The following is a 57,671-nucleotide window of genomic DNA, read 5'->3' on the forward strand; positions in this document are numbered from 1 at the left end:
TGAGTATGTTCGTTAATCATAATGTGCCCTCAAACAAGATTTGAAGATCTGATCATGACATTGAGATTTAGTTCAAAAAAATCCCCGCTAATTTCTTAGCAGGGATTTGTGTATAAGAGACAGCTTAAAAAGTGGCTTTGTGTTTAAAGAGCTTAATAACCTGAGTTCAGGTTGAGTAATAAATTACTCTGCGTCAGCTTCTTTATATTTAGCAGCAGTTTCTGTAATTAACGGCTGTAATTCACCGCGTTGAAACATTTCGATAATAATGTCACAACCACCAACTAATTCGCCATCTACCCAAAGTTGTGGGAATGTTGGCCAATTTGCGTATGCTGGAAGCTCAGCACGAATGTCTGGATTAAGTAAAATATCAACGTATGCAAATGGTTCACCACATGACATTAACGCTTGCGATGCTTGTGAAGAAAAACCACAATTTGGTAATTTTGGTGACCCTTTCATGAAAAGGATTATTGGATTTTCTGAAATTTGCTGTTTAATTTTATCAATGGTTTCCATCTACAACCTCAAAGTAACGATAGCTAAATATATTTAGGTCTTGAAAATAACTCATCGTGACCACAAATATATAACTTAAAATGGGCAAATAAAGCCGCAATTGAAATAGTCTTTCGCAATAGCATTGCTGTTTGCTTAAACTTGAGTAAAATACTCAACAATTATAGTAACACTATATTACCGCTTGGTATAGGTAACTGCTCTGTTTCAACAGGCATTACGTATTACCAAATGGACTATCAACCAAAGAAGATGGAGATAAAAAAATGGCATTTGAACTACCGTCACTACCATATGCAATCGACGCACTTGAGCCACATATTTCAAAAGAAACGCTAGAGTTTCACCATGGCAAACACCACAACACATACGTGGTTAAGCTTAATGGTTTAATCCCTGGTACTGAGTTTGAAAACAAATCTCTAGAAGAGATCGTATGTTCATCAGAAGGCGGCGTATTTAACAACGCAGCACAAATCTGGAACCATACTTTTTACTGGAACAGCTTATCTCCAAACGGCGGAGGCGAGCCTACTGGCGCAGTTGCTGATGCAATCAACGCTAAATGGGGTTCTTTTGATGCGTTTAAAGATGCATTAAATGACAAAGCAGTAAATAACTTTGGTTCAAGCTGGACGTGGTTAGTTAAGCTTGCTGATGGTTCACTAGACATCGTTAATACATCTAACGCTGCTACACCATTAACTGATGATGGCGTTACTCCAATCCTTACAGTGGATTTATGGGAACACGCTTACTACATCGATTACCGTAACGTTCGTCCAGATTACCTTAAAGGTTTTTGGTCGCTTGTTAACTGGGAATTCGCGAACGCTAACTTCGCTTAATTAACCTTTAAACGCTAATGTAAAAAAGACGCTTAGGCGTCTTTTTTTGTTTGTTGTTTATCACACCTAAGCGCCTCATCATCTAATAAAACACTTTTAGTAACATGATCTTTTTTCACTTAAATTTTTAATTTTATTGCACAAAAATACACATTCGTGACTAGACTTTAAAAGGTAAGCACCTTTTTACAGCGGGTTTCGGAGGTTATTATGACGATTTTTGAGCATTACCAAGCACGATACGAAGCGGCACAGGAAGAAGAATACAGTATCGCTGAATTTCTTGAGATTTGTAAAACCGATAAGTCTGCCTACGCCAGCGCACCAGAACGCCTACTCATGGCAATTGGCGAACCACACATGGTAGATACCGCAACGGATGCACGACTAAGTCGATTATTTTCAAATAGAGTAGTTGCGCGCTACCCTGCCTTTGCTGATTTTTATGGTATGGAAGACGCCATTGAGCAAATAGTCTCTTATTTAAAACATGCGGCTCAGGGGCTAGAAGAATGCAAACAAGTGCTTTATTTACTTGGACCTGTTGGTGGGGGTAAATCATCCATTGCTGAAAAACTAAAGTATTTAATGCAACAAGTGCCTATTTATTCAATTAAAGGGTCTCCTGTAAACGACCACCCCCTCTCCTTGTTTGATCCTATCGAAGATGCAGACGTACTCAGCAAAGAATACGGTATTAAACCGCGCTACTTAAAAACCATTATGTCGCCTTGGGCTGGCAAACGCTTAAAAGAGTTCAATGGTGATATTAGCCAGTTTAGAGTGGTTAAACGCTACCCTTCTATTTTAAACCAAATAGGCATTGCCAAAACCGAACCAGGAGATGAAAACAACCAAGATATTTCAGCACTGGTTGGTAAGGTCGATATTCGCCAGCTTGAGCACTTTGCCCAAAACGATCCTGATGCATACGCCTACTCTGGCTCTTTATGTTTAGCTAACCAAGGGCTGATGGAATTTGTAGAAATGTTTAAAGCGCCTATTAAAGTGCTGCATCCTTTACTTACCGCCACCCAAGAAGGTAACTATAACGGCACAGAAGGTATTAGCGCCCTGCCCTTTAATGGCATGATCCTCGCTCACTCTAATGAGTCTGAGTGGCAAACCTTTAAAAACAATAAAAACAACGAAGCATTTTTAGACCGTGTTTATATTGTAAAAGTCCCTTATTGCTTACGTGTGACTGAAGAAATTAAAATTTACGACAAATTACTTGAGCACAGCGAGCTATACAACGCGCCATGTGCACCGGGTACACTCAAAACATTGGCGCAATTTACGACGCTATCACGTTTAAAAGAGCCAGAAAATTCAAGTATCTATTCTAAAATGCGGGTATACGATGGCGAGACCCTAAAAGACACCGACCCTAAAGCAAAATCGTATCAAGAGTATCGTGATTACGCAGGGGTTGATGAAGGTATGACGGGGCTCTCTACCCGCTTTGCGTTTAAAATTTTGTCCCGTGTGTTTAACTTTGATACCACTGAGGTTGCTGCAAATCCGGTGCATTTGTTCTATGTGCTTGAGCAACAGATAGAGCGCGAGCAATTTTCAAGTGAAATAGAAGAGCGTTATTTAAGCTTTTTAAAAGGCTATTTAATTCCACAATATGTCGAGTTTATAGGTAAAGAACTGCAAACCGCTTATCTAGAATCGTACTCAGAATACGGACAAAATATTTTTGACCGTTATGTTATTTATGCAGATTTTTGGATACAAGACCAAGAATATCGCGACCCCGATACAGGGCAACTATTTGACCGCGCATCGCTAAATGCTGAACTTGAAAAAATAGAAAAGCCAGCGGGTATTTCTAATCCTAAAGATTTTCGTAATGAAATAGTGAACTTTGTACTGCGTGCCCGTGCACACAACAACGGTAAAAACCCACTATGGACAAGCTACGAAAAACTACGCACGGTGATTGAGAAAAAAATGTTCTCTAATACCGAAGATTTACTCCCTGTTATTTCGTTTAATACTAAAACGTCTGCAGAGGATCAGCAAAAGCACGAAGACTTTGTGAACCGTATGGTCGAAAAAGGCTATACACAAAAACAAGTTCGCTTGCTTTCTGAGTGGTATTTACGGGTTAGAAAATCGCAATAACCTTCATAGTCGTAGTATATAGGAGGTCAATATGGCGCATTTTATAGATAGGCGTTTAAACGGAAAAAATAAAAGTACGCTTAATCGCCAGCGCTTTATTAGGCGCTATAAAAAACAAATTAAAGAAGCGGTTTCAGATGCGATTAACAAACGCAGCGTTACCGATTCAAGCTCTGGTGAGAGTATTTCTATTCCACAACGCGATATCAGCGAACCTACATTTCATCAAGGGCAAGGCGGGAATAGAGAACAAATTCACCCTGGTAACGATCAGTTTTCTACAGGTGATAAAATTGAGCGCCCTAAAGGCGGACAAGGCGGTGGTGCCGGTGAAGGTGACGCCAGCGATTCGGGCGAGGGACAAGATGATTTTGTATTTTCAATATCAAAAGATGAATACCTTGATTTACTATTTGAAGATCTAGAACTTCCTAACTTACAAGAGAACCAGCTTGATAAGTTAGTGCAAATGAAAACCCATCGCGCAGGATTTTGTAGCGACGGCATGCCAAGTAATATTGACATTGTACGCTCTCTTCAAGGCTCGCTTGCACGGCGTGTTGCCATGAGTGCAGGTAAAAAACGCCGTTTAAAAGAGCTCGAAGAACAACTTGCTCTGCTGCTTGCTGGTCCACATAACGATAAAGCGGCAATTGCTTTATTACAAAAAGAAATTGCAGCATTAAAAGTGCAAATTAAGTCGGTTCCGTTTATTGATAACTACGATTTACGTTTTCGTAATTACGAAAAGCGTCCTCACCCCACCAGCAAAGCCGTGATGTTTTGTATTATGGATGTGTCAGGCTCAATGGATCAGCCAACAAAAGACATAGCAAAGCGTTTTTATATTTTGCTCTATCAATTTTTAACGCGCAGTTATAAAGACATAGAAGTTGTTTATATTCGCCACCACACACAAGCTAAAGAAGTAGACGAACAAGAGTTTTTTTACTCTCAAGAAACTGGTGGCACTATTGTTTCGAGCGCACTTAAATTAATGAACGAAATAATAAAAGAGCGTTATCACGCAAACGAGTGGAATGTATACGCCGCACAAGCCTCTGATGGCGATAACTGGGCGGACGACACCCCGCAGTGTGGTGAAATATTACGTAATAAGCTCTTAAGCGCAGTACGCTATTTTGCTTATATTGAAATAACCACTCGTGCTCATCAAAGCCTATGGCGCGAATATGAATCAATAACACACAGCCATAATAATTTCGCTATACAGCATATCCAAAGCGTTGAAGATATTTACCCAATTTTTAGGGAGCTATTTAAAAAAGGTCGTCAACAGCAAAACTCTGCATAGCCTAAAGCGAGGTAACATTATGAATGATAAACGATTGAGTGATGGCCCAGATTGGACCTTTGATTTATTAGATGAGTACCAAGGTGAAATTGCCCGTGTTGCAGCTCACTACAGGTTAGACACCTACCCTAATCAAATTGAAGTGATAACCGCAGAGCAAATGATGGATGCTTATTCAAGCGTTGGTATGCCTATTGGCTACAGTCATTGGTCGTACGGTAAAAAGTTCATTCAAACAGAGCAAAATTATAAGCGCGGACAAATGGGTCTCGCTTACGAAATAGTGATAAATTCAGACCCTTGTATTGCGTACTTAATGGAAGAAAACACCCTACCTATGCAAGCGCTTGTAATGGCACATGCGTGTTACGGACATAACTCATTTTTTAAAGGTAATTACTTATTTAAAACCTGGACCGATGCAGGTTCAATTATTGATTACTTGGTATTTGCTAAAAACTACATAAGCCGCTGTGAAGAAAAGCATGGTATTACACAAGTAGAAGCCCTACTCGACTCATGTCATGCATTAATGAATTACGGGGTCGATCGCTACAAACGTCCACAACAAATATCGCTATTTGAAGAGCAAAAACGCCAACAAGAGCGCGAAGACTACCTTCAATCGCAAGTAAATGAATTATGGCGAACTATTCCTGAGCAACAGCAAGAAACCAAAAAGAAAGTTCGCCATTTCCCTTCTGAACCTCAAGAAAATATTTTGTATTTTATTGAAAAAAATGCCCCATTACTCGATTCTTGGCAACGTGAAGTGATACGTATTGTTCGTAAAATTTCGCAATACTTTTACCCACAAAAGCAAACTCAAGTAATGAACGAAGGCTGGGCAACTTTTTGGCATTACACCATCCTTAATCACTTATATGATGAGGGAAAGCTCACCGACTCTTTCATGTTAGAGTTTTTACAAAGCCACACCAACGTAGTTTATCAGCCACCTTATAACAGTAAGTATTATTCAGGCATTAACCCATATGCTTTAGGCTTTAATATGATGGTTGATATTCGCAGAATATGTGAGCACCCAACTGAAGAAGATAAACGCTGGTTTCCTGAATATGCAGGTAGTAACTGGCTAGATACACTGTATTTTGCAATGGAAAACTTTAAAGATGAAAGTTTTATTAGCCAGTTTTTATCGCCTAAGTTAATTCGTGATTTTAAATTATTTACTATTATTGACCATACTAATAATCCCCATCTAGAAATTGGCGCAATACATAACGACAACGGCTATAAGGCAGTGAGAGAAGCACTCTCAGCGCAGTACAATTTAAGTAATCATGAGCCTAACATTCAAGTGTATGATGTTGATATTAGAGGTGACCGTTCATTAACCCTACGCTATGTACCTCATAACAATATTCCTTTAGCAAACTCGCACGAGGAAGTGCTTAAGCATCTTTACAGATTATGGGGCTTTAAAGTAAAACTAGAGCAAGAGTCAAATTCTGGTGAGGTTTCAATGATTGGTCAATGCCCAATAGATGACTCTCGACACACAACACAATAATGAAGGGCAATACAATTTCCATACTGATTGGATTTGCTCAGCAGATTGTAAAAAAACACGGTATTATTTAACCCTAAATTCTGGATATAAAAAATGACGCTTAAGCGTCATTTTTTATATCTTCGTAGGCTATTACTTTATTTCGCCCTGTATTTTTAGACTGGTACAGTGCTTTATCTGCAGCCTCTATCCAGCGCTCATGATTTTTAAAATCATTACTGCTACCAGCCAGCCCTATACTTACCGTCATTGTTATTTCAAAGTGTTTATACTTAACAGGGTTACTTTCAATCAATACCCTTAAACGCTCAGCAAATACAAAAGCGCCTTCTTTATCTGTATCAAGCAATGTCACTGCAAACTCTTCACCGCCATAGCGCCCTGCAACATCAGTCTCGCGCAGCGTCGTACGTAGTAAGTTAGATAAGTGACGAAGCGATTCATCACCACAGCTATGACCATATTCATCATTTATTTTTTTAAAGTGATCAATATCAAACATTAATAATGTACTACAGCCACCACTTCGCTTAACTCTTAAAAACTCTTGGCGTAGCGTACCTTCCCAGTGTCCACGGTTTGCAAGCTGCGTTAAGCTATCTGTTTGACTTACTTGTTCTAATTTTTTATTTAACTCTTCAAGCTCTTTTTTATTTACCGCGACATCTGTTACATCATACAAAATAATACAAATGTGGCTAACTTCGCCCATCGTATTGGTAAGAGGGATGAATGTCGCATTTTGATACATGTAATCAGCTTTACCAGTAATAGGTCGATAATTTTTAAACCTAAAAATGTATGGCTGCTGCTCCCAAATCGTAAAAGAGCGGTTTTTTAAAACAAAAACCGACTCAGATTTACTTCTAAACCATTTTTCGTCTATTGCAGGAAATAAATCAAATAGATCTTTATCTTTTACTACGCTTGGTAGAAGCCCTGAATGGTTTTCCATAAAACCATTCCATACACACACCTTATAATCCCTATCGAGTACCACAAGGCCTACATCAACGGTATTAAACATATCCATTAACCAATGGATCTCATTCATTTCTAAATCAGCGGCCATAACTTAATCTTCTAATAGGTAAGCAACTTTGTATTTCAAAGTTTTAAGTGAATCTTCAGTAAATAACAGCATGAGGTCGCAATTTATATCATGGTTTTCAATACCGTAACTAATCTCTATTGCAAGGGTGCGTTGCCAACGTGACTTGTTTGATTTAACCAACTCAGATACATCTCTGTGTTGGCCAAGTACAATCGGGTGCCCTTGGCTAAATGACATATCGAGCTGTTTTGAAAGACCCGTTAAAATAGCGCCTATCAAAATATTACTAATATCCATAAGCAGCTCAAGTTCAACTTTATCGTTTAACTCGCCGTCATAGTTCATCAAAGAAGCTATTTCTTTAAAGCTTGAATCATTTAAAAGTAATAGCGCCTCGCCCGAAATACCACCGCCGATAAAGCCCTGGCACACACCCGATGTAGCTGCGTTATTATCTATAGACTGCAGCGCCATATCGAGTTCATTAACTTCCAAAATATTCACATTAGGAATTGGTAACTCTACAAATACGTTAAGAAGACGTGCAAGTAAATCCCCAGCCTGCCCCATAGCAACGTTAGTTAGCTCTTGGTATATATCCCGAACATCAGGGTCGACTTGCTCTCCTAGCGAATGAGAGAGACGCTCACGCATGGCTTTATCTTTAATCCCATGGTGTTCAATTATGCTGGCTAGTTTTTCGGGAGAACATGGTTTTTGAATAAAATCGATAGCACCAAGCTCAAGCACTCTTTGGTGTGCACTTGGTTGTATATCACCAGAGACAACAACAGTGAGAATATTAAGCCCCTGTTCTTTCATAGCGATTAAAACTTCATAACCGTCCATTTCTGGCATGTTTAAATCGAGAAAAAGTATCTCTGGTTCAATTAACTTTATTTGCTTTATACAATCAACGCCGTCAAGTGCAAATTCAACTTTAATGTCCCAATCTTCAGGTAATGAGCGAGCTAGCTGACGCCTAGCTAATTTCGAGTCATCACATATTAATACCGATGTTGACATATTATCTCTCTGTTTCTAAACCAGTAATGATCATTAAAATCATTTTATGATGGTTTTTATTTTTATTATTGAAGATATCTTTTGTAACTTCATGTTAATCAAAGTTTAGCATAGTTACAATTTTTATATTTCAGAGCTAATACCCACTCTATTAAGCAGGTTTAATCACTTGGTAACTAAAGCCCAGTATAATACACTGACGCCCATTGCGTTAATTTAAAAGGAAATACCTTATGTTACGTTCACTTGCCTTTGCTTTGAGTGCATTTTGTTCTGTGGCTATTGCAGCCGACTATCCAGAAAACACACTTGATGCAGGAAAAGTATCCGCACAAGGCAAACCAGTCACTTTATTAGGTCAAGGTATCTCAATTGGAGATAGTGCGCCAAACTTTAAAGTTGTTGATGACAACTTTATTCCAGTGACACTTGAGGATTATAAAGGCCAAGCTGTATTAATAAGTGTAGTACCCAGCCTAGATACCGGCATTTGTAGCCTGCAAACTAAGCACTTTAATGAAAAAGTAGCCTCACAATTCCCAAGTGTAGTTATGCTAACAATTAGTGCTGATTTACCATTTGCTCAAAAGCGTTTTTGCAAAGCTGAAAATATCGATAAAATCACTACGTTATCAGATTCTGTTTGGCGTGATTTTGGTCAGAAATACGGATTGATTATTAAAGATATGGGCTTACTAACGCGTACAGTCTTTATTTTAGATGAAAGCCATAACGTCATTTATAAACAGTTAGTTAGTAGCCTTTCAACTGAACCAGAATACAACAGCGTAATTGAAAAACTTAAAACATTGTAAAGTCCATTAAGTAGCACTAATTAAGCAATGCTAAATCCCTTAAAACAAAAAACCGCCAATTGGCGGTTTTTTAATGTGCTTTTATAATTAACCTAAAAATTCACCAAGTTGTTGGCTAACAGTTTCAACAGCTTGTGTACCATCTAGTTTATGGTATTGAGTATTACCAGCAGCCGCTTCTGCTTGATAGTAATCAACCAATGGCATAGTTTGCTCGTGGTAAATACCTAAACGTTTACGTACTGTTTCTTCAGTATCATCAGCGCGAACAATTAAGTCTTCGCCAGTTTCGTTGTCTTTACCTTCCACTTTTGGTGGATTATAAACAACGTGGTAAACACGACCAGAACCAGGATGAACGCGACGTCCGCCCATACGCTCAACAATGACTTCATCAGCCACGTCAAATTCAATAACGTGATCAACCACTACGCCATTTTCTTTCATTGCATCCGCTTGCGGGATTGTACGCGGGAAGCCATCAAGTAAAAAACCTTTCTCACAATCCGCTTTAGTAATACGCTCTTTAACTAAACCAATAATAATATCGTCAGAAATTAGTTGACCAGCATCCATTACTTTTTTTGCTTCTAGACCCAGTGGCGTGCCTTCTTTAATTGCCGCACGTAACATATCGCCAGTAGAAATTTGTGGAATACCGTATTTGTCCATTAAAAACTGAGCTTGAGTACCTTTACCTGCACCCGGCGCGCCCAAAAGAATAATGCGCATATTATTGTCCCCTAGTATGGATATTTATTTTAAAGCCTGAATTCTTCCACAAGCGCCGCCGATACTCAAGCAACTTATACTAATTGATGAGCCGTTGGGGTGTTTACAGGGCATTAAAAAAGGGAACACACGTTCCCTTTTATTTAAAGTACATAATTTATACTTTATTAACTGAGTAAATAGCTATTTGCTTATTTACTTAGTTCAAGCATCAATTTATTTAAGCGAGTAACAAATCCTGTTGGATCTTTAAGTGTACCGCGTTCTGCAAGTAGCGCTTGATCTAGTAAAACGTGTGACCACTGCGCAAACTTATCTTCATCTTGTTCGTCATTTAAGTGCTTAACAAGTTGATGCTCTGGGTTTAGCTCAAACACAGGTTTTGCTTCAGGGGCTGCTTGACCAACAGACTCCATTAGCTTTTGCATTTGTGAGCTCATGTCGTTGTCGTCGCTTACAACACATGCTGGAGAATCTGTTAAGCGGTGCGTAAAGCGCACTTCTTTAACGTCATCACCTAGTGCTGTTTTAATACGTTCAACAAGCCCAGCCATTTCTTTTTCAGACTCTTCTTGCGCTTTTTTAGTTTCTTCGTCGTCAAGCTTACCTAAATCTAAGTCACCACGTGTGATCGACTGTAGTTGCTTATCAGCAAATTCAGTTAGGTGACTCATCATCCACTCGTCAACACGGTCACTTAGTAGTAATACTTCAATGCCTTTTTTGCGGAAAATCTCTAAATGCGGTGAGTTTTTCGCAGCGGTGAATGTATCAGCTACTACGTAGTAAATTTTGTCTTGGCCTTCGTTCATGCGTTCAACATATTGCTCAAGCGACACATCTTGTGTTTGTGAATCAGTGTGTGTCGAAGAAAAACGAAGTAGCTTACAAATAGCTTCTTTATTGGCAGCATCTTCAGCTGGGCCTTCTTTCATTACTTGACCAAACTCATTCCAAAATACTTGGTAATCGTCAGCTTTGTTTTTAGCCATACGCTCAAGCATTTTAATAATACGCGATGTACACCCTTTACGAATAGCTTGCGTTACTTTGTTGTCTTGTAGAATTTCACGAGATACGTTCAGTGGTAAATCGTTTGAATCTAGTAAGCCTTTTACAAAGCGAAGGTAGCTTGGCATGAATTGCTCAGCATCATCCATTACAAACACACGTTGTACGTAAAGTTTTAAACCACTTTGACGTTCACGGTTCCATAAGTCGAAAGGTGCTTTTTTAGGAATATATAAAAGGCTAGTGTATTCAGTTTTACCTTCAACCTTATTATGTGCCCAGCTAAGTGGCTCTTCCCAATCATGGCTAACATGCTTGTAAAACTCTTTGTATTCATCATCAGAAAGCTCTGATTTATCGCGTGTCCACAATGCAGTCGCGCGGTTAATGCTTTCCCACTCACCTGGTACTGCTGGAATTTTTTCGCCGTCTTCGCCTTCAGATTCAGGCACTTCTGCTTTAAACATTTGTACTGGCGTTGAGATGTGATCAGAGTATTTAGTAACGATACTACGTAGGCGCCAGTCATCAGCAAATTCTTTTTCTTCATCGCGAAGATGTAAAATAATGTCGGTACCACGGCCTTCTTTTTCAATTTCTTGAAGTGTGTATTCGCCTTCACCTTGAGATTCCCACTCATAAGCGGTTGTTTCACCGGCTTTGCGTGTACGAACAGTGACTAAATCAGCAACAATAAATGCTGAGTAAAAACCAACACCGAATTGACCAATTAACTGTGAATCTTTACTTTGATCACCCGTTAAGTTTTTGAAAAACTCAGCAGTACCCGACTTTGCAATAGTACCTAATGAGCTAATGATTTCATCGCGCGTCATACCAATACCATTATCTGAAATGGTAATTGTATTTGCTTCTTTATCTGCACTAATACGAACACGTAAATCGGCATCACCTTGATAAAGGTCACCTTGAGATAATGCTAAAAAGCGTAACTTGTCTGCTGCGTCTGATGCATTTGACACAAGCTCACGTAAAAATATTTCTTTATTAGAATAAAGAGAATGAATCATTAAGTTTAATAATTGTTTTACTTCTGTTTGAAAGCCTAATGTTTCTTTTTGTGCTGCAGTCATTTATATATCTCCAATTTGCAAAGTGTCTGCGTTATGCACTTAATATGGGGTGAGGTGTTAGAACTTCAAGGGAAAAATTTAAAAAAGGTGAAACGAAAACAAAGAACCATTAATTTGTTTAAAACGAATGCGGACAATTAATATGAATCTTTTCACCAGTTGTTGGATGTTCAAAATATAAATCGCTGGCATGTAATTGTAACCGCCGTGCCATATGTTCACTTTGCGCACTTTTATATAAATCACAGCCTAAAATTGGGTGCCCTATAAACTGGCTGTGTATTCGTAATTGATGGGTACGCCCAGTAATAGGTGTAAATTGCACTAAGGTTCTGCACGGCTGCCTGAGCCGCTCAAGTACTTTATATTCACTCAGCGCTGTTTTACCTGTCGATTGGCAAATTTTAACACGCGGAAAAAGCAGTTTATCTTTTGCAATTGGCGCAGTAATTTGCCCTTCATCAACAGCCAAGCATCCCTCTAACATGGCTACATAACGCTTTTGAATAGTACGCGCTTGAAATTGCTTATTAAGGTGCTTTGACGCAATCGCGTTTAACCCAACAATCATAATGCCCGATGTGCCCAAATCTAGCCGATGCGGTAACTTAGCCTCTGCAAATGCAGCTGTTAAGCCCTTTTGACCATTTACTAAGCGGTAATGCACTGAGTCCCAATTAAGCGGATTTTTACCCGACAAACTTAATAACCCACTGGGTTTATTGATCAGTAAAATATCGTCATCTTGATATAATATTTCAATAAACCCGTCGCACTTAGGGGCTACAAAATCATCAACTATAATGGGTTGTTCTGAAGGTGTTTGCGATGTTGAGTTAGCCATTAAGTTAATCATTAAACTAGTCACTATCTTTTGAATGAAGCGCTTTTAAAGCCAATACTTTTTCACGTAAATCATCTGCTACTACTTTATCAGCAGCAATCGGGGCACCGACTGCAACCGACACCAAAGACCATTTAAATCGAGGCAATTGCCATTTAGCTTTACGACTAAACATGCTGCCCCATAACCCCCCTAAGTGCACAGGAATAACGGGCACAGGTGAGCGCTCAATAATGCGCTCGATTCCACGGCGAAAAATATCCACTGAGCCGTCACTGGTTAGTTTTCCTTCAGGGAAAATACCAACAAGTTCGCCTTTATTAAGCGTAGCAGCTACTTCGTCAAAGGCTTTTTTAAACGCTTCTGGATTGGTTTTTTCACTGTTAATGGGAATAGCCTTAGCCATTTTAAATAACCAATGTAGGGCCGGCGAATAATAAATAGGGGCAAATACCATAAACCGGATAGGCCTTGGTGATGCGGCTAAAATAAACATCCAATCAACAAAGCTGACATGATTACACACGACAACCGCAGCGCCTGCATCAGGTATATTACTTTCACCTTTTGTACGCACTCTGTACATACAAATAGCTAAAATATATATAATAAATCGTAAAAAGAACTCTGGTACTTTGGTATAAATATAAACAGAGATAAGCAAGTTTAGCCCAGCAAGTAACAGTAGCAACTCTGAAATACTCCACTGAAAAACAGACAGCGTTACAATACTTAAAACAGCACTGCCCACCATAAACAGTGCATTTAATACATTGTTAGCCGCTATAACTCGTGAGCGACTCGACTCTTCAGTACGCTGTTGAATAAGCGCATACAGCGGTACAGTGTAAAAACCAGAGCCAATACCAATGCCTGCCATCCATACAAAGTGCCACACCATATCGCCTGTTTTTAATAGCTCCTGAAGCGTCATTAACTCAGGGTGTTGAGGTAAATAAGAGCTAATGGCTGGCTCTTGGCTCAGTAAGTATAAAAACAAGGTAATTAAGATAGCGCCAAAAGGCACAATTCCTAATTCTATTCGAGAGCGAGAAAGCTTTTCACACAGTAACGAACCAATAGCAATACTTAGTGAAAACACAACAAGTGCGCTAGTTACAACCAGTTCATCGCCGCCCATTGTGTGTTTTACATAATTTGGTAGGGACGTTAAAACGATGGCGCCAATTAACCAAAACCAACTGATCCCAAGGACTGATTTACCAACCGATTCTGTTTGCGAATTAAGTGCTGAAAATACGTTTTTTGTCGATGAAAATATATTATAGGTAAATTTTAAGTTAGGCTCGTTTGCTTCACTAGTGGGTATAAAGCGACTGCTCACATAACCCATCACGGCCAAGACTAATACGGCAATACTTATAAGCGTAGGCCCTACTGATTGAGTAATATAATAAGTGCCAAAAATTGTACCCATTAGTATCGCCACAAACGTGCCTGATTCAACCAAGCCATTTGCTTTTGTTAATTCATTAGGTGCTACGTGCTGCGGTAAAATAGAATATTTTAATGGACCAAAAAACGTACTTTGCACGCCCATTAAAAATACGGTGGCTAACATTAGCCACACATACTGCGTTAAAATAGAAACTGCCCCTACAACCATAATAGGGATTTCACATAGTTTTACGATTCTAATCAATTTTGATTTTTCTGTTTTTTCTGCAAGCTGCCCTGCCATCCCTGAAAATAAAAAGAACGGAAGAATAAATAACCCAGCAGCAATATTTGAATAAAGTGCGCCATCTGCAAGCGTTGCAGCCTGAAATATCAATAGAATAAGCACTGATTGCTTATACACGTTATCGTTTATCGCTGAGAAAAACTGCGTAATAAAAAGCGGTAAAAAACGCTTACTACCGAGTAATGCACCTTGATAGGGTTGGTTATCTTTCATTGTATTCCTTACTAATTAGAGACATAGCCCAAAAATAAATTAGATTGTTTTTAAGCTTACCTTAAAAACGAAAAAGCCTACATGATTTAATCATGTAGGCTTTGGTAATTTGTTTTCAAATAGTGACTTAGAGCTAGTCTTGAGTAACTAGGCGCCTGCCGCTAAAGGCATGCATAAGTGTTCTACCATCTACTAAATCAAGCTCACCTCCCACAGGAATACCATGGGCAATACGTGAAGCGCCTACTTTGTATTTATGACAAAGCTGAGCAATATAATGTGCGGTAGTATCGCCTTCAACCGTAGGGTTAGTCGCTAAAATAACCTCATTAATATCGCCTTGAGCAAGCTTTTGCTCTAAAACATCTAAGCCAATCTCTTTAGGACCAATACCGTCTATTGGCGATAAGTGACCCATTAATACAAAGTATAGACCTAAATACTGACCTGTTTGCTCGATGGCAAGTACGTCAGTAGGCGATTCAACAACACATAATATACCGCTGTCTTGGCGTTTTGTACTTAAACAAATATCGCACTGAGCTTGTTCGCAAAAAGTACGACAAGACTGACAATGCCCTATGGCTGTCATTGCTTTAGTCAATGCATTGCCCAGCTGAGTGCCTCCCTTTCGGTCGCGCTCAAGCAAGTGAAAAGCAATACGTTGCGCTGACTTTGGACCAATGCCCGGTTGACAGCGCAGTGCTTCTATAAGCTGATTTAAACTATCTGAAAGTTGCATTATTTACTTAAAACGGCATTTTCATACCTGGTGGTAATTGCATACCGCCAGTTACTTTACCCATGCGCTCTTGTGTTTCTTCAGCAACACGGCGTACAGCATCGTTACATGCTGCTGCAAGTAAGTCTTCAATCATGTCTTTGTCGTCTTCCATAAGGCTTTCATCAAGCTGAACACGACGTACATTGTGGTTACCAAGCATGGTTACTTTAACTAAACCGGCACCGGCTTCGCCAACAACTTCTAATGTTGCGATTTCGTCTTGGGCTTTTTGCATGCGATCTTGCATTTGCTGCGCTTGCTTCATCATGTTGCCCATTCCACCTTTAAACATAACTTTCTCTCTTTCTTTTAATACATTAATTAACATGAACATAAGGGCGATTGTAAGTAATTACAATGCCTGAATACTGTTTTCGTCAATTTCGGCGCTAAATACTTGCTGAAATTGTACTATGTTTTCATCAGATGTGATCACATCGATTGCTTGTTGATGACGACCTGCATCAATTTTTTGCTGAATAAGATAAGGAGAGTCAATAACTCCCTTAGCAAAATTAATACTTAACGACACGTTATGCTCATAAATACTCGACAATGCGGCATCTAATCTTTGGCGAAGCATCGGTGTATCTAAATGCTTTTGTGATTCATCAACGTCTATATGTAAACTGTTGCCTTGCTTGGTAAATATTGAATGCAATGCAAATTGGCGCATACGACCCCCCAGTCCCATACGTTTAATTAAATAAGCCCATTCATCTTGTTGATGTGCAAATCTAATTTCACTAATTGGACTTTGAAAATCATCAGGCACGGGAATGCTAATTTCCTCGGGCGCTGCTTCAGGTACTTTTTGAGGATTTATTTGCTCAAGTAGCTCTGGCGCTAGATTTTCGGTAATTGTTTGATGCTTTTCTTTAAAATCAACTTTTCGTGCTGGTTTTGTATTAGCGTGACCATGTGCCTGGCTTTCGCTCCCTGTTAGTGGGAGCTCATGCTTTTTTTCACTTGCACCTGCACTATCATTTACCCAAGGTGGGGGATCGCTAGGTGCTACGCTTGTAACGCTGTTGAGCTCGTTTATATTTTCAGCGGTACTATCTTGGTGAACACTTTGAGCTTTAGGCATTCTTTGCTGGTGTTCAGGCTTTTTAGCGGGTGCTTGGTTTGGCTGCGCTGCTACATTATTTGCAGAGGTGCTTGTACTCTTGCTTGATAACCTACCCGCACCGGATATGTTTCTATCACGTAAAATACGAGCAATGGCAGATTGCGCCTGCGCTTCTTGTTCAGCTATTGGCGTACTTGCATTGTGATTTGTTAAGGGCTCTGAATGAGGTTCTGAGTTTGCAGTAGGTGCAGGGTTAAAACCCTGATCTACAGCGCTACTCATTATATCGTCAAATTGCGAGGCCAGCGTTTGTTCAGCATCACTATGGAGCATATAAGCTTCATCTTCACTTTGTCGCTGGGCTTGAGCATCTGAAACAACATTGGTTTGTGGTTGCTCTTTAGCTAAAGCCTGTTGCTTTGAAGCGTTTTCACTTTGTTGAACCGGTTGCTCTACTGCAACTTGGGCAGGCTCATTATTACTTTGCACGACTTCATTATTTGATGACTGAGCGGCTGCGTTAGCTGAAGGCTCTATCTCAACGGCTTTAGGCTGCTCTGGATTGCTAACTGGCTTAATATTATTTACTGGAGCACTGCTTTGGCCAGCTACGGTGTTTTGCGATGTTTTATTTTTATTTAATATATCTCGCAGTGCATTTGCACGGCCTTGTTTATTTGGGGCCGGCTCTTCGTTTGCTGTGTGTACAGTTTGTTGTGCGTCTGTAGGCTTAAATGCTAATAATCTTAGCATAATCATTTCAAAACCTAAGCGAGGCTCTGGTGCCCATTGTAAATCTTTTTTACCATTTAACAGTAACTGATAATAAATTTGAATTTGTTGTGGGCTCGTATGTTGTGCAACATGAGCAATATAATCTACATTTTTTTCATCTAGCCCTGCCGCTTCTGGCACTAACTGGGTTAGTTGGGTCAAATGCGTAAGTGCAATTAAATCATCAAGCAATGCCACATAATTAGGATTACGACTTGCCACCTGCGCAATCTCATCCATTAGCGCAGCGCCATCTTGTGCAAGTAATGCTGCAAGCAAGCTTTGGCTATAATGAGTATCCATTAAACCAAGCATTGTTTGTACTGCTTGATTATTAATATCACCATTTGTTTGCGCAATAGCTTGGTCGGTTAAGCTAAGCGCATCACGCATACTGCCATCAGCGGCTTTTGAAATAATGCTAAGTGCATCGGTATCAAAGCTAAGCTGTTCTTGAGTAAGTACGTGTTCAAGCTGTGTTTTAATCTCACTTTGCGACAAGGCATTTAGATTGAATTGTAAACAGCGAGATAAAATAGTAACTGGTAGTTTTTGAGGATCCGTCGTCGCCAATAAAAATTTCACATGCTCTGGTGGCTCTTCAAGCGTTTTTAAAAGCGCATTAAAGCTGTGCTTAGAAAGCATGTGAACTTCATCGATTAGGTATACTTTATAACGTCCACGCGTTGGTGCATATTGAACATTATCAAGTATTTCGCGAGTGTCTTCTACTTTTGTACGAGAAGCCGCATCTATTTCGAGTAGGTCAATGTAGCGCCCTGCTTCTATATCCAAACAGCTGCTACATTGTCCACACGGATTTGCAGATATACCTTCATCGCAATTTAAGCTTTTAGCAAAAATACGTGCAATGGTGGTTTTACCTACACCGCGGGTTCCAGTGAATAAATAAGCGTGATGCAGTCTATTTTGCGTAAGCGCATTTACAAGCGCTTGCTTAACATGAGACTGCCCAACCAATTCATGAAAGGTTTGAGGACGCCATTTTCTCGCTAGAACCTGATAACTCATCGATTACTCGCCTTCGAATTCAACCAATTTTAGGATTTTAATACCCATTTTTTTGATGCGCTGCTCGCCACCAAGTTCTGGTAGTGATACAACAAATGCTGCATCTGTGGCTTCGCCACCTAGTTTATTAACTAGCTTAGCAGTGGCTTCAATGGTGCCACCAGTTGCTAATAGGTCATCAACTAGTAATACTTTGTCGCCAGGTACAATTGCATCTACATGCAGTTCTAGCGTGTCTTCACCGTACTCAAGTAAGTAATCTTGGCGAATAACTTCGCGTGGTAACTTACCTGGTTTACGTACTGGAATAAACGGAATGCCTAACGCATAAGACAATGGCGCACCAAAAATAAAACCACGTGATTCTGTGCCTATGATTTTAGTAAAGCCCTGATCTTTATATTCTGCGATAAACGCGTCAATAGTTGCTTTAAAGGCTTCTGGATTTGCCATTAAAGTGGTTACATCGCGAAACATAATGCCCGCTTTTGGATAATCAGCAATTGTAGTTATGCTGTTTTTGATAATTGCTGGTGTTACTTGAGTCATAATTTTAACTGCTCAATTGTTTATATTACAAAGCAGGTGATTATAACCTTAACTAACCTTTAATTGCGAGTTTGGCGTTATTATAAAAGAAGTATTAAATATGGACGGGGTAATTAAAATAAAGTGGTTCAAGGCTGAAGTTAGCAACAGCCTTAATAAACGCTATACATTTTACGTTAAGCTAGTGATCCAGCCTAATATTGCATTTAAACAACCAATCCCTGCAAATACAGCTAAAAAAGCAAGAAAGTAAGTAACGTTGAACGGATCTTTAAAGTCTTTATCATCTGACATTGGTACAACCTTTTATTAAGCACGGCAAATAAGGCTGCCATAATAGACGATGTAAAATCATCAATAAAGACCTTAGTCTTGATTTTTTGTCACAATTACCCCTCGTTCAACCATAGCATTAAGAGTAACCAGTGCACCTTGAGTAATTTGCTCTGCATTAAATTGTGGTGCATGAGCTAATACCTGTTGGCAGACGTTGTCAAATGTCGCGCCTTCGCTTGCCTCTATGATTGACAATAGCAAAGCTGTCATCGCATTCGTAGCCAGAAATTGAACGTCGTCATTTTCGTCTCTATATACAACAAAATAATTAGGCTGAGGTGATGGCTCTTTTGGTTTAAAGCGATTGCTAATATTTTGAACCGGAAATTGATAACTTAAATTTCTTGCCGTTTTCGATAAATATAAAGCTGAACTAGTGAGCGCTGTTGTTTGTAATTTTTTCTCTTGCTCATCTTCGTGTGCAATGGATACATCTAGCTCTACCCATTCATAATGGGCAAGCTCAAGCATAAACACGGGATCGTATTTTTTCATTTTATAATCACTTGATAAGTAATTAATAAACTCCCCTGCTATGTCTAAAAAGTACGGCGAATGACAATCATATTCGCTAAAAAACTGGCGTACGAGGGCTTGCCATTGCTTCTGGGTATATAACGTTTTTAATACCGGAAAACCTGATGATATAAAACCTTCAATGTTATTAAAAAATAGGTCGCGATAAATAGCCATACGCCTGTCTTCGATACCGCTGGGCTTTTTATTTTTTTGAGGCTCGCGAATATGCGCCATAAATTCGTTTTGTATTTCAATAAAGCTCATAACTAGGCACTCTTTTAATGTTGATAAAGGCTTATATTAAGCTCGTTGTTTTGAAACAGTTGAATCAAAGTGTTTAGCCTGTAGATCATGAATTATATCTAACTCTTTGGTTAAAACATTCATGGTAGGAATATTAAAATCGCGCTCAAGCAAGGTTGGAAATACGCCATGCACTTCGTATGCTTTATCGAGTAGCTCCCAAACAGGATCAATCACATCAGCGCCATGTGTATCAACAATTAAGTCATCAGCCTCATTATAATGGCCAGCAACATGCCCATAGGCTATACGATTAGAGGGTAACCCAGTTAAAAATGCTTGCGCGTTGTAGCCATGATTTATCGAATTAACATAAATGTTATTCACATCAAGTAAAAGCTTGCAGTCAGCTTGCTCTAAAATAATATTCGTAAATTCAAGCTCTGATAATTGCTGTCCAGGAGCACCATAATAGGAAACATTTTCTATCGCAATTTGCTGCTCTAGTATGTCTTGAACTTGTTTAATGCGAGGTACAACATGTGCTATGGCATCTTGTGTAAATGGAATGGGCATTAAGTCATACATATGCCCTGTACCGGAGCAGTAACTTAAGTGCTCACTAAAAATTTTTATATTGTGCTCTTCAAAAAACACTTTTAAAGACTTAACAAATTCAACATCAAGAGGTTCGGGAGAACCGATAGACAGTGATAATCCATGACACACAAAATTATTAGCATCGGTTAATGTTTTAAATTGCTTTTTAAAGCGTCCACCCAGTTTTAACCAGTTCTCTGGCGCAACTTCTAAAAAGTCTACTTGATTAGGCACATGCTCAAGCAGCTCATCAAGCATCTCTCGTCGTAGGCCAAGGCCCACCATCCCAAAATCTTTACTTTGAGTTTGTATCATAACTACCTCTAACTTAACAAAAAAGGGCCTTAGGGCCCTTTTAGCATAACTTATTTAGAATAAGATATTAACGGCCACCACATTTACCTTCGCCGCACTTACCTTCTTTTTTAGTTTTTTTAGCGTCGCCGCCACATTTACCTTCACCACATTTGCCTTCTGTTTTAGCTTTTGCGTCTTTTGCATCGCCGCCACATTTGCCTTCGCCGCATTTGCCTTCTTTTTTATCTTTTGCGTCGCCACCACATTTGCCTTCGCCGCATTTACCTTCTTTTTTATCTTTTGCGTCACCGCCACATTTGCCTTCACCGCACTTACCTTCTGCAGCATCTAATTGGTAACCTGTTACTAGTTGTTGAAACTCAAATGGGTTAGCTTGTACATCTGCAGATACAAAACTTGCAGAGCCAACTACTACTGCACCTAAAGTTAACGCGATTGTATTTTTTTTAACTGTATTCATTTTATGACTCTCTTTAATCAAGGATTGTAAATCTCAGCAATAAAAATGTATTTTTAAATTGCTTGTATGCTTAAGTAGACCCGTACAAAAATAAAAACTTTCATTTATTTTCATAATATTTACTTTTGCAATTTATACATCAAATATGGGCGGTAATTACAGATTTATCAATGTGTGATTTACAGGTAAACTATGCCTCCAGTTTTTTATCAAAATTAATCTCTTTATGAAACTTGTTTTAGCACCTATGGAAGGTGTCGTTGATTTTAAAATGCGCCAATTACTCACAGACATTGGTGGGTTCGATTTGTGCGTTACAGAGTTTGTAAGAGTGGTTGAAACATGCTTACCTGACAAAGTTTTTCATCGATTTTGCCCTGAACTACATAATAATGGATTTACACGAGCAGGTACTCCTGTGCGTGTTCAATTACTCGGTCAAGAAGCAAATCCGTTAGCCGAAAATGCAATAAGAGCAATCGCATTAGGGTCCCATGGGGTCGACCTAAATTTTGGTTGCCCAGCAAAAACAGTTAATCGTAGCCGAGGGGGGGCTGTACTGCTTAAAGACCCTGACCATATGTATACGATTATTAAAGCAGTCCGAGATGCTGTAGATGATGAACATGAAGTAAGTGCAAAAATTCGCTTAGGCTTTGATGATGACAGTAACAGCCAAGAAATTGTTGATGCTGTGGTAAGTGCAGGTGCAAATAGTGTAGCTATTCACGCCAGAACCAAACGAGATGGTTATAACCCGCCAGCTTATTGGGAAAAAATTCCACCAATAATAAAAGGTAAGAATATTGCCGTTGTTGCCAATGGTGAAATTTGGCAAGTAGAGGACGCAATGCTTTGTCAAAAACGAAGTGGGTGCACTGATTTAATGCTTGGTCGTGGCGCCCTTTCGCACCCTGATTTAGCAAAAAAAATTAAAGCTCATGTAAATAATGAGCAATATGATAGCCTTGAGTGGGAGCATATTATTTATCACTTAATTCACTCAGCTATTCATCAAGACCCCGCGAAGGATGAAAAATACTTTGCTTCACGTACTAAACAATGGCTTGGTTATCTAAAACGCCAGTACCCGCAAGCTATCGATTTGTTTGATGAAATCAGACGTTTAAAAAGTAAAGAAGATGTGGCGAGCGTATTAAATAAATATGCCAAAGCACCTCAACTTGATTCAAATCATAACGACTAACTTAAAGACTCTAGATAATATCAGAATAACGTAAAGCCCATTTAATAAGGTTGTACTGATAATGCATCATCAAAAAAGACTTAACGATGAAATAGCACAAGTTAAATTAAATATATTAACCATGCTTTCTAAATCAGCTTACCCTGCACATCACCATTTAATACAAATTTTAGCTGATACAGCAAATAATGAATGGTTAGACTGCGCCGCAGAGAAGTTAGGCCCTGAGTATGCACTTTTAATCAGTCGCATGACCAAACTAGAAGCCGCACTAAGTCAAATAGAAATTGGCCAGTATGGCTACTGCTGTGATTGTGAAGAAAAAATATCAGCTAAGTCACTTGAACTAGACCCCGCAACTCAACGGTGTACAAAGTGCGCACAATAAGCGCACTTTCAAATCATTATATAATGTGTTGTATAAAGCTAAATGATTGCCCTGGGTAGAGAATTATATCTTCAACCAAGTACTGGGCCTCTTCTGGACTCATTTGTAGGCGCTTTATAAGGTTTACCTTTGCTTGAGGCAAAGTCCACGCATGGTAGTGAATACCTATATCTGATTCCATCATCGCAAGCATCAATGTTTTATCTTTATTAGACATATCCATAGCGCTCGCCATTGCAGGTAAGTCTTGATAGTTAGCCTGCCAATCTAAACCTTCTATTAATTTTTCATCAGATAAATACTGAACTAAAAACGATTTTTGGTGAGAAGTTGGCAGCTTACTGTCGAATGCAACACGATCTAATACTTTTATTTTTTCGTTTAAAAGAGTAACCCATTCTAACGGTGAATGTACTTCGCCACTAAAGTAATTAAGTTTGCTCTGATACCACTGAGTGCCATTTGGCAGACCTCTTAGACCCACACTTCCTCTTGGCTTATAACTAGCTAAATAATCGCTAAAAGCTCTTATATGGCTTTTAAGCGCTGGTTGAACATCGTTACTTGCTATCGCACTTAATACATAGCTTTGTAACAATGTAAGTTCAACCTTGTTCAGCTTTAAATTGCTTTGTTGAGCACTGTCTAGGGTATCTTGGGTTAACTTGAGCCAAGTAATAACATTATCCGGTGTGTTTTTTGAGCCTTCAAAAGCGAGCATGTTTTCTAAAACATTTACTTGGGCCGGCCAATTAAAGTAGCGTTCAGGGAAACGCTCTGCAATTACCAGATAGTTTACTTGCGCAATTTGATTTAGATTAAGCTCCATACCCATTAGGCTCTGATAAATAGTATGGCGTTTTGTTAAGTAAGCATCAGAGAAAACCAATTGATCTTTTTCAATGTTATTGCCTTTAGTAGCACCTGTTTGTACAAGCGCCATGTTTAAAGCTTTTAAAGCGACTTGTGCGTCCTCAAACGACTCATAAGGTTGAGGCTGCTTTGAACATGCAGCTAAAAATAGGCACAGTAGTGATGATAAAAAGAGCTTTTTATACATAGTAGTTCCAATAAAAAAAGCCCCAGAGGGGCTTTTTATAAGTTGCTTAAGCTAATTAAAATTAAATTTTAACACCGTTGCGAGCGGCTTTATCTTTAATATATGTAGACCAACCTTTTGCAAACTTACGTGTGCGAGGGTCATCCATAGCTTTAGTAATTGCAGCATATGCTTGCTTATACTTTCCTTGGTAGTAATACGCTTCAGCTAAATCTGAATAAATTGTGCCTTTTTTGTCAGAGCCAAGCTCTAATGCTTTGTTCAAGCGAACAATAGCAGCACTGAATTTTTCAGATTGTAAAAGTAATGAACCTGCTTTGCGGTAAAGCTCAGCGTCGTCATCAAATTTAGCAGCATCTTCGTAGTACTTAGCAGCTTTTTCTAAATCTTTAGAACGATGGTAATTACTCGCAATCGCGCTAACATTCTGCTTTGTACGTTCTACTTTTTCACTCTTAATGGCCTTTTCTAGCGTTACAGCTGCTTTATAAGGGATCTCATTTAGAGAGTAAAAGTTAGATAAGACTTTATACTCAACTTCATTTTCAAAGTAACCATTCTTGTATGCAACTTCCATAGTTGCTAAACCTTTAGAATAATCTTCAGTTTGTAGGTAATACTTACCTAAGCTAACCCAAGCTTTTTTATCATCAGGCCATACACGAACAATTTCTTCGCCAATTTTAACCATGTTTGCATAATCTTTAAGCTCAAAGTATGCGCCAAGTTTTAATTGGTAAGGGCCTTTGTTAGGCTCTTTTTGAAGTTTTATTGCCTTATCTGCTGGTTCAAAAACATCACGGTATTGCTCTAACTGATAGTTAGCTTGAGCAATACGTGTATAAACCGTAGGGTCCTCTTCACCGGTAAAGTCCATCCAAGCTACATATGCTTTTTTAGCTTCTTGGAACTTTTCTGTACCAGCGTATAAGTCACCTAACAACTTAAGAGTTTGTTCTTGATCAGCAAAGTTTAAAACATCAGGTGCAACGGCTTGCTTAGAGTACTTGATCGCTTCGTCATACTTTTCTTTTTGAGCGTACATGCTACCTAAGTAACGATTTACGGTCGCTTTATCAAAGTCATTCGAAGGCTCGATTTCTCTAAGCAAAACAATTGCTTCATCAACTTTTTCTTCGTTGTACAAATCAAATGCTTTAATTACTTTTTTACCAGTACGCTCGCCCATGATTTTAGTTTTTGCTTTTTTACGCTCTTCAATCTTTGCGTAATCCGGCGCTGCTAAAACAGATGCACTTAAAGTAGCACCCGACACAGACATAAGAATTGCAAGAGCAGTTACTTTAGAAAAATTTCTCATTACTCGCCTCCTTAGTTGCCTTGGTTAAGTTTAAAGTCTAATTGAACTTGTAAACCTGGTTGTTTCTGTGGTTTTCCGTCAATGATCTTAGGACGGTACTTCCACTTACGCAGTGCACGTTTAGCTTCACGGTCAAAGATACGTTTCGGTTCTGCGTCAATTACTTCAACGTCAGTTACTCCACCTAGCTCATCAATTGTGAATGAAAGTTGAACCCAACCTTCTTTACCATCACGTGCTGCTTGCGTTGGATATTTTGGTTCTATACGAACGATAGGTGTCGCATCACCATCTCGTCCAAATGCACCAGGACCACTTAGTCCACCTGCCGAACTACCAACATCAATGCTTCCCATATTAAATGACATAGCACCAGGATTTGGATTATTATTTTCCGGCTGTGGCGGCTGCGGTTTAGGCGGCTGCTTTGGCGGTGGCGGAGGAGGAGGCGGTACACGCTTCCTCTCCTGCACCTTAGATTCAGGCGGATTCGTCATTATTTCGACTATGATCTGCTCTTTTTGTTCCGTATTACGGTCAGCCCCACCAGAGATGAGGAATGCCATGAAGTAGAACAAGCCGAAAGTAACTGCCCCACCTGCAATCAGTGAAAACAGAAAACGAATCATTACTGATCTCCAGCTATTGAAATTCTCAGGTTATCACCCGTCGCTTTAATCTGGTCCATAACTTTAACCACTACGCCGTGTTTTGCTTCTTTATCAGCTTGCAAAATTACAACTTCAGTAGGTTGTTCTGCTAATAAACTTTCGATTTTTGCTGAAATACGTTCAACATCAACCTGCTGTTTATCAATCCAGATCTCGCCGTTACTACGAATAGCAATAAAAATGTTAGCATTTTTTTGCTTAGTAGCTTGAGCCGCTTTAGGTTTATTGACCTCGATACCAGCCTCTTTAACGAACGATGTAGTTACGATAAAGAAAATAAGCATGATAAATACGATGTCAAGCATTGGCGTCATATCAACCGCTGCTTCTTCTTCTTCACGAAAACGTTGTTTACGTGCCATATTTAATTCTCTCTCTAGTGATGAGGCATACTATCAATAAGTTTGGCTTTCACCATTTTAGCTTTTGTCTCAAGACGTGAGCTAAAAAATACTCCAGATAGTGCCGCAACCATTCCAGCCATTGTTGGGATTGTTGCCATTGAAATACCTGATGCCATTAAACGTGCGTTACCCGTACCCTGGTTGGCCATGGTTTCAAAAACCGAGATCATACCAGTAACAGTACCAAGTAAGCCTATTAAAGGACAAACAGCTACTAATGTCTTAATCAACAACATACGCTGATCTAATTTTTCAGACGCTTCAGAAATCCATGCTTCACGGATTCTGTGTGCGTACCAAGACGTAGTGTCTTGGCGGGCATCCCACTTTGCTACAATTTCTTTCGCTGTGCGAGGAAATTCTGCAAGTAGGAACCAATAGCGCTCAATCATTAAAACCCACATAAGAAAGAGTGCTATCGCGACCACGTATAAAACCTGGCCGCCTGTGCCAACAAAATCCCTGATAGATTCCCATATCTCCATCAGGACTAGCATTAGGCTTTCTCCTTCTCCGCGTGAGTAGCAACGATACCCGCGCTTTGCTCATCAAGGATGTGTAATACCGACTTACTACGACCAGCTACAAGAGCATGAAGTAGAATTAGTGGTAATGCAGCAATTAGACCTAGCGCTGTAGTTACAAGTGCTAGAGAGATGTTACCTGCCATGATCTTCGGATCACCCGTACCGAACAATGTGATTGTTTGGAACGTTAAGATCATACCGATTACTGTACCTAGTAGACCTAGTAACGGTGCGATTGCAGCAAGAATCTTAATTATATTGATACCAGCTTCAATGCGTGGCGTTTCACGTAGAATCGCTTCATCAAGTTTAAGCTCAAGGTTTTCAACATCTTGGTTCTTGTTGTCATGGTACACTTTAAGAATACGACCCAGTGGGTTATTTGTATTCGGTGTAGCAACATTTTTAAGCTGGCTCTTAATCTTACTAGTAGTAAGTGTAAGGTCAACAAAGCGGATTAGAGTAATTAGCATACCTAGGCCAAGTAAAGCCGTGATGATATAACCAACTACGCCACCTTGATGGAAGTATTCCATAAGGGTCGCTTTTTGAGTGTTGATACGTAAGATAGCACCACGAGTCGGATCTATGTAAACACCAGCGTAGTTATCTGGTGATGTATTTTCTAGAGCCGTGATACCGTCTAAGATATAACCGTCTGGTTGCTTACCTAGAGGCTGGATAGACTTAGTCTCTGGTGAATAAATTAAGTAACCATCGTCTGTAACTAAGTTAAAGTTACCGATACGTGTTACTTTTTTCATTGACGGGTTACCGTCAAGACCAGCAACTTCAGTTTCAAAAGTTGAAACTTTAGCTGATTCTGTCATTTCAGTTTGAAGTGAAATCCAAAGTTCTTCAAGTTCGCGAACTGTAGGAAGTTCTTTAGCAGCTGCTAACGAACGTAAGATTTCAGCACGACCTGGTTTTTCAGCACTAACTAGTGACGCTTCGATAGAACCGATAGCATCTTGAGCTGCACGACGTACAACACCAAACATCTCACCTAAAGTACCTTGGGCACTTTGAAGAGCTGCTTCTTTTTCAGCTAGCGTATTTTCGTTTTGTGCATATTGCTTAGCTAAGCTTTCACCACGAGACTTCTCAGAAGCAAGTTGGCTTTTAGCTTTGTTAAGTAATGCTTGCTTGTCAGCACGTTCTGATAAGAACTCTTGCTCACGTTGCTTATTGATTTTACCTTCAGAGATACGCTCTTGCTTTACTTGCTCAAGAATTTTATCTAGAGCTCCAGTATTTGCATGTGCATTAAGCGCGGTACCTGCAGAAACAGTTAGTACTGCTGCAACAGCAAAACCTTTAAATAGTTTCTTCATTATTGATTACTCCGCGCCAAAGATAGGTAGTTTAACAAGTTCTAATGTCGCTTGCTTACGCGCCATACGAATAACTTCTTTAACAGGTTTTAGGTATTCTTCGCCTAATTCTTTCCACTGTTTAGTGTTGTTATCCCACACCCAAGCATGTTTCAAGTCAAAAGACTGAGCAACGTAAGTGATACGACCTAACTGACCGATATCAACGTTAATGCTTTTACCATCAACTTCTAGAGTACCTTGTGAAGCAGATACAAGAGAGCTGTATGCTGTTTCAATAGTGTAAGCTTCAAGTACTTGACGGAATTTTTCAGACGTCGTTACAGACGCAGAAACCATGATCTCACGTAGTCTTTCAACACGTCCTAAACGCGTTTCAAGATTAAATGGAACGTCCGCTTTGATGAATTGCTCAAGCGTATCGATCATGCGATACATCAAAGGCACAACGTTTTGTTTAGTGTTATCAATAGTCGCGATTTGACGATCAAACGATTCAATTGAAGCGTTTTGGCTATCAACCAAGCGCGACACGTGATCGTTATACACTTTCATAAGTTCAGTCTCATCAACAACGCTACGGTACTCAGCGATTAGCTCCTGAGTTTGACCATATACATTGTCAATTTTAGTTTGAGACTTAACCGCAGCCTTTTGAATTTGTTGACCTGCTTTTTGCACGTCATTCAAAGGATCTGCAATCACATTGCTGCTTGCAAATGCAAATGCGCCAACCAACGCAGTTGCTACAAGACTCTTTCTGATTTTAACAGACATAGTTCCCAACCAATTAAGTAATGTTACTTTTATAATTTAATTATCCTCCGAGGAGAACAACCCTGATATCTTTTAATAGATATCAACCTTCCAATAATGCTAAATGCAATTAGCGCTGTCAACTTGATGTTTACTAATCTCAGTAAATAAATAGCTAAGTTAATGCTTAAACGAAAGTACCAGCCCACAACAGTTAACATTATTGCAACGAAGCTTTTTCTTAATATTTCTATTAAAGCCTTTTAAGGGGTGTATTTATTCGCATTGCACTGACATAAAACAACATTATTGCAACATTTAGCTAAAGCTGAATTCGCACTGAAAAAAAACTAAAAAAAATATAAATTGATATAACAAAAGTTATTTTTTACACGATTTTATCGTGTTTTATCGCCTCAGTTACACTTCATCTGAAAAAACAAACCATTTGTCGCACAAAAAAACAACACTGGATAATATTTAATATCGGATACTCACGCTTTATATACGTTACTTTTAAAACTATTTTAAAACGTGTTTTTCCATAAATAGTAATAATAAACTCAACAATGCATTTCTTTTAGCAGCATAAAAGCTTTTGATAATTAAACAGGTTGTATTTACCGCTTTAAAGTATTCTTTAATACTATTTTAACGTTAAGGTTAATTCAGTAATTAAGTTAATCATGAAGAGTTACCCTACTTTATTAGTAATACACTATAAATGAAGCTTTACGTTCACATAATAAAGTAATAGAAGCACCTAGAAGCCCTTATCAATGAGTAGCCTTCGTCACACAGAGTAAGCTTGAAACAGAATTTGCATGGATTGATATTGAGCATCGATTTTATTTAAGCTGGTATCAGGCCCATTGAATAAATTCTTATGAATGGTTTTTAAAAGTATTAGAGGATTGTTTTGTCCGTTAGATTATTAGTTGTTTAGCTTTGCAAAGATAGAATGTTTGAGTAGTTTTTTAAGTTTAAAAAAAGGAGAATTTGAGGTATGAAATAAATAGATTTAAGGAAGGGGAATTATGGTGAAACAGAAACCTGCTTCACCAAGATGAACTAGAGTTCACATAATAAATTATGCTGCTTCTACGTTCTCAGCTTCAGGGCCTTTTTGACCTTGTTTGATGCTGAATGTCACTGCTTGACCTTCGCTAAGAGTGCGAAAACCAGAACCAGTGATTGCGCTGAAATGTACAAACACGTCAGGACCATTTTCTTGTTCAATGAAACCAAAGCCTTTAGCTTCGTTGAAAAACTTTACTTTACCAGTAACCGACATACTAAATTTTCCTGTAAGTCAATAATTAAAATTCAGCCATATTATTATGGCAATATCCTCCCTGAGTCAATGCTCAAAAATATGGAGGTACAGTACAGGAACAAGTAATAACCTAACCGGTAACCTTAAACGCAGCACAATATCCGTAAATTCAATACATAAAAACTCAAAGCAAGGTAAGATTAACACATTATATTTTTTTTCGCTCTATTAATTAGGAATTATTTCTTAAAAATATAAATTTGTTTTAAATCGCCTTTAACTGACTAATTTACAAGCAAAAAACTATAAGTATTATTGTAATATTTATTGCTGTAAGCGAGATCAAAAGCCACCTACAACCACCCTGTCGTCGAATTACGCTTCAATAATATCAAAAGCACAAACAAAAAAGCCGCATTAAAAATTAAGCGGCTTTAGATTTAAATATATTATTGGTTATTCGACAGACCAATCCATTGTATTTTCAGCCTTTATAGGCACAACTTCAGAGTCGCCCAATGTATAACTTGCAGGTACTTTCCATGGCTTTCTTTGTAATGTAATTGTATCTGTATTACGCGGCAATTCGTAAAAATCAGGGCCAAAATGGCTTGCAAACCCTTCAAGCATGTCCAAAGCTCCTGCATCCTCAAATGCTTCAGCATATAATTCAATAGCGGCATGAGCAGTGTATGCACCAGCACACCCACAAGCTGCTTCTTTTTTATCTTTACAATGTGGTGCAGAGTCAGTTCCTAAGAAGAATTTTTTATTTCCACTTATTGCTGCAGCCATTAATGCTTGCTGGTGAATGTTACGCTTGAGAATTGGCAAACAGTAATAATGTGGGCGAATTCCACCCGCTAACATATGATTGCGGTTATAAAGCAAGTGATGCGCTGTAATTGTTGCCGCTACATTGCTAGGTGCATTAACTACAAACTCTACTGCATCTTTAGTCGTAATATGCTCGAGTACAATTTTAAGCTCAGGAAAGTCATTTACTACATCTCCTAAAATTGTATCCAGAAATACTTTTTCACGGTCAAAAATATCAATCGACGAATCTGTCACTTCCCCATGCACTAACAGCAACATGCCTACTTCTTGCATTGCCTTTAAAGCTGGATAAATATTTTTTACTGATGTAACACCCGAGTCAGAATTAGTGGTAGCGCCAGCAGGGTAAAGCTTAGCTGCTACTATTTTACCTGTCGCTTTAGCTTTTATTATTTCATCTGGTGTAGTTTTATCCGTGAGATACAAAACCATTAATGGCTCAAAGTTGCCTTGTGGATTTGCAGACATAATGCGTTCTCTGTACGACAATGCCGTATCTGTGCACGTTGCTGGCGGAACAAGGTTTGGCATAACAATAGCGCGGCCCATGTACCTGCTAATATCCCGTACAGTGTCTTTTAACTGGTCACCATCACGTAAATGTACATGCCAGTCATCAGGGCGAGTGATAGTAAGGGTTGTTACAGAGTTTGTATTATTACTTGTCATTACTTTGTTCCACGGCTGAATTTATCCGATCATAGGCATATGATGTTTTCGAGTAAAGATTTTATTAAAAATAAAGTTTTTATATGGATAAAATTACTGAGGTACTATTTAAAAGCACAATGAGCAAATTCAATGCTATTAGCTTATTGTAATGATTTATGATTAATTAAAACTCGCTATATTAAAACTTTACAGAGTATTGAAACCACTCATCGCTTTAATTTGTACAAAAACTCAAGATTAGGTTAACTTAACTGTGAATTTAAAAATAACAAGAATAATATAAATTGCCTATGTCTTATAAAACTGATGCGACTAGAGCGCTTGAGATAAAAACTGATCAACTAAGTATCATTAATCAATTTTCATCTAGTCTATTGCAACTCGATACATTAGAAGAATTGTTTGAGTATGTTACAACACACGTTGTAAATCGCTTAGGGTTTGTTGATTGTGTCATATATCTAGCTGACAATAATGCAAATACATTAAACCAAGTTGCATCAATGGGTATTGCACACGCGCGGGACAAATATCAAGCGGAACGTAAAATAATACGTTTTAGTGAAGGTATAACGGGCGCTGTTGCAACGACCGGAAAAGCGGTAATTATTAACGATGTAACGAAAGACAGCCGTTATATCGCTGATGAACGCCCTGCTCAATCAGAACTATGTGTTCCCCTTATATATAAAGAACAAGTTTTAGGTGTTATTGATTGTGAGCACCCAATCAAAGGTTATTTTACCAATGCGCACCTTGAAATTCTTACAACAGTTGCTCACTTACTCAGCGCCAAGATTAACCAGGTTAATACAGTAAACAACTTACAAAAAACAGTTGAGCAACTCAACAATGCACAAAAATTAGAAAACAGCTTATTACAAATAGCTAACCTAACTTACAAAGCGAATGACCTAGATACATTTTTTAAAGCCTTGCATTCAATCATAAATAACTTACTTCGAGCCGATAACTTTTTTATCGCTCTATACGACAAAAAAGTAGATATACTTGACCTCGTTTATATAGTCGAAGAAGGTATAAACACTAAAACCCATCAAAAAATATCTAAAGAACAACTTAAAGACACCGCTTCATATTACCTTCTAAAAACAGAGCAAACCCTATTACTCAACAAAGATGCCTTTCAAAGTCACATTAATAACGGTGATTTTAAAATGGTAGGTCGGCAATCTGAGTCTTGGTTAGGTGTTCCATTTCAAACAAGTGATCGTATAAGCGGGGTTATCGTTGTACAAAGCTACGATAAAACACTGCATTACAACGAACACGATAGTGCTCTTCTAACGTATGTAAGTCGCCAAATAAGTATGGCAATTGATAGGCAATTAGCCCGCCAAGAACTTGAGCACAAAGCATTACATGACGAGCTTACAGGCCTTGCTAACCGCTCACTACTTATTGAACGTATAAAACATGCTATTTTACGTTTAACGCGTGCTAAAAAGAGTACTAGCCATGCCCTGTTGTATCTAGACTTTGACCGTTTTAAAAGTATTAATGATTCGCTCGGGCATGAAGTTGGGGACCACTTCCTTATAAAAATATGCGACTTGATTAAAGGTACAGTACGAAGCACGGATACATTTGCACGTTTAGGCGGCGATGAATTTGCAATTTTTATGGAAAACATCACGCATAAAAACCAAGTTAATGAAGCTTTAAACCGCATTAAAAACGCATTATCAAAACCTTTAAATATAGATAACCACTTACTCCAAGCATCAACGAGTATTGGGGTTGCCTATACAGATAACGTAAACGACAAAGCTTATATATTACTGCAACAAGCCGATGCCGCTATGTATGAAGCTAAGTCAACCGGACGTGGTCAGGTAAAGTTTTTTAATAACACGATGCGTAAAAAACTTAAAACCCATGCCGATATAGAAAACGACTTACAACACGGTATTGAACACAACGAGTTTGAACTTTATTTTCAACCAATTTTCACAATTACTACCAGTGAAGTTATCGGCTTTGAAGCACTTGTTCGTTGGCACCACCCTACAAAAGGGTTTGTACCCCCTAATGACTTTATACCGATAGCTGAAACTACAGGGCAAATTATAAATCTTGATTTACATTTACTTGATTTGGCGGCCCAGCATATTTCAAATTGGCACCAACAAGGCCATCGCTTTTTAAAAGTCACCGTTAACGTATCGTCACGACACTTTGCAAGCCTCGATTTTGTAGCGCAAATACATTCCATTTATAATAAGTACCAATTACCTCTAGGTTCTTTATGCTTAGAAATTACCGAATCTGGCTTAATAGAAAATCTAGAACTCGCCACTCAAATAATTGAAGGTCTCTCACCTTTAAAAGTAAAATTATGTCTTGATGATTTTGGAACAGGTTATTCAGCACTAGGCTACTTGCACCAACTGCCTATTCATATTTTAAAAATAGATAAAAGCTTTATTGACCATCTACAGGATTCTACTAACCCACTTGTTGAAGCCATTTTATCACTTGCGCAATCATTAAAACTTGAAGTTGTAGCTGAAGGAATAGAAACAGTTGAGCAATTAACTATTTTGCAATCCACCGCGTGCGACTATGGCCAAGGCTTTTTAAAATCAAAACCTGTTACTGCCAAAGAAGCCATATTACTAATTAATAAATCCTTATAAAAAGAGCCAGCGAGTAGGTCGCTGGCTTAGGTATTACGCATATACTCTCCCATTGAGCTAAACTTAAGCTATAAGGCAAAACGACTCTATTTTTTAAAGCACAATCTAAAGTAAGCATTCAACAAACCTCACCTCATACCGTTATCAGCATGGTTAAAACTCACGCTGAGCTAAAACGCACAGCAATCGTTATATTTAAAATACAACATGAAGCAAACTCATCTAAAACTCATCAAACCAGTTTTTAAATGACTTTTATCATTACTAACTCTAATATTTTCACGATTCATAGCGATAAACTGCAATAAAACGCATAATTTTAGCCATCTAGACGTTGAAACGTTTTTTATATAGGCGTAGTATGTAATTAATCTGAGCTGAACTCACTTTTCCCATGAGAATTTTTAAAGATGATTGGTATTAAACATTTAAAAACCATAGCAACCCTAAAAGAAACAGGATCTTTGGTTAATACAGCACGAGAGTTATTTTTGACACAGTCTGCTTTATCTCATCAAATCAAAGATTTAGAGAATAAATTGGATTGCCAATTATTTGAGCGTAAAACTCAACCAGTCCGCTTTACCCCTCAGGGAATGCTATTACTTGAATTAGCTCACGAAATATTGCCAAAAATGGAAGCGACTAAATGTCGTTTAAAAGAAAGCTTAAACCAGCCTATTTCTCAACTACGTTTGAGCGTGGAATGCCATGCATGTTTTCATTGGTTATTACCTACTATTAAAGAATTTAATAACTTTTGGCCTGATATAAAAATTGATTATGAACGTGGCTTTAGTTACGACGCTATTCCTGACCTACTAAGCGATGAGCTCGATTTAGTTTTAACGTCTGACATACGCGAACCCGACACATTAGAATACGCGCACTTATTTGATTTTAAATTGAAGCTTATTGTGGCACCGGATCATGAACTTGCTAAAAAAGCGTATGTAACAGCGCTTGATTTAAAAAACGAAACTATTATTTCATACCCTATCCCGCGAGAACGCCAAGATATATTTAAGCATTTCATTCAAAATGCACGTTTTGACGGTACATTAAAAACGGTTGACCAAGGATTACTTATTTTTCAACTAGTAAGTGCCGGCATGGGCGTTGCCGCTTTACCTGATTGGCTAGTTACACCTTATGAAAGCCAAGGCTTAATTAAATCAATTCCTCTGGGCGCTCTTGGCCTTACTCGTCCTATGTATTTAGCGATGAAAAAAGACATGAAAGATAACCCTGTTTATCGTCACTTTTTAAATACCTGTAAGCTAAATAACGGTCGATAATCATCAATATAATAAGTAATATCGCTGTAATTAACTCTACAGCGTTTAACTCTTATGTTTGTTATTAAAAAAATGATTGGTGGTTTACTTATGCCACTGCCTCTATTTGGTTTATTTGCGTGCCTGATGCTCCCACTGGCATTTAAAGGCCGCAAATCAGCCCTCTTCTTGTCTACTTTAAGCTTAATTGTATTACTTGCATTGAGCACCCCCTTTATCGCCAATTTAATTATCCAAAATAATGAACCAGCGTCGCTTGCGTTTAATACTCTAAAGCATCCAAAAATAGACAAAATAGTTGTACTAGGTTGCGATATAAACCCAAATCCTGCACTCAGTGCTAATAATCAATTAGGTAATTGTGCGCTAACGCGCTTAGTCGAAGGTGTAAAACTGGCAAAGCACTACCCTAATGCAGAGCTTATAGTTTCAGGCGGGGGTTATAAAAATACCACTAATAGCGGGCTTATGTATCAAACGGCAATTAGTTTAGGCGTTAATAAGAGCCGTATTTTACAAAATCCAAAAGCAATGGACACAGGTGAAGAAGCTAAATTACTGGCATCAAAATTAGTCGACTTTAAAGTTGCACTAGTAACATCTGTACTGCACATGCCCCGTGCCAAAGACTTATTTAATGCTCAAGGTATTGAAGTCATAACCGCAGCTACTGATTATCATAATTTTGCTGCACTTCCATGGAGCAAGCAGTTTATTCCCAATGCTCATGCCTTACTTGTGGTTACGCAATACAGTCACGAAGTAGTAGGAAATATATGGATAAGTTTGCGCCGCTGGATAGATCCAGAGGCGCTGTAACTTATATAGCCTAATTAAACTGGGTTATCTATGTCTATAAATGTCACATCAAAACCATGCTCTTGAGCAAGTAACTCACCTAGTGCTTTTACACCATAGCGCTCTGTTGCATGATGCCCGGCTGCAAAAAAATCAATGTTTTGCTCACGAGAACTATGAATTGTCTGCTCCGATGCTTCACCCGTTAAATAAGCATCAATGCCTTGATCTGCTGCTAAGTCAATATATCCTTGCCCACCACCAGTACACAGTGCAATGGTTTCTATTTTAGCTGAACGTACTAAGCTTGTGAGCGGGGTTCGATTAAGCACTTTTGCAATTTTATCTGCAAAATCTTCACCACTTAATGGTGTTTTTAAACGCCCTTTCATTGCTACGCTATTTGAAGTTGGCTCTAGCCCTGTTTCAATTTCAATATTTAATAACTTTGCAAGTTGTGCGTTATTGCCAACTGCTGGATGAATATCGAGTGGTAAGTGATAGCCGAATAAATTAATATCGTTTGCTAGTAGTGCGCCTATGCGACGCTTTTTCATACCCGTTATTGGTTGAGATTCCCCTTTCCAAAAAAAACCATGATGAACCAAAATAGCATCTGCTTGTTGCTCAATGGCAGCTTCTATTAAAGCTTGACTTGCGGTTACACCCGTCACAATTTTTTTAATTTCGTTTTTACCTTCGACCTGTAAGCCATTTGGGCAAAAATCTTTTATTAAATGAGGTTTCAAAATGTCATTTAGGAGTTGGTTAAATTCTCTACGTTGCATACTGCTTACCTTACTTAGCACTGAATTTTGTGCAAATTTTGGCGTTTATAGGCCTAAAATGGAAGGAAAATCGCAAAAAATTGAAAAACTGTTTTAAAATAGGTATAAATACCTCTTCTTTATCTGTGTTCACAACGTATAGGGTCTCTGATGAGCAAACTAGACAAAACAGAAGTGTTATCTGCCTTTGAAGCAGCGTACGAAACTGCCAATGGTAAAAAACCTGAAATCACAACCAAACCTGGTTGGTACAGCATTGATGGCGGTAAAAATTTACGCCTAGCTGACGTAGCAGAGCTTACTAAAAAATTAAACTCTGGTAAAACAACTAAAACGAAAAAACCAAAAGCAGCTGCTCCTGTTAAAGCACAGAAAAAAGCGCCATTCACTGTTGTTACCGAAAATGAAGAAGGTTACACAGCGGAAGAACTTTGGATTGTAATTTTAGCTCGTAAAGATCATGACTGTCGCTTACCGCGCGGTGTTGTTTAATCAACATTTATGATTTTTAAAAGAAACCGCGTTAAGCGGTTTTTTTATATCCATTATTTGCCAAAAATATAAAGCTTTATAAGTTGTGTAAGGCTAAAAAAAGCGGCTATGTAGCCGCTTTAACAAAGTATAAAATAAATTACAGTTCTTCAAAATAAAGTGGTTCGCGTTCTTTTTTACCCACTTCATTCATTGTCTCTGCATTGAATAGTCGACCATTGATCATGGTGTAATCTACTTTATCCGAATCTCGAATATTTTTAAGCGGATCGCCATCTATAACCATTAAATCAGCCAGTTTGCCCACTTCAAGCGAGCCTACGTTTTTATCAAGCCCTAAATACTTAGCCGGATCGAGTGTTGAAGCACGTATTGCCTCAAGCGGTGTCATTCCGCCTTGTGCGAACATCCACATCTCCCAGTGTGCACCTAAGCCTTCACGCTGACCGTGCGCACCTAAGTTAACTAATACACCTAGGTCTTGCAGCTCAGCAGCAACGCGTGCGTTATTAAAGTGATTATAGTGATGATCGGGCGCTTTAATGCGGCGCATAGAGCGTGGTAATAATTGATTTTTTGGCACAAATTTACTTAAACGCGGGTGATTCCACACATCAGTTTTATCGTACCAGTAGTTCTCACCCCAAATGCCACCATAAGCCACTACAAGTGTTGGTGTGTAACCAGCATCACTTTGCGACCATAACTGCTTTATATCGTCGTATATGTTCTCTACAGGGATTGAATGCTCAATACCTGTGTGTCCATCTACAATCATACTTAAGTTATGTTGTAATAATGAGCCACCTTCAGGGACAACCATCATTTCAAGTTCACGGCCTGCTTCAATAACTTGTTGGCGCTGCTCTCGGCGTGGCTGGTTATACGATTTAACACTAAACGCCCCTACTTTTTTAAGGCGCTCTAAATGAAATTTAGCATCGTCTAACGAGTCAATATGCGACGTATAACCTGGCATATTTGCGCCATATAAAATAGTACCCGTTGAGAAAATACGCGGGCCAACAATCATGCCTGCCTTTTGCATTTCGCTTGCGGTAAATATTTCAGAGGTATCGTTTGATGGATCGTGAATTGTAGTTACACCCAGCGCTAAACCTGCAAAGTTTTTCCAGTTTTGCTCAGGTATAATTTCACCGCTTGCTTGCGAGCCATGTGCATGAGCATCAACAATACCAGGCATAATTGTTTTGCCTGTTACATCAATAACCTCAGCACCTTTAGGAATGCTTATCTCGCTGGCTGTACCAATTGCTTTGATATGCTTGCCATCGGTGATAATAACACCATTTTCAATAACCTTTTCGCCGTCCATAGTAATAATTTTTGCACCAGTGAGCGCAATCATGCCTTTAGGCTCTGCCATTTTTTTACTGAAACCGATATTATCGCCACTTTTCACTTTAAAGTCGGCATCTTCGGCTTTGTTAATGGCAAACATCCCCTCAAGGCTTGCATGATAAAGCTCAGGCCCTAATGTCCAATAAAGCGTGTTGCTCTTAGCACTCCAGCTAATGTTTTCACCAGCACGTACCGATAACTGCTCTATTGGAAATTGACTGTCTTTAGGCCCAATATTAATTGTTTTACCACTTTGAACAAACGGCGTTACAAATACTTTAAATCGCTCAGCAAAAGCGAGGTATTGCCCATCTGGTGATACTCTAAATTCTGTCGCATGTTCTGACTCGTACAGTTTGCGAACTTTTTTACTTTCAAGCTCAACTACGCTAAGCGTTGGTTTTGGCCAAGGACTCATTATAAAAACGCGATCGTTTGCATCTCCAAATTGTGGTTGATAACCACTTTTTGAAATAAGCTCACTTTTACCGCCTTTTTCGCTTACGCTATAAACCCCCGGATTAAGTGACCACTTAGGGTTTAGAATACTGCCGCCAGTGGCTTTTCGATAAACAACCGTTTTACCATCTGGGCTAAACGTTGGCTCTACGTACTTGCCAGGCTCTTTAGTAACTGTATCACCACGACCACTGCGCGCAGACACAACTCTCACTGACCCTTGTTTGTTATCATCCCATGTGGTGTAAACTATTTTTTTACCATCGCGAGAGTACTGTGGAAATAATTCGTAATGATCTGTTTGCTTTGTTAAACGCTTAATTTTACCCGACTCTAAATCACGTTTATAAATATGTCCAAGCGCTTCAAAAATTGCCGTTTCGCCATCTGGGCTTACTTGCACATTACGCAGCATTTTTACATCAAACTCATCAGTATCTAAGTTTTGTGTAAAGCGCACCGCTTTTTGAATTTTTTTACTTGTTTGCACTTTAAAAGGAATGGTTTTAACAGATTTCTCTGCAACATCTAGCTTGTGAATTGTGCCACCAGCCCAAAATACCAACTCTTCGTTATCTGGTGTCCAGGCAATGGTTGGGTATACACCATGAATAGCCCATGTTTCTTGCATATCTCGCTCAAGCTTATCGTAAAGCTTAGTGTGCTCACCGCTGGTTAAGTCATATAAATAAAGACTAGTTTGAAAATCATCACGCTTTATATACGCCAGTTTTTTTCCATCAGGTGACGGTGTAGGCCTAATAGCACCGCCCATCGTATCGATTATGGTTTCAATTTCACCCGTTTCACGGTCGTAGCGCTTAATTTTATAAATGCCCGCTACAGAATCCTTTGAATAATGAAAGGTTTTACCGGGTGTTGCATCATGCGAAAAGTATACATAACGACCATCAGGTGAAAACATTGGCTCACCTAAATCTTTTTGATCGTTCTCCCGTTTTGTAAGCTGTACGCCCTTGCCACCCGCTTTGTGATACAACCACACTTCACCTGCTCCCAATGAGCGGCTAGCTGTAAAGTGTTTACGCGCAACTAAGTAGTCGCCATCAGGACTCCATGCAGGGCTATTTAGTAATCTAAAGGTTTCATCGGTAACAGCGTGTTGGTTTTCGCCATTTAAGTCCATTATCCAAATGTTATCGCCACCACCTTGATCGGAGGTAAACGCAATACTTTTTCCGCTAGGACTAAAACGAGGTTGCATTTGCCATGCAATATCAGAGGTGAGCTTTGTAGCTGTACCACCACTCATTGGCATAGTGTAAATATCGCCAAGTAAGTCAAACACCACGGTTTTACCATCAGGGCTAACATCTATATTCATCCATGTGCCTTGCTCAACGCTAATTGCAGCGTCAACAAATTGCCCCTTAGGTGAATCTACTTGCCATTTTTGTTCGTCTTTTTCGGCGGCATGTACCTGCCCTATCGCTAATGACACCGACAATGCTAATACTGTATGAAGCATTTTTTTCATGCGTTTCTCGCTTGTTATTGTTGCAGTAAAAACTATTTCACATGATTGCAACAAAAACAAACGCAACTTGCCAGCGTTATATGATAAAGCGCGGTTTATGTAGGTTTAATGCCAAACAATAGGGTCAAATTGATAGTAATTAACTAACATACTGTAAATTTCAGGATCGTATCGGCGAAGCTCTGCGGGTTTTTCGAGGAAGGTTTCGGTGAGTACAGCAAAAAACTCAGCTTCATTAGTCGCACCGTAACTGTGAATAACGTGCGGCATGCTATAAGCAACGTGACTTTTTAACTGGGTGAAAGCACGGCTAAATACTCGGCCCCACTCTTTGTAATCTGCAGAGCTTTTTAAAATGGGTGTGCCTGTTGTTTTACCTGTTTCTTGATCGAGTTGATGCGCAAATTCATGAAAAACTAAATTATGTCCATCGCTTGGTAAACGATTACCCTCAAGCACATCGTGCCAACTGAGTACAAGTGTGCCGCCTGGCCAAGACTCACCTAACCTTACCGTATTATGGTAACTCACAAGTCCTGCACTATCGCGAGTTGATTGCGGAGCGTAATAAGCACTGGGGTATAATAAAATTTCTTTTACATTTTTATATAACGGCCACGGTTTGTTGAGCACTAATACACACGCATCGGCGGCAACAATTAACTTCATTGCGGGTGTTAGTTTTAAGCCATCACAACCCACAAAGCGTTTTTCGTTTAAAAACCATGTTATGTGTCGCTCTAACTTTTCTCTGTCAGCATCGGTCATTTTTTTATAGATAGGCATACAACGCAGTAAAATATCTTTTTGCTGTGAATTTAAAGCAAAGTCTTTATATTTACTGCGCCATAATCGATTTTGAATTGATGGCCAACGCCAGAAAATCACCACAAAAAGAATTAAAATAAAGATTAACAGTCCATTTATCATGGTGATTTCCTGAGCTAAGGTATGGTATATAAATATGTCCGGCACACGTGTATTTCAAGCATATAAGGTTATGTATTTGAATATAAAGTAATTCACATCGCATTGCTTATAGATTACTTAACCTGAACTTTGGTTAAGAGATTTACTAATGTATTGGATCATGGTGATATTTAAATTTATTTTCTCTAGCCAGAGATTTTTAGTGAAAACAAGGTGAATTTACGCGTCAATAGCGGGCCTATTGCAAGTAAATTCAACGCAGTTAGCGCTAAAAATAGCTGCTTGAGATAGATTTATTATCCAGAGTTCAGGTTAATTACTGCTTGCACTGCCGTTAAATGACGTGTTTAAAGTTAACCTTTGCAAAAGGAGTCAAATGTACCCTGCAATGTGTTTATAAATTTCGCTACGTGCAAACCATCCATTAATGAGTGGTGTACATCGATAGCTAAAGGTATTGTACCTGTGTGTTTATCAAACTGACCAAATACAAATTTAGGAATGCCTAAACTCTCCCCTTCACTAAATGCATGCGAAAACGCACTAAAATTCAGCCACGGCAAAACAGATATATGAATTAAGTCGGCCTGCCCTTCTGTTTGAGCAAATGCATCAGAAAATAACGGCTGTAATTTCGCTTTTTTGCTTACGTCACTTGCATGATTTGCAAACTCTTTAAAATCGCTTGCGCTGTTAAAATAACTAAAAACAAACGTATCGTTTTCAGACAACTCAACCACACTTGCGCGAACACTGTTAAGTAGCCATGGCTTACTATCTATTATACGTAGCATTATTGAATCGTACTCATGGCACGCTTTTAAGGTGCAATATACATATGCTTGAAAAAAAGAAAATTGATTGGTTTTGCAATAGTCGTAAAGTGCTTGAGCATCTAAACGCACACACACATTAAAATAAGGCTGAGAAAAGTGTTTAAATAATTCAAAGTGTTGCTTTCTAGGCCAATTATCTAAATCGATAGGCTGCATGAGAGAAGTTGAGGGAGTCATAATTTGCCGCACAAAATTAAAAATAAAGTGTACCGCTGTTCAGTAACAATTGCATTAACTTACAGATAAACAAAAGGTGTGCAATTGCACACCCTTATATAAATTAGAACTTAGATCACAGACCGTTTTTAATGATCTCTTGCGCTAATTCGTCAGCAATTAAATGCGTTGATTTTTGCTCTTTTTCGCTGCGGGCAAAAATTTCAGTTAACGTATTAAAAATACCTTCAACATGTTTATTAGACGCTGCTGCACTGTAACCATCTGGCGCTGTTTCGTAATAAACATTAATAATACCACCGGCGTTAATTACGTAATCTGGTGCATATAAAATGCCTTTTTCACGAATAACTTCACCATGGCGAGATTCTGCCAGCTGATTATTAGCACAGCCTGCAATAATAGTCGCTTTTAAACGCGGTATAGTTAAATCGTTAATAGTTGCGCCTAGTGCACACGGTGCATAAACATCAACATCTAAGTCGTAAATGTCATCAATGCCAACCGCAGTTGCGCCAAAATCACTTACTACACGGTCAATGGCAGCTTGGTTAATATCAGTTACAAACAACTCAGCGCCCGCATCATGTAAATGTTTACATAAACCATAAGCAACAGCACCTAAACCTTGAACAGCCACTTTCACACCTGCAAAATTTTGATGGCCACGTTGATGCTGTAGCGCTGCTTTAATTCCTAAAAAAGTACCGTATGCTGTAAATGGCGATGGGTTACCGCTTTTACCTTCAAGGCCCAGTACGTAATTAGTTTCTTTATTCATAATAGCTACATCAGCACATGTGATGTTTACATCTTCTGCTGAGTAATAGCTGCCATTTAATCGCTCTAATTGACGACCAAATGCACGGAATAATTGCTCAGATTTAATTTCTTTCGCATTACCTATAATTACAGATTTACCGCCACCAAAGGGTAAGCGCGCAACTGCATTTTTATAAGTCATGCCCTTTGATAAACGTAGCACGTCATAAACAGCATCTTCGTCGTTCGCATAATCCCACATTCTACATCCGCCAACTGCAGGACCTAGGTTGGTATTATGTACAGCAATAATTGCTTTTAAACCCGACTCTTCATCAGAACAAAAAACCACTTGTTCATGGTTATCAAATTCAACTCGATTAAACACAGCCACTTAAAATACTCCGAAATAGTTAACCCGTGAGAGGGTATGCGCGCTGGAAATTGCCGAGACTTTATCACTTCATATACGTGTTCGCTATACTCACAGATGATAAAACCAATGAAAACATTAAGCTTAAATTAAATAACCTAATTAAAACTTTTATATAGATAAAAAATTTACAAAACCGTCATTTTTAAGTTTTAAATACTATAAATATAAGAACCACACCGACTTACGTTTACGTGAACGTAATACAATTGTTGCATGTAAAGTTTAATATACAAGTGCTACCTGGCCGCTACGTACCGCTGCCTATAGGTTTTCAGTAAAAAGTGAGCTTTTTCGCAAACTGGTCAGAGCTGTAAACTTACTAATAACCCTATTTAAAAAAACAAAAAAGCGAGCACTAGGCTCGCTTTTTAAAAACACAAAACGTACGTTATTTTAGCTTGCTATCAAGCTCTTCAATTTTAGCTTTCCAGATAGCAGGGCCTTGTGTATGCGCATTGGCGCCTTCACTGTCTACTGCAACAGTCACTGGCATATCTTCTACTTCAAATTCGTAAATAGCTTCCATACCTAAATCTTCAAAAGCTACAACACGCGCTTTTTTAATCGCTTTAGATACTAAGTAAGCTGCGCCGCCTACAGCCATCAAATAAACTGATTTATGCTCTTTAATAGACTCAACAGTCGCAGGGCCACGTTCAGCTTTACCAATCATGCCTACAATGCCTGTTTTTTCTAGCATCATATCGGTAAATTTATCCATGCGAGTGGCTGTTGTAGGGCCAGCAGGACCTACTGCTTCATCGCGTACCGCATCCACAGGGCCTACGTAATAAATAAATTTATTATCAAAGTCTACGCCCTCAGGTAAACCTTCACCTGAGTTGATCATATCTTGCAAACGTTTATGCGCTGCATCACGACCTGTTAAAATAGTGCCCGAAAGTAAAACGGTTTCACCCATTTTCCATTCTTGAACATCTTTTTTAGTCAGTGTATTTAAGTCAACGCGACGTGTGCCTTCGCCCACTTCAAATGTTACTTGTGGCCAATCTTCTAGCTTAGGTGCTTTTAAATTAGCAGGGCCAGAACCGTCAAGTGTAAAATGTACATGGCGAGTTGCCGCACAATTTGGGATCATTACTACAGGTTTTGAAGCTGCATGCGTTGGTGCTGTTTTAATTTTAACATCAACAACCGTTGTTAAACCGCCTAAGCCTTGTGCGCCAATACCTAATTTATTAGCACGATCAAAAATTTCTAAACGCAGTTTTTCTTCAGTTGTCTCTGCGCCGCGTTCTATTAACTCGTGAATATCAACCGGATCCATTAACGACTCTTTAGCCATTACTGCTGCTTTTTCAGCCGTACCACCAATACCTATACCTAGCATGCCTGGCGGACACCAACCAGCACCCATTGTTGGTAGTGTTTTTTCTACCCATGCAGCAACATCATCTGACGGGTTTAACATAACCATTTTACTTTTGTTTTCAGAGCCGCCGCCTTTAGCCGCAACCATTACTTCTACTTTTCCACCCGCTACTAAATCAATATGCACAACCGAAGGCGTATTATCTTTAGTATTTTTACGCGTACCAGCAGGGTCTGCAACAATAGATGCACGTAAAGGGTTATCTGGATTCAAATATGCACGACGAGTACCTTCATCAACCATTTGTTGAACGGTTAAATCTGTTTTATCCCACTTAACATCCATACCTACTTTAACAAAACAGGTAATAATACCGGTGTCTTGGCAAAGTGGACGCTTGCCTTCAGCCGACATGCGTGAGTTAATTAAAATTTGTGCAATGGCGTCTTTAGCCGCTTTACTTTGTTCTTTGTTGTACGCTTTTTCGAGAGCTTGAACAAAATCAAGTGGGTGATAGAACGAAATATATTGCAATGCATCTTCAATGCTATCAATAAAGTCTTGCTGACAAATTGTACTCATAGTGGTTCCTTAAGTTACCGTTACGCGTTGTCGCGTAATCTAAATCAAACCGGTGACGGTGGTTTGCACTGTTTTTTGCAGCTTAGTGCTGCCAAAAAATTTGACTTATGATACCCTCCCAGCCCGTTTCGAGCCAGTTCTTAAAGGGGCAGTAAATGCTAAACAATAAAAAAAATTGTATTAAATTAGGCATAACACAAAACTGCATTGACGTTTTTGCGCATTTTTCACATTTGCCTTATGCAATTCTATTAGATTCTGCAAATAGTAATCATATAAACAGCCGTTTTGATATTGTTGCTATTGAGCCGCAAAGTACCCTTGAAGTAAAAAATAATAAAAGCTTTTTAAATAATATAGAAAGTAGTGATAACTGCTTTGAAATTATGAATAATGAGCTTTCGCATCTTGCTAAAACAAAAGCCGATTACGATTTACCCTTTAACGGCGGCTGGCTTGGCTACTTTGGCTACGACTTAGGGCGTACAATTGAAAACATCCCCACTCGTGCTATTGAAGATATTAATCTTCCCCAAATGGCTATTGGTCTTTACTTAGATGCCCTTCTTTACGACAAGCAGCAACAAAGCTGGTTTTATGTATCGCAGCCAAACACCGATCGATTAGCGCTTTATGAGCAATACTTAAATACACACGCTAACTCCCAAGTTAATACGCAGTCCTTTGCCCTAAACAGCGACTGGCAATCAAATATGAGCGAAACGGAATACGCTGCAAAGTTTGCCCAAATTGAGGAGTATCTAAAAAGTGGCGATTGTTACCAAATTAATTTAGCGCAGCGCTTTAACGCTCAGTTTGAAGGCTCCCCTTGGGCGGCTTATATTAAACTGCGTGAGGCAAATAAAGCGCCATTTTCGAGCTTTATAAATCACCCTCAAGGAGCAATTTTATCAATTTCCCCTGAGCGCTTTATATCTGTAAATAATAACGTTGTAGAAACCAAACCTATTAAAGGCACTCTGCCGCGAAAAGCGGATGCGCTGGAGGATCAACGCCAAGCCCAAATACTCGCAGCATCAGCTAAAGATCGCGCTGAAAATGTCATGATTGTTGATTTACTGCGTAACGACTTAGGCAAAGTGGCAAAACCTGGCAGCGTCCACGTCCCTTCCCTTTTTGCTATTGAAAGCTTTCCGGCAGTGCATCATTTAGTAAGCACGGTAACCTCAGAACTTGATGAAGGCAAAACAGCGGTCGATCAGTTAAAAGCGGCTTTTCCGGGTGGCTCAATCACCGGTGCGCCCAAAATTAGGGCGATGGAAATAATTGAAGAACTAGAACCGCATCGCCGCAGCATTTACTGTGGTTCAATTGGTTATTTAAGTGCATGTGGAAATATGGATACGAGTATCACTATTCGTACCTTGGTATGCCACAAAGCGCAAATTTACTGCTGGGCTGGTGGCGGAATAGTAGCTGATTCTAAAGTCGAATTGGAATATCAAGAAACTTACGATAAAGTAAATAAAATCCTCCCTTTATTAAAACAGTAGGTCGTTTTGAATAGTGAACACATTATGGCGCGGTTTCTGTTAAGCCCTACAGCTGCGCCAAACCAGTTAAAAGACACGCGTCAAAAACGTGCTAGCGCTGTTATGCTGCCAATTATTGATATAGATAACCATGCACATATTTTACTGTGTAAACGCCCTACTTATTTACACCATCACCCTGGGGAGATTTGTTTGCCTGGGGGTAAGTTTGAAGTAAGCGACATTACCCTTCGCACCACAGCCCTTCGCGAACTAAAAGAAGAGCTAAATATTGCCCAAAACAACGTTAATGTAATAGGTCACTTACCTGAGTATTCAACATTAACGGGTTTTAGTATTAGCCCCTATGTGGGTTTACTTAATAAAGGCACCACCTGGGAAAATGACTATAATGAAGTACAAGCGAGCTTTTTGCTCTCGGTCACTGAGTTAAATAACGAAGCTAATTGGCAACCCTTACCTTTTCAACGATTTGGGAAAGCGGTTATTTTGCAAGGTTTTAAAACGCCACATGGTTTACTTTGGGGTGCGACTGCAAGCATTATAAAAAACTTTACAAAACAACTCGCCTTACCAGTTTAAATCTTCGTTATTAGTAGTTACACAATCACAATTCCACGTTATCATGCTCGACCGTTCAAAGAGCAGCTTCGTGCTGATAAAACAAAGTAGAGACACACATTATGATCAGTGCATTTGATATGTTTAGCATTGGTATTGGCCCTTCGTCATCACACACCGTTGGCCCAATGCGCGCATCACGCTTATTTGTTAATGACCTACAAGAACAACAATTATTAGCAAATGTTACCGATATTAAAGTAGAGCTTTATGGCTCTTTGGGACAAACAGGTGTTGGCCATGGATCGGGTAAAGCCGTAATTCTTGGTTTAGCCGGTTATGACCCTGAAACTATAGATGCCGATTTAGTCGACGACATTTTAGCGACCATCGAAAAAGATCAGGTTATTTATCTAAACAAAACACACAAAGCTAAGTTTCCAAAACAAGGCGCTATTGTTTTTCATCGTCGCAAAACGCTGCCTAAGCACTCTAATGCAATGGAAATTATCGCCTCAAACAACGGCGAAAAAGTTTACAGCAAAGTATATTACTCTATTGGCGGTGGCTTTATTGTTACTGATGAAGAGTTTGAAAACGAAAAACAAGCAGCCCTTGATATTAGAGAAGAAAACCCAGCTCCTTTCCCTTTCAGTAGCGCAAAAGAGCTACTAGAGATGTGTAAAGAGTCAGGGCTTAGTGTTTCAAGCTTAATGATGAAGAACGAAAAAACACTGCGCACTGAAGATGAAATAAAGGACACGCTGTTTCATATCTGGAAAGTAATGATGGCCTGTATTGACCGTGGTATGCGTACCGAAGGTATCCTACCTGGCGGCTTAAAAGTAAAGCGCCGAGCGCCTAGCTTATACTTAAAACTAAATATAGAGGTCAGTAACGACCCACTTCGTGCAATGGACTGGGTTGATTTATTTGCCCTTGCCGTAAACGAAGAAAATGCGGCAGGTGGCCGTGTAGTTACCGCACCAACTAATGGTGCTGCGGGTATTTTACCGGCTGTACTTATGTACTATCACACATTTGTGAAAGAAGTAGACCGCGATATAGCCACACGTTATTTATTAACGGCCGCTGCTATTGGTATTTTATATAAAAAGAATGCCTCTATATCGGGTGCTGAAGTAGGTTGCCAAGGTGAAGTTGGCGTTGCGTGCTCAATGGCTGCAGGCGCATTAACAGAAATTGTTGGTGGCAATGTTGTGCAAGTAGAGAACGCAGCAGAAATTGGTATGGAACATAATTTAGGCCTCACGTGCGACCCTGTTGGTGGCTTAGTACAAGTACCGTGTATTGAACGTAATGCAATGGGCGCGATTAAAGCAATTAATGCCTCACGTTTAGCTATTCGTGGCAGTGGAGAGCAAAAGGTATCACTTGATAAAGTGATTAAAACCATGCTTGAAACCGGCAACGATATGAAAACCAAATACAAAGAAACCGCTCGCGGTGGATTAGCAGTTAATATTATCGAATGTTAATCAGCTCGCTATAAAGAGAAAAAGCTGCCTATTTTAAAATAGGCAGCTTTTTTATTGTTCGTTCAATGCAATCACCTTATTTAACGGGTAACTCTATATCTGCAAATAACTTATCTACGTCATCTTGGTTACGTAACAAGCTTGCTCGCTCTACGCGCTCTTTAGTTAAGTGCGGTGCAAAACGTTCAATAAAATCATACATGTAAGTACGTAAAAAGCTGCCCTTTCTAAAACCAATTTTGGTCGTGCTTGCTTCAAATAAGTGGCTTGCATCAATACACACTAAATCGGTATCGCTCACTTGATCTATCGCCATTGAAGCGACAACACCAACTCCTAAACCCAGTCGTACGTATGTTTTTATAACATCAGCATCGGTTGCAGTAAATACAATGTGTGGCTCAAGTCCGTGTGCGCTAAATGCTTTATCTAACTCTGAGCGGCCCGTAAAACCAAATACATATGTAATGAGTGGATATTGGGCAATGTCAGCAACAGTTAAACTATTTGCCTTTTTAGCGAGCGGATGGTCTTTAGCAACAACAATACTGCGATTCCAATGGTAGCAAGGCAGCATAACTAAATCTGAATACAAATGCAGTGCTTCTGTTGCAATAGCAAAGTCGGCATCACCGCGTGCTGCAGCATCCGATATTTGCTGTGGAGTACCTTGGTGCATATGAAGCGATACCGCAGGGTATTTTTTCATAAACCCTTGAATAACGTTAGGCAAAGCATAACGGGCTTGGGTATGTGTTGTGGCAATATTCAACTTACCTTGATCAGGTAGTGTATGCTCATTAGCAACGGCTTTAATACCTTCTACTTTGGAGAGTATTTCACGAGAAATATTAATTATATCTTCGCCAGCACCGGTTACATGCGTTAAATGTTTACCACTGCGACCAAAAATTTGTACACCCAACTCATCTTCTAACATGCGTACTTGTTTAGAAATTCCTGGCTGCGAGGTAAATAAACTCTCAGCAGTCGCTGAAACATTTAATTTATGATTTTGTACTTCTACGATGTATCTGAGTTGTTGTAATTTCATGGCTGCAAATTTTAACGTTATTATTCATATTATTTATAAAGGCAATACCGCTTAAAACCAAGTGTTATTTACGTAAAATATCACTTTAGGTCTTTAGGTGTGCAATTATCTGATTAGAGCTCAAGGCTAGCATAATAAATATGCTTGAGGTAGCGATGTTTATTCAGCTTTAGTTTATAAGCCCTTAGGGTGACTACGGTTTATAAAGAGCTCAACCTATCAATTTTTTGGTGTATTTTTTAAGTTAATCGGCGCAAAGCTACCCTGTTAACGTATATTTAATGTAAGATTAAATAATTAGGTTATATATCCGAGAATTACACCATGATCGTTTCTATTATAATAGTGCTTATAGTTGCATTGATTGTGATTGCACTTTGGGTAAGTGCTGTACAACAACACAAAGAAAAACAAGAAGCGGAACGCCGCAAAGAACTAACAAAACAAAAAGCTATAATAGAAGAAACAGAAGAAGCACTAATGAATAGTGCCAATATACCTCTTTCTGAAAATATAATCCGTGTATTGCAACGCCGTATTTACGAAGCATTAAACACGATGGTTACTAGTTCGCCAACATCCAAAGCACTCAAAAGCCGCTTAAGTGAAGCGAAAACGCACTTATCTAATCCCGTTCAAGATAATAGCAGTGAAGCTTTAACGCTACCGAGTAATGACAAGCAACTTGTAGGCTTAATTCAGGGCATTAAAAAATTACGCTCAATTTTACGCTCTGAACATAATAAAGGTCGTATTGATAGCCAAGTTTTTGTTTTAGAAGATAAACGTCTTGAAAAACTACAACTGCGTATTAATATCGAAAGCCAAATAAAACGTGGCTTATCTGCCCGCTCAGCGAGTATGGTTGGCTCTGCAAGGCAGTATTTTGAAAAAGCACAGGCAACGCTCAATGCAGTTACATACACCGATGAATATGTAACAACAAAACGCCAAGAAGTTGAAGGTTACTTAGAAGCAATTAGTGTTGAACTGCGGGCTTCTAATGCAAGCGCACTTAAAAAGAAAACAGAAGAAGAGCAAGACGACTTAGATATATTGTTTGCTCCTAAAAAGAAATGGTAATTCTTTTATAAAAGCATTAAAAAAGCCTGCACAAATTAAATTTATGCAGGCTTTTTTGTCTATTTGTTGGTCATTAAGACAAAAATGCAAACTTGAAAACAAACAAGGCTGTCAATATCCAAACACTAATACTGATTTGATCTTGCTTACCACACAAAACTTTAACCGCCGTATAAGATATAAAACCAAGTGCAATACCGTGCGCAATCGAAAACGTTAATGGTGTCATTAGTAATACCACAGTAACAGGAATTGCATCGGTCATATCATCCCAATTTACAAACTTTAAATTTTGTAACATCAGTACAGCGACATATAAAATAGCACCTGCCGTAGCATAAGCCGGTACCATTTGTGCAAGCGGTGCAAAAAACATCATTAGTAAAAAGCAAATACCTACAACTACAGCCGTTAAGCCAGTACGTCCGCCAACAGAAACACCAGCAACCGATTCTATATACGATGTAGTCGTAGACGTGCCTAGCATCGCACCTGCAATTGTTGCAGAGCTGTCAGCACTTAGTGCGCGCCCTAAACGAGGCATGTTACCTTTTTCATCAGCTAAACCAGCTTTTTGAGTGACCGCAACTAATGTACCCGAAGTATCAAAAAGATCGACAAACAAGAATGCAAAAATAACACTCATCATTGATATATCAAAAGCGGCGGCAAAATCTAGTTGCATAAAAGTAGGCATTATTGATGGTGGCATAGCCATAACACCGTGATATTCAACTAGCCCTAAACTTAGTGCAATGCCAGTCACTAATAAAATACTAATAAGTACACCGCTTTTAAAATCGCGGTATAAAAGCGCTGCAATTACAAAAAAGCTTAATATAGCCAATAATGGGCCTGGGGAAGTAATGTCGCCCAATTGCACTAATGTTGCTGGGCTTGAGACAATAATGCCTGCATTTTTAAGGGCAATTAAGGCTAAAAAAGCACCTATACCTGTTGCGATAGCTCGCTTGAGCACCAGAGGTATGGCATTAATAATCCATTCTCTGACTTTAAATAAGCTTAAAAATAAAAATATACAACCCGACATAAAAACAGCCCCTAATGCGGCTTGCCAGGTATAACCCATTCCTAATACGACGCCATACGTAAAAAAGGCATTTAGTCCCATGCCAGGCGCTAATGCTAATGGATAATTAGCCCACAAACCCATTATAAAACAGCCTATCGCAGCTGCTATACAGGTAGCTACAAATGCAGCCCCTTGGTCCATCCCTGCCTCAGCAAGCATAGCCGGGTTTACAAATACAATGTATACCATAGTGATAAAGGTCGTTAGGCCAGCAACGCATTCGCGTTTAACTGTTGAGTTATTTTCGCTGAGTTTAAATAAGGCTTCAAACATAATAAACTTGTGATAGTAAAAAGTGACGAGATTTTAACATAAAAATTATCTTTTACAGGACATTTTACCTTGCTATATACTAAACTGTTAAAGTAGTTAAAATAATAAATGAACCAATATGCTTAAAACAACACCTTGTGAGCAAGACTTAGAGCAACAGCTAGACAACATTTTAGGTTTTGTTACTCAACCAGAAAGCAGCCCCGCGCCCATTGATAATAAAAAAGATGAGCAAAGTACTATTAATAAAGCCCTATATTATTTAAAAAATAATCAAGCTCCATTGGCTGCAAAATGGATGCGCCTTGCTGCAATGGCAGGGAACCATAGAGCACAGTTTTATTTAGGTTTATTTTTTGTAAAAGGTGAAGGCGTGCCACAAAGTGTATTTCATGCTGTAGCTTGGTTGAGCTTAGCGAGTAGCCAAGGATACGCACCTGCCACTGCAGCGGTTACAGATATACGCAAACATATCGAAACTAAGCGATTTAAAGATGCTCAATGTTATGCAGCAAGTTTGTACGAACAAATCCACCAACTCCAGTTTTCTCATATGATCCCTCGCACGAGTGAAGACACATAAACCAACTAAGTTATAAGTACTGTATACAGTGTTGAAAAATACTGTATATAGTTACAAAGATACTCCTACTCAGTATAAAACCCACAAATTAAAACATTACTCAAAAATTTATTTTTGAAATACCTTCTCAAAAACAAACCTATAACAAGTTGATTAATAAAGAATTATAGATTTAAAAATAAAAAACAATGATCAAAGGCTGAATAATTGTACAAATAAATAGCATAAAATGCTTGCACGAAAGCACTGTATAAACTACTGTATATGAATACTGTATAAAAACCCAGTGAGTGAAATTATGTTACAGCCTATTACCGTAAGAACAGTTAAAAGTTACCAACAAGACGAGCAAAGCGATTGCGTAAATTTGATCCAAATTGAAGATGAAATTTCAGCGACCTTTGAGCTTTTAAAAGTATTACACCAATACAATAGCTCTAATGCATGGACGTTACTAATTGCGCCAGATCATGTACCTAGCAAAGCTTTACTTGACTCATGCTCTATTGATACAAGCAAATTACTTGTTATTAGACAGAAGCACCTAGTAAATTTAGAGTATGTATTAAATTCTGCGTTACATAATGGAAACTTTGCAGCGGTAATTACCTGGACCGATATAGTTAATAACCAACTACTTACAAATCTATCGTTCGATTTAAGTAAAACGAATACAAAACTATACTGTTTTACTAAAAACGCTCAAACAACAGAGATACCACTCGCTCAATAAGCTTGTTAAACTAATGTTTTAGATTCTGTATTATTATTATGACTTCACTCAATACCACATTATGTTTTTGCAGCAGTGGGCACAATTATGCCGATTGCTGCGAGCCGCTTCACTTATCTGTAAAGCAAGCTGACACTCCTGAACAACTTATGCGCTCACGATTCAGCGCTTATGTTATTAAAAATGCAAAACATGTTTATCAAACCTACGCAAAAGAAAAACAAGCTGAGAATCCGGTTAAAGAAATCAATGATTTTGCTAACAGCTGTCGATTTATAAATCTTGATTTAATTGACTCAAGCCATGATGGCGATACTGGAACTGTAGAATTTAAAGCCCAATATTTTTATCAAAACTTATTTTGTGAGCTTCATGAAAAATCGCAGTTTATTAAAGAAAACACTCAATGGCGTTATTTAGATGGCACTATATATCCTGTTGAAGATATTAAAGTAGGCAGAAATGATAACTGCCCATGCGGTAGCAATAAAAAGTACAAAAAATGTCATAGCATGTAATAAATAATCTTATTTAATATTTATCACCTAAAAGGTGTTTTTAAGTGGCAGAGTGATTTATTAGCTAACTAAACTTAAAAACACACTTTGTTACGCCCTTGCATTTTAGACTCATACATTTTTTCATCTGCGATCTGCAACGTGTTTTTGTTATTTACGTATGGTTGTAGGGTTGCACCGCCAATACTAATAGTCACAAAATCATATTCTGAATATTTGTGTAATATTCCTAAATCGGCCACATTCTGTTTAATTTTATCAGCAACACAAATTGCACCTTCAGTGCTTGTATGCGGTAGAACAACTACAAACTCTTCGCCGCCATAACGCGCAACAAAATCGGTTGGCCTTTGCAAACTATTAGTAATAGTTTGTGCTACTAGGTTTAACACCGTATCCCCCTGCACATGACCATAGATATCATTGTATTGCTTAAAATAATCTATATCGATGAGTAATAATGCATAGTCAACTTTTTCTCGTAAGGCGCTTCGTTCCATTTTAGAAAAATGTGCATCAAAATAACGGCGATTGAATACTTTAGTTAAATCATCTAAAAATACTTTTTGATTGAGTAAGTCGTGTTGTAATTTTAACGTTATATGGGCACGAACCCTTCTAAATAGTGTTTCTTTTACAATCGGCTTTTTAATAAAATCAACAGCTCCGGCCTCCCAACACTCTTCTTCTTCGTTTTCAAAGGATGTAACAAAAATAACTGGGATATCCTGTGTTTCAGTATTATTTTTTAATTTTAAACATGTATCAATACCACTCATTCCACCCATACTAATATCGAGTAGGACTATATCGGGTACATTTACATTACAAATTTCAATTGCTTCTTCACCACTTCCAGCTGTTGTCACATTAAAATTCTCAGATAATATTTTTTTTAATACGATTAAGCTTAATAACTGATCGTCAACTATAAGTACTTTAGAATTCTTTAAACTTAGTTTTAATTGATGGTCAGAGTAATTTATTGGCATAGTAAAAATGTTTTGTTTTTTTAATTAAAAACAGCCTATAGCACCACATTTTGTTATGCAAATGTTAATTAAGAGGGATTCTACTTATTGGTTATTAATAAAAATGCTTTTTAGTAAATCTTTATTGCATAAAAACAAAAAATGAGCCACTTGGGCTCATTTTATAACTTTGAATACTTAATTTAGTTAAGTATTATTCGTCATCATCTAAATCTAATTGCTGACGTTGAGCAGGTCGAGCTAAAATCTCTACATAGAAAGAGGTCAAACCTTGCTTTTCAATTTCGCCAATTTGGTTACTTAATTCAGCAACGTGCACAACTTGCGCATCTTCAGCTGTGTTACCAAACTTACAGTCAAATGCCCAATAGTCAGCATCTTCAGGTAGCGTTTTATTACGCTCTCTTTTCAAATATTTTTTCACTTCGTGCTTTGCAGCATCAACCATACGAGGGTATTTGATTTTCTCGTGATTTAGCGTGAATGTTTTCTTCATTACGTTCCTAATTACCTTGGTTTAATGATAATGGCATTTCATGTCATACCATTTGACGCCATTATAGCAATTGCATTTAATTTTTGGATGCTTTTTTTTCATTAAATCAATTATTAGCAAATATATAAAGCAGACCCGTTATAAAGCATATATTAACTGATGATTATTACAATCATATATCACACCGCAATAAGCTGAAGTGGTTGATGTATTGCATCACTATTAAGGCTGTCGTAAAAAGCAGCTGCATTTATAGGGGGATTCGCTAGTTGTGTTTGTTCGCTTTTAATTCTTCTTCTGACAGCAAGCTCACAGTTATCTATTATATTAAGTGGAATATGCTTATCATCATTTCTAATCGCAAGTGGTTCAGGGCTTAAGCACTGTCTTAGCTTAATACTTGTCATACCGCAGCGCTCCCCTTCTTGAGATATTAATGATGCATTAAACTGTCCAACCAACATATTGTATTCATCAGGGGCTAAAAGTTGCTTTGGACCTGCGCCAAATTGCTTTCTTAATGCCTCTTCTTCTATAACTAAATTATCTATTTCAGTTTTTGGTAAATGAAATTGGCTAAAGTCGAGTGCGTCATGTGACAGCATCGCTAATAATAGAGAAAATTCGCCACGGCGATTTTCATGCACACTATTATTGAGCCTACTGTTTAACTGACTCTCTGTGATTAACAAATCATCTATTTGCATAGTCTTTAGTCGATTGTGGTAACTGATAGATATTTATCGGCTTTATTTCAATTTTCTTTAGCTTTTTTCTTTACTTAAATACGCAATTTGCTATTATCAGCGCCGTTGCATTGGAGGGGTTCCCGAGCGGCCAAAGGGATCAGACTGTAAATCTGACGGCTCAGC

General features: G+C 38.7%; 53 protein-coding genes and 1 tRNA gene (1 of these 54 running past the window's edge). 19 read left to right on the forward strand and 35 right to left on the reverse strand.

The window, feature by feature from the left end; all coding sequences use genetic code 11:
- Positions 1-183: 183 nt before the first annotated feature.
- Positions 184-522, reverse strand: a complete 339-nt coding sequence (locus H5160_RS17620; protein ID WP_004335359.1) for a Grx4 family monothiol glutaredoxin — start codon at positions 520-522, stop codon at positions 184-186.
- A gap of 266 nt (positions 523-788) precedes the next feature.
- On the opposite strand from H5160_RS17620, the gene H5160_RS17625 reads away from it, so the two are divergent.
- From H5160_RS17625 to H5160_RS17640, 4 genes are all read left to right on the forward strand, one after another.
- The gene (locus H5160_RS17625) at positions 789-1,370 is read left to right on the forward strand and encodes a superoxide dismutase (protein WP_002960323.1); all 582 of its coding nucleotides are present in this window, start codon (positions 789-791) and stop codon (positions 1,368-1,370) included.
- Between the two features lie 210 nt (positions 1,371-1,580).
- Positions 1,581-3,503 (forward strand): PrkA family serine protein kinase, encoded by a 1,923-nt coding sequence (locus tag H5160_RS17630; protein WP_182738192.1) that lies wholly within the window; start codon positions 1,581-1,583, stop codon positions 3,501-3,503.
- Between the two features lie 31 nt (positions 3,504-3,534).
- Positions 3,535-4,818, forward strand: coding sequence for a YeaH/YhbH family protein (locus H5160_RS17635; RefSeq protein WP_182738193.1), 1,284 nt, complete (start codon positions 3,535-3,537; stop codon positions 4,816-4,818).
- A gap of 19 nt (positions 4,819-4,837) precedes the next feature.
- Positions 4,838-6,352: a SpoVR family protein gene (locus tag H5160_RS17640; RefSeq protein WP_182720079.1), complete on the forward strand. Its 1,515-nt coding sequence runs from the start codon at positions 4,838-4,840 to the stop codon at positions 6,350-6,352.
- A 100-nt stretch (positions 6,353-6,452) separates the two neighbouring features.
- On the opposite strand, the gene H5160_RS17645 is transcribed toward H5160_RS17640, so the two are convergent.
- Together H5160_RS17645 and H5160_RS17650 are read right to left on the reverse strand one after the other, a co-directional pair.
- Positions 6,453-7,424 (reverse strand): diguanylate cyclase, encoded by a 972-nt coding sequence (locus tag H5160_RS17645; protein WP_182738195.1) that lies wholly within the window; start codon positions 7,422-7,424, stop codon positions 6,453-6,455.
- Positions 7,425-7,427: 3 nt separating this feature from the next.
- Positions 7,428-8,432, reverse strand: coding sequence for a response regulator (locus tag H5160_RS17650; protein ID WP_024590825.1), 1,005 nt, complete (start codon positions 8,430-8,432; stop codon positions 7,428-7,430).
- Positions 8,433-8,665: 233 nt separating this feature from the next.
- Here H5160_RS17650 and tpx point away from each other — a divergent pair, with 233 nt between their 5' ends.
- Positions 8,666-9,247 carry a thiol peroxidase gene (gene tpx / locus H5160_RS17655; RefSeq protein ID WP_002962322.1) on the forward strand — a complete coding sequence of 194 codons (582 nt, stop codon included), beginning with the start codon at positions 8,666-8,668 and terminating at the stop codon, positions 9,245-9,247.
- Positions 9,248-9,334: 87 nt separating this feature from the next.
- Here tpx and adk read toward each other — a convergent pair whose 3' ends face one another.
- From adk to H5160_RS17710, 12 genes are all read right to left on the reverse strand, one after another.
- Positions 9,335-9,979: an adenylate kinase gene (gene adk, locus H5160_RS17660; protein ID WP_182738197.1), complete on the reverse strand. Its 645-nt coding sequence runs from the start codon at positions 9,977-9,979 to the stop codon at positions 9,335-9,337.
- 191 nt (positions 9,980-10,170) lie between these two features.
- Positions 10,171-12,084 (reverse strand): molecular chaperone HtpG, encoded by a 1,914-nt coding sequence (htpG, locus tag H5160_RS17665; RefSeq protein ID WP_024596357.1) that lies wholly within the window; start codon positions 12,082-12,084, stop codon positions 10,171-10,173.
- Positions 12,085-12,202: 118 nt separating this feature from the next.
- Positions 12,203-12,940 (reverse strand): RluA family pseudouridine synthase, encoded by a 738-nt coding sequence (locus H5160_RS17670; RefSeq protein WP_182720080.1) that lies wholly within the window; start codon positions 12,938-12,940, stop codon positions 12,203-12,205.
- 4 nt (positions 12,941-12,944) lie between these two features.
- The gene (locus H5160_RS17675) at positions 12,945-14,846 is read right to left on the reverse strand and encodes an MFS transporter (RefSeq protein WP_182738199.1); all 1,902 of its coding nucleotides are present in this window, start codon (positions 14,844-14,846) and stop codon (positions 12,945-12,947) included.
- 133 nt (positions 14,847-14,979) lie between these two features.
- Entirely contained in the window at positions 14,980-15,588 is a 609-nt protein-coding gene (gene recR, locus H5160_RS17680) for a recombination mediator RecR (protein ID WP_002962308.1), read from the reverse strand.
- Positions 15,589-15,595: 7 nt separating this feature from the next.
- Positions 15,596-15,922, reverse strand: a complete 327-nt coding sequence (locus H5160_RS17685; RefSeq protein WP_002962306.1) for a YbaB/EbfC family nucleoid-associated protein — start codon at positions 15,920-15,922, stop codon at positions 15,596-15,598.
- A gap of 60 nt (positions 15,923-15,982) precedes the next feature.
- Positions 15,983-18,508 carry a DNA polymerase III subunit gamma/tau gene (gene dnaX / locus H5160_RS17690; RefSeq protein WP_182738200.1) on the reverse strand — a complete coding sequence of 842 codons (2,526 nt, stop codon included), beginning with the start codon at positions 18,506-18,508 and terminating at the stop codon, positions 15,983-15,985.
- Positions 18,509-18,511: 3 nt separating this feature from the next.
- Positions 18,512-19,057: an adenine phosphoribosyltransferase gene (gene apt / locus H5160_RS17695; protein WP_002962303.1), complete on the reverse strand. Its 546-nt coding sequence runs from the start codon at positions 19,055-19,057 to the stop codon at positions 18,512-18,514.
- Positions 19,058-19,228: 171 nt separating this feature from the next.
- Complete coding sequence (locus tag H5160_RS20520) at positions 19,229-19,351, reverse strand: hypothetical protein (RefSeq protein WP_259398718.1); 123 nt, start codon at positions 19,349-19,351, stop codon at positions 19,229-19,231.
- A gap of 72 nt (positions 19,352-19,423) precedes the next feature.
- Positions 19,424-20,176, reverse strand: coding sequence for a DUF2063 domain-containing protein (locus H5160_RS17700; RefSeq protein WP_182711557.1), 753 nt, complete (start codon positions 20,174-20,176; stop codon positions 19,424-19,426).
- Between the two features lie 36 nt (positions 20,177-20,212).
- A complete protein-coding gene (locus H5160_RS17705) occupies positions 20,213-21,070 on the reverse strand; it encodes a DUF692 domain-containing protein (protein ID WP_024596352.1) in 858 nt (285 codons plus the stop codon).
- 67 nt (positions 21,071-21,137) lie between these two features.
- A complete protein-coding gene (locus tag H5160_RS17710) occupies positions 21,138-21,533 on the reverse strand; it encodes a hypothetical protein (RefSeq protein WP_182715259.1) in 396 nt (131 codons plus the stop codon).
- 226 nt (positions 21,534-21,759) lie between these two features.
- Between H5160_RS17710 and H5160_RS17715 the strand changes: the two genes are divergently transcribed.
- Together H5160_RS17715 and H5160_RS17720 are read left to right on the forward strand one after the other, a co-directional pair.
- The gene (locus H5160_RS17715) at positions 21,760-22,740 is read left to right on the forward strand and encodes a tRNA-dihydrouridine synthase (protein ID WP_165742767.1); all 981 of its coding nucleotides are present in this window, start codon (positions 21,760-21,762) and stop codon (positions 22,738-22,740) included.
- 61 nt (positions 22,741-22,801) lie between these two features.
- On the forward strand, positions 22,802-23,128 hold the full coding sequence (locus H5160_RS17720) for a hypothetical protein (protein WP_024603666.1): 327 nt from the start codon (positions 22,802-22,804) through the stop codon (positions 23,126-23,128).
- Between the two features lie 16 nt (positions 23,129-23,144).
- Here the strand turns inward: H5160_RS17720 and H5160_RS17725 are convergent, their stop codons facing one another.
- The 9 genes from H5160_RS17725 to pyrC form a co-directional block, all read right to left on the reverse strand.
- Positions 23,145-24,188, reverse strand: coding sequence for a hypothetical protein (locus H5160_RS17725; RefSeq protein WP_182738202.1), 1,044 nt, complete (start codon positions 24,186-24,188; stop codon positions 23,145-23,147).
- Between the two features lie 61 nt (positions 24,189-24,249).
- Positions 24,250-25,509: a lipopolysaccharide assembly protein LapB gene (locus H5160_RS17730; RefSeq protein ID WP_002961712.1), complete on the reverse strand. Its 1,260-nt coding sequence runs from the start codon at positions 25,507-25,509 to the stop codon at positions 24,250-24,252.
- A gap of 11 nt (positions 25,510-25,520) precedes the next feature.
- A complete protein-coding gene (locus H5160_RS17735; protein WP_024603667.1) occupies positions 25,521-26,138 on the reverse strand; it encodes an energy transducer TonB in 618 nt (205 codons plus the stop codon).
- Positions 26,138-26,542, reverse strand: coding sequence for a biopolymer transporter ExbD (locus H5160_RS17740; protein ID WP_002961710.1), 405 nt, complete (start codon positions 26,540-26,542; stop codon positions 26,138-26,140). The genes H5160_RS17735 and H5160_RS17740 overlap by 1 nt, the downstream gene beginning before the upstream one ends.
- Positions 26,543-26,556: 14 nt before the next feature.
- Complete coding sequence (locus H5160_RS17745; protein WP_002961709.1) at positions 26,557-27,081, reverse strand: MotA/TolQ/ExbB proton channel family protein; 525 nt, start codon at positions 27,079-27,081, stop codon at positions 26,557-26,559.
- Positions 27,081-28,445, reverse strand: a complete 1,365-nt coding sequence (locus tag H5160_RS17750) for a MotA/TolQ/ExbB proton channel family protein (RefSeq protein ID WP_002961707.1) — start codon at positions 28,443-28,445, stop codon at positions 27,081-27,083. Before H5160_RS17750 ends, H5160_RS17745 begins: the two co-directional genes overlap by 1 nt.
- 6 nt (positions 28,446-28,451) lie before the next feature.
- Positions 28,452-29,222: a DUF3450 domain-containing protein gene (locus H5160_RS17755; RefSeq protein ID WP_024590812.1), complete on the reverse strand. Its 771-nt coding sequence runs from the start codon at positions 29,220-29,222 to the stop codon at positions 28,452-28,454.
- A gap of 1,069 nt (positions 29,223-30,291) precedes the next feature.
- Complete coding sequence (locus H5160_RS17760) at positions 30,292-30,495, reverse strand: cold-shock protein (protein ID WP_002961702.1); 204 nt, start codon at positions 30,493-30,495, stop codon at positions 30,292-30,294.
- A gap of 438 nt (positions 30,496-30,933) precedes the next feature.
- Positions 30,934-31,986 (reverse strand): dihydroorotase, encoded by a 1,053-nt coding sequence (gene pyrC / locus H5160_RS17765; protein ID WP_182738204.1) that lies wholly within the window; start codon positions 31,984-31,986, stop codon positions 30,934-30,936.
- A 293-nt stretch (positions 31,987-32,279) separates the two neighbouring features.
- On the opposite strand from pyrC, the gene H5160_RS17770 reads away from it, so the two are divergent.
- The 3 genes from H5160_RS17770 (at position 32,280) to H5160_RS17780 (ending at position 36,766) form a co-directional block, all read left to right on the forward strand.
- Positions 32,280-34,649 carry an EAL domain-containing protein gene (locus H5160_RS17770; RefSeq protein WP_182738206.1) on the forward strand — a complete coding sequence of 790 codons (2,370 nt, stop codon included), beginning with the start codon at positions 32,280-32,282 and terminating at the stop codon, positions 34,647-34,649.
- A 410-nt stretch (positions 34,650-35,059) separates the two neighbouring features.
- Positions 35,060-35,947 carry a LysR family transcriptional regulator gene (locus tag H5160_RS17775; protein WP_002961689.1) on the forward strand — a complete coding sequence of 296 codons (888 nt, stop codon included), beginning with the start codon at positions 35,060-35,062 and terminating at the stop codon, positions 35,945-35,947.
- Between the two features lie 54 nt (positions 35,948-36,001).
- Entirely contained in the window at positions 36,002-36,766 is a 765-nt protein-coding gene (locus H5160_RS17780; RefSeq protein ID WP_182733677.1) for a YdcF family protein, read from the forward strand.
- 14 nt (positions 36,767-36,780) lie between these two features.
- On the opposite strand, the gene H5160_RS17785 is transcribed toward H5160_RS17780, so the two are convergent.
- Positions 36,781-37,533 (reverse strand): Nif3-like dinuclear metal center hexameric protein, encoded by a 753-nt coding sequence (locus H5160_RS17785; protein WP_182738213.1) that lies wholly within the window; start codon positions 37,531-37,533, stop codon positions 36,781-36,783.
- A gap of 150 nt (positions 37,534-37,683) precedes the next feature.
- Between H5160_RS17785 and H5160_RS17790 the strand changes: the two genes are divergently transcribed.
- Positions 37,684-38,025, forward strand: coding sequence for a hypothetical protein (locus H5160_RS17790; protein WP_002961684.1), 342 nt, complete (start codon positions 37,684-37,686; stop codon positions 38,023-38,025).
- A gap of 139 nt (positions 38,026-38,164) precedes the next feature.
- On the opposite strand, the gene H5160_RS17795 is transcribed toward H5160_RS17790, so the two are convergent.
- The 5 genes from H5160_RS17795 to H5160_RS17815 form a co-directional block, all read right to left on the reverse strand.
- Positions 38,165-41,344 (reverse strand): amidohydrolase family protein, encoded by a 3,180-nt coding sequence (locus H5160_RS17795; RefSeq protein WP_182738215.1) that lies wholly within the window; start codon positions 41,342-41,344, stop codon positions 38,165-38,167.
- Positions 41,345-41,449: 105 nt separating this feature from the next.
- Entirely contained in the window at positions 41,450-42,274 is an 825-nt protein-coding gene (locus H5160_RS17800; protein ID WP_182738217.1) for a M90 family metallopeptidase, read from the reverse strand.
- A gap of 353 nt (positions 42,275-42,627) precedes the next feature.
- Positions 42,628-43,266, reverse strand: a complete 639-nt coding sequence (locus H5160_RS17805) for a chloramphenicol acetyltransferase (RefSeq protein WP_182715838.1) — start codon at positions 43,264-43,266, stop codon at positions 42,628-42,630.
- Between the two features lie 136 nt (positions 43,267-43,402).
- Entirely contained in the window at positions 43,403-44,443 is a 1,041-nt protein-coding gene (locus H5160_RS17810) for a Glu/Leu/Phe/Val dehydrogenase (protein ID WP_002961676.1), read from the reverse strand.
- A gap of 430 nt (positions 44,444-44,873) precedes the next feature.
- Positions 44,874-46,400, reverse strand: a complete 1,527-nt coding sequence (locus H5160_RS17815; RefSeq protein WP_165742758.1) for a fumarate hydratase — start codon at positions 46,398-46,400, stop codon at positions 44,874-44,876.
- Between the two features lie 155 nt (positions 46,401-46,555).
- Between H5160_RS17815 and pabB the strand changes: the two genes are divergently transcribed.
- The 3 genes from pabB to H5160_RS17830 all read left to right on the forward strand — a co-directional run bounded on the left by pabB (position 46,556) and on the right by H5160_RS17830 (position 49,974).
- Entirely contained in the window at positions 46,556-47,914 is a 1,359-nt protein-coding gene (gene pabB / locus H5160_RS17820; protein ID WP_182711550.1) for an aminodeoxychorismate synthase component I, read from the forward strand.
- A gap of 6 nt (positions 47,915-47,920) precedes the next feature.
- Entirely contained in the window at positions 47,921-48,496 is a 576-nt protein-coding gene (locus H5160_RS17825; protein ID WP_182738219.1) for a CoA pyrophosphatase, read from the forward strand.
- Between the two features lie 101 nt (positions 48,497-48,597).
- Positions 48,598-49,974, forward strand: coding sequence for an L-serine ammonia-lyase (locus tag H5160_RS17830; RefSeq protein WP_024603668.1), 1,377 nt, complete (start codon positions 48,598-48,600; stop codon positions 49,972-49,974).
- A 76-nt stretch (positions 49,975-50,050) separates the two neighbouring features.
- On the opposite strand, the gene cysB is transcribed toward H5160_RS17830, so the two are convergent.
- Positions 50,051-51,028: an HTH-type transcriptional regulator CysB gene (gene cysB, locus H5160_RS17835; protein ID WP_002961670.1), complete on the reverse strand. Its 978-nt coding sequence runs from the start codon at positions 51,026-51,028 to the stop codon at positions 50,051-50,053.
- A 324-nt stretch (positions 51,029-51,352) separates the two neighbouring features.
- Here cysB and H5160_RS17840 point away from each other — a divergent pair, with 324 nt between their 5' ends.
- Positions 51,353-52,111 carry a hypothetical protein gene (locus tag H5160_RS17840; RefSeq protein WP_182715834.1) on the forward strand — a complete coding sequence of 253 codons (759 nt, stop codon included), beginning with the start codon at positions 51,353-51,355 and terminating at the stop codon, positions 52,109-52,111.
- Positions 52,112-52,184: 73 nt separating this feature from the next.
- Here the strand turns inward: H5160_RS17840 and H5160_RS17845 are convergent, their stop codons facing one another.
- Positions 52,185-53,477, reverse strand: coding sequence for an NCS2 family permease (locus H5160_RS17845; RefSeq protein ID WP_002961426.1), 1,293 nt, complete (start codon positions 53,475-53,477; stop codon positions 52,185-52,187).
- Between the two features lie 118 nt (positions 53,478-53,595).
- On the opposite strand from H5160_RS17845, the gene H5160_RS17850 reads away from it, so the two are divergent.
- The 3 genes from H5160_RS17850 to H5160_RS17860 all read left to right on the forward strand — a co-directional run bounded on the left by H5160_RS17850 (position 53,596) and on the right by H5160_RS17860 (position 55,311).
- A complete protein-coding gene (locus H5160_RS17850; protein ID WP_182693823.1) occupies positions 53,596-54,060 on the forward strand; it encodes a tetratricopeptide repeat protein in 465 nt (154 codons plus the stop codon).
- Positions 54,061-54,358: 298 nt separating this feature from the next.
- Positions 54,359-54,793, forward strand: coding sequence for a SulA-like leucine-rich domain-containing protein (locus H5160_RS17855; RefSeq protein WP_002961428.1), 435 nt, complete (start codon positions 54,359-54,361; stop codon positions 54,791-54,793).
- Between the two features lie 38 nt (positions 54,794-54,831).
- Positions 54,832-55,311, forward strand: coding sequence for a YchJ family protein (locus H5160_RS17860; protein WP_182738220.1), 480 nt, complete (start codon positions 54,832-54,834; stop codon positions 55,309-55,311).
- Positions 55,312-55,385: 74 nt separating this feature from the next.
- Here H5160_RS17860 and H5160_RS17865 read toward each other — a convergent pair whose 3' ends face one another.
- The 3 genes from H5160_RS17865 to H5160_RS17875 form a co-directional block, all read right to left on the reverse strand.
- Complete coding sequence (locus tag H5160_RS17865) at positions 55,386-56,303, reverse strand: diguanylate cyclase (protein ID WP_182738222.1); 918 nt, start codon at positions 56,301-56,303, stop codon at positions 55,386-55,388.
- Between the two features lie 193 nt (positions 56,304-56,496).
- Complete coding sequence (locus tag H5160_RS17870) at positions 56,497-56,799, reverse strand: DUF6172 family protein (RefSeq protein WP_002961433.1); 303 nt, start codon at positions 56,797-56,799, stop codon at positions 56,497-56,499.
- A 179-nt stretch (positions 56,800-56,978) separates the two neighbouring features.
- The gene (locus H5160_RS17875; protein ID WP_033021584.1) at positions 56,979-57,506 is read right to left on the reverse strand and encodes a VC2046/SO_2500 family protein; all 528 of its coding nucleotides are present in this window, start codon (positions 57,504-57,506) and stop codon (positions 56,979-56,981) included.
- A gap of 112 nt (positions 57,507-57,618) precedes the next feature.
- On the opposite strand from H5160_RS17875, the gene H5160_RS17880 reads away from it, so the two are divergent.
- Positions 57,619-57,671, forward strand: a tRNA-Tyr gene (locus H5160_RS17880) (it continues 32 nt past the right edge of the window).

Origin of the sequence: Pseudoalteromonas sp. SG43-4, from assembly GCF_014164325.1 — a bacterium.
GTDB lineage: Bacteria > Pseudomonadota > Gammaproteobacteria > Enterobacterales > Alteromonadaceae > Pseudoalteromonas > Pseudoalteromonas distincta.

Bases quoted from the DNA above. Each gene is read 5' to 3' on its own strand.
- H5160_RS17620 (WP_004335359.1), bottom strand. From the start codon at position 522: ATGGAAACCATTGATAAAATTAAACAGCAAATTTCAGAAAATCCAATA.
- H5160_RS17625 (WP_002960323.1), top strand. From the start codon at position 789: ATGGCATTTGAACTACCGTCACTACCATATGCAATCGACGCACTTGAG.
- H5160_RS17630 (WP_182738192.1), top strand. From the start codon at position 1,581: ATGACGATTTTTGAGCATTACCAAGCACGATACGAAGCGGCACAGGAA.
- H5160_RS17635 (WP_182738193.1), top strand. From the start codon at position 3,535: ATGGCGCATTTTATAGATAGGCGTTTAAACGGAAAAAATAAAAGTACG.
- H5160_RS17640 (WP_182720079.1), top strand. From the start codon at position 4,838: ATGAATGATAAACGATTGAGTGATGGCCCAGATTGGACCTTTGATTTA.
- H5160_RS17645 (WP_182738195.1), bottom strand. From the start codon at position 7,424: ATGGCCGCTGATTTAGAAATGAATGAGATCCATTGGTTAATGGATATG.
- H5160_RS17650 (WP_024590825.1), bottom strand. From the start codon at position 8,432: ATGTCAACATCGGTATTAATATGTGATGACTCGAAATTAGCTAGGCGT.
- tpx (WP_002962322.1), top strand. From the start codon at position 8,666: ATGTTACGTTCACTTGCCTTTGCTTTGAGTGCATTTTGTTCTGTGGCT.
- adk (WP_182738197.1), bottom strand. From the start codon at position 9,979: ATGCGCATTATTCTTTTGGGCGCGCCGGGTGCAGGTAAAGGTACTCAA.
- htpG (WP_024596357.1), bottom strand. From the start codon at position 12,084: ATGACTGCAGCACAAAAAGAAACATTAGGCTTTCAAACAGAAGTAAAA.
- H5160_RS17670 (WP_182720080.1), bottom strand. From the start codon at position 12,940: ATGATTAACTTAATGGCTAACTCAACATCGCAAACACCTTCAGAACAA.
- H5160_RS17675 (WP_182738199.1), bottom strand. From the start codon at position 14,846: ATGAAAGATAACCAACCCTATCAAGGTGCATTACTCGGTAGTAAGCGT.
- recR (WP_002962308.1), bottom strand. From the start codon at position 15,588: ATGCAACTTTCAGATAGTTTAAATCAGCTTATAGAAGCACTGCGCTGT.
- H5160_RS17685 (WP_002962306.1), bottom strand. From the start codon at position 15,922: ATGTTTAAAGGTGGAATGGGCAACATGATGAAGCAAGCGCAGCAAATG.
- dnaX (WP_182738200.1), bottom strand. From the start codon at position 18,508: ATGAGTTATCAGGTTCTAGCGAGAAAATGGCGTCCTCAAACCTTTCAT.
- apt (WP_002962303.1), bottom strand. From the start codon at position 19,057: ATGACTCAAGTAACACCAGCAATTATCAAAAACAGCATAACTACAATT.
- H5160_RS20520 (WP_259398718.1), bottom strand. From the start codon at position 19,351: ATGTCAGATGATAAAGACTTTAAAGATCCGTTCAACGTTACTTACTTT.
- H5160_RS17700 (WP_182711557.1), bottom strand. From the start codon at position 20,176: ATGAGCTTTATTGAAATACAAAACGAATTTATGGCGCATATTCGCGAG.
- H5160_RS17705 (WP_024596352.1), bottom strand. From the start codon at position 21,070: ATGATACAAACTCAAAGTAAAGATTTTGGGATGGTGGGCCTTGGCCTA.
- H5160_RS17710 (WP_182715259.1), bottom strand. From the start codon at position 21,533: ATGAATACAGTTAAAAAAAATACAATCGCGTTAACTTTAGGTGCAGTA.
- H5160_RS17715 (WP_165742767.1), top strand. From the start codon at position 21,760: ATGAAACTTGTTTTAGCACCTATGGAAGGTGTCGTTGATTTTAAAATG.
- H5160_RS17720 (WP_024603666.1), top strand. From the start codon at position 22,802: ATGCATCATCAAAAAAGACTTAACGATGAAATAGCACAAGTTAAATTA.
- H5160_RS17725 (WP_182738202.1), bottom strand. From the start codon at position 24,188: ATGTATAAAAAGCTCTTTTTATCATCACTACTGTGCCTATTTTTAGCT.
- H5160_RS17730 (WP_002961712.1), bottom strand. From the start codon at position 25,509: ATGAGAAATTTTTCTAAAGTAACTGCTCTTGCAATTCTTATGTCTGTG.
- H5160_RS17735 (WP_024603667.1), bottom strand. From the start codon at position 26,138: ATGATTCGTTTTCTGTTTTCACTGATTGCAGGTGGGGCAGTTACTTTC.
- H5160_RS17740 (WP_002961710.1), bottom strand. From the start codon at position 26,542: ATGGCACGTAAACAACGTTTTCGTGAAGAAGAAGAAGCAGCGGTTGAT.
- H5160_RS17745 (WP_002961709.1), bottom strand. From the start codon at position 27,081: ATGCTAGTCCTGATGGAGATATGGGAATCTATCAGGGATTTTGTTGGC.
- H5160_RS17750 (WP_002961707.1), bottom strand. From the start codon at position 28,445: ATGAAGAAACTATTTAAAGGTTTTGCTGTTGCAGCAGTACTAACTGTT.
- H5160_RS17755 (WP_024590812.1), bottom strand. From the start codon at position 29,222: ATGTCTGTTAAAATCAGAAAGAGTCTTGTAGCAACTGCGTTGGTTGGC.
- H5160_RS17760 (WP_002961702.1), bottom strand. From the start codon at position 30,495: ATGTCGGTTACTGGTAAAGTAAAGTTTTTCAACGAAGCTAAAGGCTTT.
- pyrC (WP_182738204.1), bottom strand. From the start codon at position 31,986: ATGACAAGTAATAATACAAACTCTGTAACAACCCTTACTATCACTCGC.
- H5160_RS17770 (WP_182738206.1), top strand. From the start codon at position 32,280: ATGTCTTATAAAACTGATGCGACTAGAGCGCTTGAGATAAAAACTGAT.
- H5160_RS17775 (WP_002961689.1), top strand. From the start codon at position 35,060: ATGATTGGTATTAAACATTTAAAAACCATAGCAACCCTAAAAGAAACA.
- H5160_RS17780 (WP_182733677.1), top strand. From the start codon at position 36,002: ATGTTTGTTATTAAAAAAATGATTGGTGGTTTACTTATGCCACTGCCT.
- H5160_RS17785 (WP_182738213.1), bottom strand. From the start codon at position 37,533: ATGCAACGTAGAGAATTTAACCAACTCCTAAATGACATTTTGAAACCT.
- H5160_RS17790 (WP_002961684.1), top strand. From the start codon at position 37,684: ATGAGCAAACTAGACAAAACAGAAGTGTTATCTGCCTTTGAAGCAGCG.
- H5160_RS17795 (WP_182738215.1), bottom strand. From the start codon at position 41,344: ATGAAAAAAATGCTTCATACAGTATTAGCATTGTCGGTGTCATTAGCG.
- H5160_RS17800 (WP_182738217.1), bottom strand. From the start codon at position 42,274: ATGATAAATGGACTGTTAATCTTTATTTTAATTCTTTTTGTGGTGATT.
- H5160_RS17805 (WP_182715838.1), bottom strand. From the start codon at position 43,266: ATGCAGCCTATCGATTTAGATAATTGGCCTAGAAAGCAACACTTTGAA.
- H5160_RS17815 (WP_165742758.1), bottom strand. From the start codon at position 46,400: ATGAGTACAATTTGTCAGCAAGACTTTATTGATAGCATTGAAGATGCA.
- pabB (WP_182711550.1), top strand. From the start codon at position 46,556: ATGCTAAACAATAAAAAAAATTGTATTAAATTAGGCATAACACAAAAC.
- H5160_RS17830 (WP_024603668.1), top strand. From the start codon at position 48,598: ATGATCAGTGCATTTGATATGTTTAGCATTGGTATTGGCCCTTCGTCA.
- cysB (WP_002961670.1), bottom strand. From the start codon at position 51,028: ATGAAATTACAACAACTCAGATACATCGTAGAAGTACAAAATCATAAA.
- H5160_RS17840 (WP_182715834.1), top strand. From the start codon at position 51,353: ATGATCGTTTCTATTATAATAGTGCTTATAGTTGCATTGATTGTGATT.
- H5160_RS17845 (WP_002961426.1), bottom strand. From the start codon at position 53,477: ATGTTTGAAGCCTTATTTAAACTCAGCGAAAATAACTCAACAGTTAAA.
- H5160_RS17850 (WP_182693823.1), top strand. From the start codon at position 53,596: ATGCTTAAAACAACACCTTGTGAGCAAGACTTAGAGCAACAGCTAGAC.
- H5160_RS17855 (WP_002961428.1), top strand. From the start codon at position 54,359: ATGTTACAGCCTATTACCGTAAGAACAGTTAAAAGTTACCAACAAGAC.
- H5160_RS17860 (WP_182738220.1), top strand. From the start codon at position 54,832: ATGACTTCACTCAATACCACATTATGTTTTTGCAGCAGTGGGCACAAT.
- H5160_RS17865 (WP_182738222.1), bottom strand. From the start codon at position 56,303: ATGCCAATAAATTACTCTGACCATCAATTAAAACTAAGTTTAAAGAAT.
- H5160_RS17870 (WP_002961433.1), bottom strand. From the start codon at position 56,799: ATGAAGAAAACATTCACGCTAAATCACGAGAAAATCAAATACCCTCGT.
- H5160_RS17875 (WP_033021584.1), bottom strand. From the start codon at position 57,506: ATGCAAATAGATGATTTGTTAATCACAGAGAGTCAGTTAAACAGTAGG.